Source organism: Pseudomonas sp. NPDC088429 (assembly GCF_044753305.1).
GTDB classification, from domain to species: domain Bacteria; phylum Pseudomonadota; class Gammaproteobacteria; order Pseudomonadales; family Pseudomonadaceae; genus Aquipseudomonas; species Aquipseudomonas rustica.
The window spans coordinates 1-56,343 of record NZ_JBIVMX010000026.1; the positions used below are offsets into that span (position 1 = coordinate 1).

Sequence of the window (56,343 nt, forward strand, 5' to 3'; positions counted from 1 at the left end):
GGTTCGCGATCAGAACTTTTTCCAACTTCGCAGTCATCTAATGCTCTCCGCAGTTCATAATATGGTGAACAGCTGTTGGTCGTACTCAACCGGCTGGCCGTCTTCGACGAGGATGGACTCGATCACACCGCTGGTTTCAGCTTCGATGTGGTTCATCATCTTCATGGCTTCGACGATGCACAGAGTGTCGCCTTTCTTCACGGTCTGGCCGACTTCAACAAAGGCTGGCGAAGCTGGCGAAGATTTACGGTAGAACGTGCCGACCATCGGCGAACGGGCAACAGTGCCGTTCAGCGCTGGCGCAGCAGCGGCAACCGGGGCTGCAGCCGCTACCGGAGCAGCAACAGGTGCGGCAGCCGGTGCTTGCATCGGAGCCGGCGCGTAGTACTGCTGAGCCGGGGTTTTGCTGTGACGGCTGATGCGTACGGACTCTTCGCCTTCCTTGATCTCGAGCTCGTCGATGCCGGACTCTTCCAGCAATTCGATCAATTTCTTAACTTTACGGATATCCATGAATCATCAACTCCCAAGGGTCGGTCAGGGGCGCTTAACGCTTGTATTTCAAGTCGTTGCCTGTGTTTCAAGCTGTTCTAGTGCAGCCTCCAGGGCCAGTCGGTAACCGCTGGCGCCAAGGCCGCAGATCACTCCCACCGCTACGTCGGAGAAGTAAGAGTGATGGCGGAAAGGTTCGCGTTTGTGCACGTTGGACAAATGCACTTCGATGAATGGGATGCTCACTCCCAGCAACGCGTCACGTAATGCGACACTTGTGTGTGTAAAAGCTGCTGGATTGATCAGAATGAAATCCACACCTTCGCCGCGCGCGGCGTGGATCCGATCGATCAATTCGTACTCGGCATTGCTTTGCAGATAGAGCAGATGATGGCCGGCTTCACGGGCGCGGCGCTCCAGATCCTGATTGATCTGCGCCAGGGTCGTAGAACCGTAAGTACCGGGTTCGCGGGTGCCGAGCAGGTTCAGGTTGGGGCCGTGCAGCACCAGGAGAGTTGCCATCTGCGTTGTCCTTGTTATGGGTGAGCAAAGTTCAGAACCCGGCGACTATGCCGCAAAGACTTTGTGACTGTCCAGTTCTATGCAATAGCCAGCACGATGGGCGATGTTTGCGCAAAATATGTGACCGAGTGATTAGATCCGGTCATTCCGCAAGATAGGCGGTGATACGAATGACGCTATCGCGAGCAGGCTCACTCCTACAGTTGAAATGCGTTCCCCTGTAGGAGTGAGCCTGCTCGCGATAGCGGTTTATCAGACGCGAAAGGCCTGCACGGCTGTATGCAATTGCCCGCCCAATACCAGCAAGTTCTCGCCTTGTTCGCGCCCACGACCGATCCGCAGCAAGTTATCCCCACCCAACTGATGAATCCGCTCGCTGTGGTTGCGAATCTCGCTAACTGCGCCACTTTGTTGCGCCGTAACGTCGGCAATGCGGATGGCCGTGTCGGAAATGGTCTGGATCGCACCGACAATTTTATCCAGCGCGCCATCCGCCGCCTGCGCCTGATTGGCCGTGGCTTCGGCGTGTTCGACCTGTGCGCGCATGCCTTCGACCGATTGCCGCGCCGCCGTTTGCAGTCCGGCAATCAGCGTCTGAATTTCCGCCGTAGCCCCGGCGGTGCGCTGCGCCAGTGAGCGTACTTCCTCGGCGACTACAGCAAAACCACGACCCATTTCCCCAGCCCGCGCCGCTTCAATCGCCGCGTTTAGGGCCAGCAGATTGGTCTGGTCGGCAATCGAGCGAATCACCGTCAACACACCACCGATGGTCGCTGACTCCTCAGCCAGATGCTCGATCATCTGCGCATTGCCTTGCACTTCACCGACCAAGGCATGCAGCCCGGTCAGGCTCTGGCCGATCACGGTTTGGCCATGTTCGACGGCCAGTCCGGCATGACGGCTGGCGTCTGCGGCCTGCTGCGCATCGCCGGCCACTTGCTGAATGGTCGCTTCCAGTTCACCGAGGGAGTCGCGGATCAGCGCGGTATCGCCGGCCTGATGTTCGGCGCCGCTGTGCAGATCGTTACTCAGTTCGGCGAGGGTGCGACTGCTGCCCGCGACTTGTTCAGCATTGCCACGAATGGTGCCGACCAGATCCACCAGATAGGCGCGCAAGCGATTGAGCGAAGCCTCGATGTCGTGCAGTTCACGGTTGGTCTTACCCAGATGAATGTCGCGGCTGAAGTCGCCCTCGGCCCAGATTGAAAGCGCCGGGGCGAGATTGGTCAGGGTGCGCGAGAGCCGCCGCTGCAAGGTATCGATCAGCAACGCGATCAGCAGAATCAAGCCGATCATCACACCTTGCATCAGGCGCACTTCGCCTTGAATTTGCCCGTGTTGCGCACGCACCACCGGTTCCAGGCCGGCGATGGCCTGCTGCACAGCGGTGATTTTCTGGTGCGTGGCGGTACTGAGTTCGGTGCGTTTCTGGATCTGCTCCCGGGTACGCGCCAGCTCCGCCGGATAGCGCCCGAGCAGGCTGTTGAGTTCACGTTTGAGGCCGACACCGGCATCTTCGGCGACGGTTTTTTCGCTGCTTTCGATGCCCATCATCGCGGCGAAATCGTCGCTGCCCGATTCGTTGTTGGCGACGACGCCGAGCAAGGGCAGGGCATCGATTGCTTGAGCCTGGGAGCGGATATTGGTGACTTCGCGCTCAACATCGGCGGCCAGTTCACTGCGCCCGCTGCTGACCAGTTTGTCCCGTGCCAGCGACAGTTTGCCCAGGTGCTGCGAAGCGGCGAGCAGCGGCGTCAGATAAGCCGCATTGCCATTGGCGTAGGTGCTGAGTTGATCGAGACTGGCGCTCAGTTCACGTTCGGCCTGCAACAACAAGGCTTGCGGATCGCCGGCCAGTTTGCCGGCAGCGAGCAGGTCGGTTTTGCTGAATTCTTCCAGGCCAGTCAGGCTCGGACGCAGGGTGTCGGTCAGCGCTGGCGGTAATTCATTCAGTTCTGTCTGCAGGCCGGCGATGGCTTGGCTGGCGGCGCTCAGGCGCAAGGCGTCACCGCTGGCGAGGTAATCCTCGACGTTGCGCGCCACCTCATTCTGAAATTGCTGCGACAACCCCAGATACCGCTCCATCAACAGATACGGGCGTTCGAGGGCTTTTTGCGACCACCACAACGTGGCGCCGAGTGCGAGGCACACGGCGACCAGCAGCAGCGTATTGAGATTGGTGAGCAACTTCAGGCGCATGACGGCTACCAACGGCAGAAATGGTAAGCGACTGAATTTATTGCGGTTCTGTTACAGGGTTATGACCGAATCAGTGGAATCTGATGAAAAGGTGGCACTTTGCTTTGATTCCCGCGCCGACTGCACGCGATTGCGCCCGGCACCCTTGGCGCGGTACAGCGCCTCGTCGGCCTGGCTGGCCATCATCAAGCTGTCGCAGTCGTCGTGCATTTCCACCACGCCGGCGCTGAAGGTGCACCACAAATCCTGCGGTTGTGCCGGGTAATGGATCTCGGCGAAGCGCTGGCGGATTTCGTCGAGCACTTTGTGCGCAGCCTCTATATCGGTGTCGGGCATGACGATGGCGAATTCTTCGCCGCCGTAACGGCCGATGAAATCGGTCTTGCGCAAACGCTGCTTGAGGAACAGAGCGAGGCTCTTGATCACGCGGTCGCCCATCGGGTGGCCGTGGCTGTCGTTGACCCGTTTGAAGTGGTCGATGTCGAGCATCGCAAAGCTTAGCGGCTTGCTCTCGCGGCGGGCGCGGAACGAGCAGTCTTCGAGCAATTGCAGAATGTGCGTGTGGTTGTACAAACCGGTGAGGCTGTCGCGCACCATCCGCGCTTTCAGATTGCGCGCGCGGGCGGCGCGGTTGCGCACGGTGGTGATCAGGTGGCGCGGCTTGATCGGCTTGGTCAGGAAGTCATCGCCGCCCTCGCTCATCGCGTCGAGCTGTTTGTCCAGATCGTCCTCGGCCGACAGATAGATGATCGGCACGCTGACATAACGGTCGTTGTGGCGAATCACTTTGGCCAGCTCGGTGCCGGTGCAAGCCGGCATGTACATGTCGAGGATGATCAGATCCGGCTGGAAATCGGCCAGTTCGGCCATCGCCTGAATCGGTTCGATCAGCGTGCGTGTGACGATGCCGGCGCTGTTGAGCAAGCGCTCGGTGTGCAGGGCTTGCGCACGCGAGTCGTCGATGATCAGCACTTTATAAGGTTCGTACTGAGCGACGCAGGTGAGGACCTCGATTTTCTCCAGCAGGCTCGACGCTTCGAGGGTGCCGGTGAGGAATTCCTGGCCGCCGGCGCGCACGGCGGCGAGGCGGGTCGGGGTGTCGGTTTCGTGCAGGCTGAAGAACAGCAGCGGCAGCGGTTCATCCAGACCGACTTGCGCTTCGGCGGCGAGTTTCAAGCCGATGCCGGCACCGCTGAAGTCCACGTCCATGACGATGGCGGCGGGCAAGCGCTCGACCATCGACGAACGAAAGGCTGCCACGCTGTCCAGCGCCTGCGCGCTGAGACCGAAAAATTCCAGTTGTTTGGCCAGTCGCTCGGCGCGGTCGTGATCCTGCAGCATCACGTAGATCGGCTTGCGCAGCGGCGGCAGGAAGGTCTGGTCGAGTTGATCGCCATGACGCAGGCCGGTGCGCGACAAACGCTGCATCAAACGATTGAGGTCGGTGATCAGACCGCTGCTGAGACGGCCGCGATTGGCGTCCACTGCTTGCAGCGATTGACTGATGTGGTGCGCCAGTTGCGTGTGTTCGGGCTGTTCGAAGCGCTCGGCAAAACGCAGCAGGCGCAAGTTCGCCTCGCTCAGTTCGGCGAGGTCGACGGTGGACCACTCACTGCGTTGCAGGCGCTGCCATATCTCAAGAATCTGACGTGCCTGATGAATTACCCGCTGGGCAAAGTGGTGCTTGAGACGCTCACGGCTGGGGTCTTCTGGCTCGGTCATATCCTGACTACTAGTTAGGCTGCATGCTGAGGGCGACTGGTGGCTCTATGCTAGCACCTCTTTTCCCTTACACGAGCGTCGTACTGCAATAATCTGCAATGCGTCATCATTCAGTTTCTGACCGATCGGTTTTGTTTTCGACCTGCTCGTCGGTGAAGTCCCCGTGATCTGGGGGCGTTATAGAGGCAGGGTGATTTTCGGGTGGATTTTTTGTTCACGCTTTTATCATCGCGGTGAATGCGCTTTTCGATTGTTTTCAAGCGCCTGCATGCGTGTGAAGGGCGCTCGGGTATCAGGGAAACCCTTAGTTCGGCGCGAAGCGTCATTTGCCCACACGATTTGCGGCTTATCTTTACGCGCGGGTGCCCGGCTCTGGCACGTTGTTGTATGGTTGTGGTCGAACCGTTGAACCCAAGTGATTGAAAGGATATCGCCATGCTGGACTGGAAAAACCGCGCGGGCAGCGCGCCTGAACGTGCCGCCGAGCCCAAGTCGGCCACCCGCAGCTATGTTGGCGGGCTGCTGTTCAGCCGCGCATTGGCCACACTGATCGGCATTTATCTGCTGGTGACCATCGGCCTCGGCTGGTACTGGAGCCAGGAGCCGGCGCTGTTTCCGGTCGCACAAAACGCGCAAGTGGCTGCCGAGAAAGAAGGCAAGCAAATGGTCATCGGCTACACCACGGTCGAAACCCTGAAGACCGTCGCGGGCACCTTGCTCAACAAACCGGGCGGTTACATTTCCAACGACCGCTTCCCGCCAGGCCTGTGGATGGACAACACGCCAAGCTGGGAATACGGCGTGCTGGTTCAGGTGCGCGACCTGACCCGTGCCCTGCGCAAAGACTTCGCCCGCTCGCAATCGCAGTCTGCCGAAGACGCCGATTTGGCCAAGGCCGAGCCGCGTTTCAACTTCGACAACAAGAGCTGGATTCTCCCTTCCAGCGAGTCCGAGTATCAGGAAGGTATCAACTCGCTAAGCCGTTATCAGGCGCGTCTGTCGGATCCGAGCCAGAAAAACGCACTGTTTTATGCGCGTGCTGACAACCTGAACAACTGGCTGGGCGATGTCGGCACCCGTTTGGGTTCGCTGTCGCAACGTCTGTCGGCCAGTGTCGGTCGGGTCAAGCTGAACACCGCGCTGAAAACCGAAACCCCGGCGGTGGGTGAAGTGCCGCAGGTCGATGAGGAAATCGTCGAGACGCCGTGGATGCAGATCGACAACGTCTTCTACGAAGCACGCGGTCAGGCGTGGGCGCTGTCGCACTTGCTGCGCGCTATCGAAGTCGACTTCGCCGATGTACTGGCGAAGAAGAACGCCACCGTCAGCGTGCGTCAGATCATTCGTGAACTGGAAGCCTCGCAGGAACCGGTGTGGAGTCCTATGATTCTTAACGGTAGCGGCTTCGGCGTTTTGGCCAACCACTCGCTGGTCATGGCCAACTATATTTCCCGTGCGAACGCTGCTGTGATCGATCTGCGTCAACTGCTTAATCAGGGATGAGTCATGTCCGATAGCGCGAAAGAGGCGGCGCACCGTGCCGCCTCCGATGCCGAACAGATTGCCTGGGTCGACGAGCAGGACAACCTGCTCGGCGCTCTGGTGCGCGCCGATCTGCGCGAGCGCGGGCTGATCGGTCGCGGCACGTACATCATGCTGTTCAATTCCGCCGGTGAGCTTTGCGTGCATCGGCGCACTTTGAGCAAGGCGATTTATCCCGGTTACTGGGACGTCGCGGCGGGCGGCATGGTGCAGGCTGACGAGACTTACGCCGAGTCGGCCGCCCGTGAGCTGGAAGAAGAGCTGGGCGTCAGCGGCGTGGAGTTGACCGCTCACGATCATTTCTACTTCGAAGACACTGGCAACCGTCTCTGGTGTTCGGCGTTTTCCGCGGTCTGGGACGGCCCGCTGAAACTGCAGCCGGAAGAGGTGCTGGAAGCGCGCTTTATTCCGGTCGAGCAGGTCATGCAGGAAATCCGGCAAAAGCCTTACTGCCCGGACTCGCTGGCCGCGTTGAAGCGCTATCTCAAGGCGCAACAAAGCGACGTCGCAAAGAACACATAAATTGGCGCTGATTGGCACTTAGCAATCGGGTTTTTTGCCGTTACACTGCGCGACCTTTTCAAGCTGCACCGAATAGTTTGAGGTTGGCCTGCTGACCCACTGTAGGAGCTGCCGAAGGCTGCGATCTTTTGATCTTGTTTTTCAAGAGCAGGATCAAAAGATCGCAGCCTTCGGCAGCTCCTACAGGTCAGCAGTCTCGTCGCCAAATTCCGGTGCAGTAGCGCTGCCCCTGCCTGAGTGGGGCTTCGCGGTCGATGACCTTGCCCAAGGTCGCGATCAGTCTTTGTCCTCCCAAGAGGATTGCCGGTGGCCAAAAAAGCCGCATCCTTCGCCGCCCTTGGTGGCCTGGTATTTTCCACCGACGCAGGTCGTCATTGCCCGGAATGCAGTAAGCCGGTGGACGTCTGTATCTGCAAACAAACCGTGATCCCGGCAGGGGACGGCATTGCCCGCGTGCGTCGCGAGAGCAAGGGCCGCGGCGGCAAGACGGTGACCACCATCACCGGCGTGCCACTGGCCGAAGACGCGCTCAAAGAGTTGGCGACAACGTTGAAGAAACGTTGCGGCACTGGCGGGGCGCTGAAAGACGGGATCATCGAAATCCAGGGCGATCATGTCGAGCTACTCTTGGCTGAGCTGATCAAGCACGGTTTCAAAGCAAAGAAGTCCGGCGGCTAGCAGCCTCTGTGAAATCCATCTGCGGCTTGATCCGGCGCTGAATTCATTCAGATCCGGCGTCGTCTCCATGGTTTTCACAGAGCCTGTTCATGACCGGTTTCTAAACTCCACGCGGTCAGCGCGGTCTACCGCCGCGCTGACGAATCGTCATTTTCATTCTTTAGACTGCGCCAGCCTGCGATCAGGCGACGCACTATGACTTCTTTATAGGGGACTTCGATGTCCGTTCGTCGCACACGTAAAGACGATGGCAGCCAATGGACAGTTGCGGACAGCCGCAGTGTTTACGGGATTCGCCATTGGGGGGCCGGGTATTTCGCGATCAATGAAGCCGGTCGCGTCGAAGTTCGTCCGAACGGCCCGAGCAGTTCGCCTATCGACCTGTTCGAGCAAGTCGACCAACTGCGCAAAAGCGGTTTGTCCTTGCCGTTGCTGGTTCGTTTCCCCGACATCCTGCAAGACCGTGTCCGCCAGTTGACCGGCGCCTTCGATGCGAACATCGAGCGTCTGGAATACCAGAGCAAGTACACCGCGCTGTACCCGATCAAGGTTAACCAGCAAGAAGCGGTGATCGAGAACATCATCGCCACCAAGGACGTCTCCATCGGTCTGGAAGCCGGCTCCAAGCCTGAGCTGCTGGCCGTGCTGGCGCTGGCGCCGAAGGGCGGCACCATCGTCTGCAACGGTTACAAGGATCGCGAGTTCATTCGTCTGGCGCTGATGGGTCAGAAGCTTGGCCACAACGTGTTCATCGTCATCGAGAAAGAATCCGAAGTCGCTCTGGTGATCGAAGAAGCCGCCTCGCTGAAGGTCAAGCCACAGGTCGGCCTGCGCGTGCGTCTGTCGTCGCTGGCCTCGTCGAAGTGGGCGGATACCGGTGGCGAGAAATCCAAATTCGGTCTGTCGGCGGCGCAACTGCTGTCGGTGGTCGAGCGCTTCCGCGCGGCCGGTCTGGATCAGGGCATTCGCCTGCTGCACTTCCACATGGGTTCGCAGATTGCCAACCTCGCTGACTATCAGCACGGTTTCAAAGAAGCGATTCGTTACTACGGCGAGCTGCGCAACCTCGGTCTGCCGGTCGATCACATCGACGTCGGTGGCGGTCTGGGCGTCGACTACGACGGCACGCACTCGCGCAACGCCAGCTCGATCAACTACGACATGGACGATTACGCCGGTGTCGTGGTCGGCATGCTCAAGGAATTCTGCGATGCGCAGGCCCTGCCGCATCCGCACATCTTCTCCGAAAGCGGCCGCTCGCTGACCGCGCACCACGCAATGCTGGTGGTGCAGGTGACTGACGTCGAGAAGCACAACGACGAAATCCCGCAGATCGAAAACAAGGAAGCGCTGCCGGAAACCGTGCAGTGGCTGGTTGACCTGCTCGGCCCGACCGACATTGAAATGGTCACCGAAACCTACTGGCGCGCGACTCACTACATGAGCGACGTGGCCGCTCAGTACGCCGACGGCAAGCTGACATTGGCCGAGAAAGCCTTGGCTGAGCAGTGCTACTTCGCCGTGTGCCGCCGCCTGCACAACTCGCTGAAAGCCCGTCAGCGTTCGCACCGTCAGGTGCTCGACGAGCTCAACGACAAACTGGCCGACAAGTACATCTGCAACTTCTCGGTGTTTCAGAGCCTGCCGGACACCTGGGCGATCGATCAGGTACTGCCGATCATCCCGTTGCACCGTCTCGACGAAGAGCCGCTGCGCCGTGCCGTGCTGCAGGATCTGACCTGCGACTCCGACGGCAAGATCAATCAGTACGTCGACGAGCAGAGCATCGAAACCAGCCTGCCGGTACACGGTTTGAATGAAGGCGAAGACTACCTGCTGGGCGTGTTCCTCGTGGGCGCCTATCAGGAAATCCTCGGCGACATGCACAACCTGTTCGGTGACACCGACTCGGTGAACATCTACCAGAACGCCGATGGCAGCGTGTACCACGCCGGCATCGAGACCCACGACACCATCGAAGACATGCTGCGTTACGTGCACTTGTCGCCGGAAGAACTGATGACCCACTACCGCGACAAGTGCGCCAGTGCCCGCATCAGTGCCAGCGAGCGCACGCAATTCCTCGATGCCTTGCGTCTGGGTCTGACCCGCTCCTCCTACCTGTCTTCCTGACGGCAGGTTGTCCTTAAACCGGGTTGTCTGAAATTTTCCCCACTGGCTGTGGAAAATTCGGATAACCCGGTGGGACATATCCCAACTTCCCCGCGAAATCCTTGGCCATCCCGGCCAGCAAAGTCATCCGGTCTGCTTTTCGCGTAGGTCATTTCCTAAGTTGTACTTCGGCACTCTACTCAGCCATGGGTCTCGGCGAGAATCCCCGGCCGCCCCTCCTGTAGAGATCCGCCTATGTTTGATCCAGTCAACGAGCCGACCTTTCGTCTCGATGTAGCGGGTCTGTCCGACGCCTTTGAAGTGCTGGCGTTTACCGGTAACGAAGCCCTCAGCGAACCCTTTGCGTTTGAGATCGATGTGTTGATCGACGATGTGCAACTGGATCTCGCCGGTCTGCTGCACCGCTCGGTTTTCCTGCATTTCGATGCGCAGCGCAACGGTGTGCACGGGCAATTGCACAGCCTGGTTCAGCACGAGCATGGCCCGGGCGTCCGCCTGTGTCGCGCGCGGTTGGGGCCAAAATTGAACTGCCTGGCGTTGCGTTTCAGTCAGCGGGTGTTCAGTGGTTGCTCGGTGCCGCAGATTCTCGCGCAAGTGCTCAAGGAACACGGGATCAGCGGTGGGCAGCGACGCTTCGAGCTGGGCGGCGACTATCCGCCGTTGTCGTTCTGCACCCAATACCGCGAGTCCGACCTGCAACTGCTGCAGCGGTTGTGCGCGCAGGCGGGCATCCACTATCACTTCGAGCATCGGCGTGACGGCCATTGTCTGGTGTTCGGTGACGATGTCGCGCAATTGCCTCGGGCCGGTGCCGCGCAATTTGCTGACGTGATAGAAGACGAAGCGCCGGCGGTGCGTCGCTGGCAATTGCACAACGCATGGTCGCCGAGCGAGGGCGGTACGCAAGCGGCGCAGAGGGCCGAGGGCGAAACCGATCTGGCCTGCTTGCGCAGTGGCCGCTGGTTGCCGCTGGCGGGTCATCCGTTTGCCGAGTGCAACCGTGAATGGCTGCTGTCGCGTGTCGAACATCACGCCGATATGTCCCTTGAACAACCGTACGCCAACCGGATTTTCGCGGTCTTGCAGGATGCCGCGCCGGTACCGGAAACCGTACCCGCGCGCCCGCGCATGCACAGTTTGCAACGGGCCTGGGTGGTGGCGGTCGACGAGCCGCGTCCGGATCGCTCGCGGCCGGTGGCGGTGCAGTTCGACTGGCTGTATCAGGGCGAAGGCGCTGCGGCCAGTCATTGCTGGCTGCCGCTGGCGCCGGCGTTGGCCGACCAGGCGTTGCCATTGCTGCGCGAAGGGGTCGAGGTGGTGGTGAGTTTTCTTGAAGGCGATCCGGATCAACCGGTGATCAGCGGGGTTTTACAGGCGCCGCTGGCCGATGAAGAGCCTGAGCAAGATACCCCGTTGCCGGAGCAGATCATCACCGAAGGCCTGCCGCAATGGCTGAAGTCGGCGCAACCGTTGCTGCTGCTGTGCCTGATCCCCGGCGGCGGCAGTTACAACCATTGTCGCGAATCAATCTGCAGCTGCAGGTTGGTCAGTGAACTCGACCAGAGCGGTCGCGGATGAGCGACGTCATGCTCGAACCGCTGGCGCAATGGCTGCTACTCGATGTCCAGGAAGCACCGCAGGCGCTGAAGATGCTGCGTGAAGAATTCGCCGGATTGCGGCACTTCTGGCTGTTCGATGCCACGGAGTTTCAACCGCTGCGCGAGCACGGGCCGTTGTTGATCGAGTTGCACGACAGCGAGGCGCTGCTGGAATGCTGTCAGCGCGACCCGCAGACCTGGCGTGGCTTGTTACTGGACAGCGAAGTGTCGAGCGCGGAATTGCTCCTGCATTTGCGGCGCATGCTCACCGTGTCGTTCGGCCTGCATCACCGCGCACTGCTGAGTTTCTACAACCGCCAGACTGCGAGCTATTTCTTCGACGCTTGCGATGCCCGCGAATTGAGCCGTTGGCTCGGGCCGATTCAGCAGTTGCGCTGGTACGGTGGCACCTGGGCCGACCGGGCGATTGGCAGTCACGGCTGGCAGCAATTGCGCAATCCACGCTTGGCGGTGGCGCCGCTCGGGGTTGAAGAAAATCTGACCGCGCAGCAACGCGAGCGCCTGCAAACCTGTCTGCTGGAGCAGCACATCTGGCGCTGGTGCCAATCGCTTGGAACCGACTACGCGACTATGGCCTCCCATGTTCAACAAGGTCTGGCGCTGGGCTTCAGCGACCGCGGCGTGCTTGACGGCTGGTTGTGGCTACGCTTGCTGCATCCGCGCGCTGTGTTGGTGCCGCCACCGGCGGGATTGACCCAGCAGGAAGGGCTCGACCATGTGCGTCGTCAGTGGCAGAACGATCAACCCTGAAATAGAGGCTCGGCATTCATGGCAGTCACTTTGCGGCAACGGTTTGGCGCGCTGATCGGCGGGATTTTACTGTTGGTGCTGGGCGGTTGCTCGCCGGTGAAAGTGCTCAATGCCCTGACGCCCGAACATACCTTCGATAAAACCGCTGGCATTGTCTACGGCGATGATCCACGGCAGAAGCTCGACGTCTATGTGCCGCGTCATCCGCTCAAGGACGCGCCGGTGGTGGTGTTTTTCTACGGCGGCAGCTGGAACAGCGGCGACCGTGGTGACTACACCTTTGTCGGCGAAGCGCTGGCGTCGCGGGGGATTGTTGCGGTGGTGGCGGATTATCGGCTGTATCCGCAGGTGCGTTATCCACTGTTTCTTGAAGACGGCGCGCGGGCGGTGGCGTGGGCCAAGGCACACATCAGTGAGTATTCCGGCAATCCGCAGCGCCTGTATTTGCTGGGGCACAGCTCCGGCGCCTACAACGCGGCGATGCTGGCGCTGGATGGGGATTTGCTGGGGAAGGTCGGCATGTCGCCGAAAGATCTCAGCGGCTGGATCGGTCTGGCCGGGCCGTATGATTTTCTGCCGATCGAGAACCCTGATGTGCGCCCGGTGTTCTTCTGGCCGAATTCGCCGCCGCAATCGCAGCCGATCAATCACGTCAGTCGCGGCGCGCCACCGGCGTTGCTGATTGCTGCGAGCAAGGATGATCTGGTCAATCCGACGCGCAACACCGGCGGCCTCGCTCGCAAACTGCGCGAAGCCGGGGTGCCGGTGCAAGATTTGTATTACTCGCGGCCCAGCCACATCACATTGGTGGCGACACTGTCACGACCACTGCGGCGATTGGCGCCGGTGCTCGATCAGGTGGTCGGTTTTATCGAGCACACGCCCACTCAGTGAGTGCCACCGTTGAACCAGCCGTCATTGCGCTTGAGCCACAGCGCTTGCGCGCCGAGCGTCAGGCTGCGCAAGACCATGAACAGCAGAAACGTTATCCACAAGCCGTGATTGCCCAGACCTTGCAGCGCCCAGGCGAAGGGCAGCAGCAGAACCACGGTCATCAACATGCCATTGCGCATTTCCCGCGCGCGGGTGGCGCCGATGAACAGGCCATCGAGCAAGTAGCTCCACACCGCAATCAACGGCAGCACGGCGAGGTAGGGCAGGTAGATGAATGCGGTGTCGCGCACGCTCTGGATGTTGGTCTGCATCTCGATAAACAGATGCCCGCCGAGCAGAAACAGCACGGCAAAACCGACGCTGGCGATCAATGACCATCCGCCAGCCACCACCAGCGATCGACGCAACGCAAGGCGATCACGCGCGCCGATGGCGTGGCCGCAGAGGGCTTCGACGGCGTGGGCCAGACCGTCGAGGGCGTGGGCGGTCAGCAGCAAGCCATTGAGCAGCAACGCGTTGGCGGCGACGGTGGCATCACCCAGCCGCGCGTCTTGCACGGTGATCAGGAAAAACACCGATTGCAGGGCGAGGCTGCGGATGAAGATGTCGCGATTGACCGCCAGCAACGGCCGCCAGCTCTGCCACAGCTTCAACGCCGCCCAGGCAATGTGCCCCGGATACGCACGCAGGGCTTTGCGGGTCATGTAGAGGCCGAGCAGGGCGCCGCTCCATTCGGCGATCACCGAAGCGCGGGCCGAACCGACCACGCCCCAGTCCAGACCGATGACGAACCACAGATTGAGGGCGATGTTGATCAGGTTGGTGCTGAGCAGAATCGCCAGCGGCGCCCGCGCGTTCTGCGTGCCGAGGAACCAGCCGACCAGCGCGTAGCTGGCCAGCGCCGCCGGCAGGCCGAACAGCCGCGTATGGAAAAACTCCCGGGTGAGCTGATCCAGCTCCGCCGACGGCTGCATGAAATGCAGAGCTACGCCGCTCAACGGCACGCCGAGGGTGCCAAGCACCAGCGCCAGACCCATCGCCAGCAGCAGCCCTTGCAAGAGAATCTGTCGCAACGCCGCGCCGTCACTGCGCCCGGCTGCTTGCGCGGCAAAACCGGTAGTGCCCATGCGCAGAAAACCCATGGCCCAGGCGAGAAAGGTGTACAGGCTGGCGCCGACTGCCACGGCGCCCAGTTGATGGGCGTGGGGCAAATGGCCGATGACAGTGCTGTCGACCAGCGCCACCAGCGGCACGGAAATATTCGAAAGGATCATCGGCGCAGCCAGCGCCCAGACCTTGCGGTGAGTCGGGCGGTCGCGCCAGTCGGTGGTCAGGTTGGACATGCGGGCTCCTTGGGGGAGCGGCATTGTAGCGATTAACGCAATCCCCCTGTAGGAGTGAGCCTGCTCGCGATAGCGGTGTGTCAGCTAGAGATGTTTCAACTGAACCACCGCTATCGCGAGCAGGCTCACTCCTACAGGAGGGCGGTGGTGTCAGTGAATAATCCAGCTCAGCAACCACAACCCCAGCAACAACCAGATAATCCCGGCAATGACCGACGCATTCATAAACGCCCGAATCGCCGACCACAACAGCATTAACCCGACAATCAGCGCGATGATGCTGATGATCGACGTGTCCATCCCCAGCGTCTTCGCCAGCCCGTCGACAAAGTTGCCGCCGGCATTGCTCAGAATATTGAACAGCCCGCTGAGGCCATCGACGATAAAGCGGATCACCGACCCGAGCGCCTGGCCGAGCCATTCGAAAAAGCTTTCTACCTGCATGTGTGCATCCTGATGAAAGAGCTGAGCCTTGGGCCACAACGCAGGTGGCCGAGTTCCCTGCATGATAGTGGGTTTACACCGCCCTTGTAGGAGTGAGCCTGCTCGCGATAGCGGTGTGTCAGTCAACGGTGATGTTGAATGCAATGGCGTCATCGCGAGCAGGCTCACTCCTACAGGGTTTGCGCTTGCCTTCAGCGGGCATCCGCTTGAAGCTATACGCCTTCAGGAGAGCCCGATGAACCTTGTTGAACTGACCGAACGCCTGCACGCCATTCGCGACCGTAATGACTGGCGGCAATTTCACAGCCCGAAAAACCTGGCCATGGCCGCCAGCGTCGAGATGTCTGAGCTGGTGGAAATCTTCCAGTGGCTGAGCGAAGACCAGTCGCGCCAGTTGCCCGCTGACAAACTCGCCCACGCCGGGCAGGAAGTCGGCGATATCGTGCTGTACCTGTTGCTGCTGTGCAGCGAGTTGGGGATGGACATGAATGAAGTGGTGCGCGCCAAGCTCGCCGACAGCGAACGGCGGTTCAGCTGATGAGCGACCGGCATTTCGATCAGTTGGCGACGCGTTTCGCCGAAAAAATCTACGGTGGCGCCAAAGGCGCGATTCGCCTCGCGGTGTTGCAGGCCGACCTCGCTGAAGCGCTGCCGGATCGGCCGTTGCGCGTGCTCGACATCGGCGGTGGGCTCGGCCACATGTCGCTGTGGCTGGCCGAGCGTGGCCACGACGTGACCTTCACCGAGCCGGCCGAACCGATGCTTGAAGGCGCGCGCCAGCGTTTCGCCGAAGCCGGGCAGACCGCGACGTTTATTCAGGCGCCGTGGCAGGAATTGCTTGGGCAACTCACCGAACCGTATGACCTGGTGATCTGCCACGCCGTGCTCGAATGGCTCGCCGAACCCCACGCGATCCTGCCGGTGCTGCATCAATTGACCAAGCCCGGCGGCTGGCTGTCGTTGGCGTTCTACAACCGTGACGCGCTGATTTACCGCAACCTGCTCAAAGGCCATTTCAAGAAAATGCGCAAGAACGACATGGCCGGTGAAAAGCAGAGCCTGACCCCGCAGCAGCCCCTCGATCCACGGGAATTGGCAACGCAACTCGAAGGGTTGTGGCAGGTCGAAACTCAGAGCGGGATCCGGGTTTTCCACGACTACATGCCGGTGGAATTCCAGGCCCGCGCCGAACTTGTCGATTTGCTCGAGATGGAGCTCGCTCACCGTCGCCACCCAAGCTTCGCCGGGCTTGGGCGTTACTTGCACTGGATCTGCCGGCCGATCTGATCGGAGCGCGAAATGAAAGCTCAATCCGGGTTATTGCTGATCTGTCTGGGGTTGGCCGCCTGCGAGGGCAGCAACCCTTATGTGGCGCAATCGCGGCCCTTGCCGCCGGCGCCGCCGCAAGCCGCCAACACCTTTGATCGCAGTGCTTATCCAGCGCCGCCGCGTGATTACGGACGCTATCGCAGCTGGGCCTGGCTCAACGGCCAATTGCCGCCGGGCACGGCATGGGCGGATTCGGCGCAAGTGGCCGAGGCGGTGAGCAACGCGCTGGATCAGCGTGGTTTGCGCCCGCTGCACGACAATCGTCCGGCCGACCTGTTGGTCAGCGCCAATCTGAGTCTGCAAACACGCTTGCGTCAGGTGCAGGACGATTACGGCTACTACGGCGGCGGATACAGTGGCTATGATCGTTATGGTCGGGGTTACGGGATGTACAACAGCGTGCCGATCGTGCGCACGTACTCCGAACAAGTGGTCGTCGTTCAGGTGGATCTGTTCGACGCCGGTACCGGACAACCGGTCTGGAGTTCCAGCGCCGAAACAGGCACCCGTGGCAACCAGAGTGATCAAGCTGATTCGATCCGGGAGGCTGTGGAAAAGGCCATGTCGGCGTATCCTCCCAGTTAGCTTCTTGCAAATGAGAAGCTTGTGCAGGTCATGTCTTCTACCGGAGAAAAACCATGTTCCGTCGTCTCGCCTTACTGGCCATGGCCGCGTTGCTCAGCGCCTGCGCCGCCAATCAGGTCAATCATGACTTCGACGCCAGCCGCGATTTTGCTGCCTATCGCAACTGGAGCTGGAAAGAACCCGCCCTGCAATATCGCCCGGATGATCCACGGATCAAAAGCGACCTGACCGAGCAACGCATCCGCCAGGCCGTCACCGATCAACTCGATCAGCGCGGTTTGCGCCCGGCCGCTGCCGGGGCCAAGGGTGATTTGAGTGTGCAGACTTACTTGATCGTCGAGGATCGTCAGCAGCAAGTGACGACCAACTACGGCGGCGGTTGGGGTGGTCCGTGGAATGGCTACTGGGGCGCGCCGATGTATAACGAAACACGCAACATCACCTACAAAGTCGCGACCATCCAGATCGACTTGCTCGACGGCAAGGACGGCAAACTGGTGTGGCGCGGCAGCGACGAACAAATGCTCGCCAGCAAACCGAATCCGGAAGATCGCAGCAACGCCATCCGCGAGACCGTCACCCGCATCCTCGCCAACTACCCACCGCGCTGAAATGATGTAAAAAATCCCCTGTAGGAGCTGCCGAAGGCTGCGATCTTTTGATCTGTTTTTCTAAAAGCAAGATCAAAAGATCGCAGCCTTCGGCAGCTCCTACAGGGATTCGTCAGCGTTCGTTTGCAGGCGCGTCTACACTCAATCGCATCAATGGAGGTTGCGCTCGGCAGTGCGCCGGCAAAGGAGTGCGCCATGTCGCCTCGTTCGCAGTTCAATGGCCCGGCCCGGCAACGCGGGGCGATCGGGTTGATGGCGGCTGCCACCCTGAGTGTGGCGCTGGTGGCGATGCTGTTGGTGGTCGACACCGGGCGCTTGTACATGGAGCAGCGCAAATTGCAGCGGGTGGTGGATAACGCTGCGCTGGAAGCGGTGAGCCGTGGCGGCAACTGTCTGCCCGGTTTGACCGCTGCCACTTACGCCGGGCAAAGCGCGGTGCGTAATGGTTTTACCGTCGATGCCAACAACACCCTCGCCACCACCTGTGGTTCATTAGTCACGGCCGCGACCGGATTGCGCTCGTTTACCGCGGATGCCACGCAAGCGGCAGCGGTGCGGGTAGTCGGCAGTCACACCCTCACCACCAGTTTTGCCGGCGGCGTGCAGGCGTTATTCAGTGGCACGGCGGTCAGCCTCAACACCACGCTTAACGCCACGGCCGTCGCCGCGAAACCCCAGCCGACCATCGCCCAACTGAACATTCGCAGCACGTTGGCCACGATCAATACCGCGCAATCGAACATCCTCAATCCGCTGTTTTCCGGGCTGCTGGGCGGCAACGTCAACCTCACGGCGCTGGGCTGGAACGGTTTGCTCAACACCGATATCAACCTGCTCAGCTACCTCAACCAATTGGCGATCAACCTCAATGTCGCCGCCGGCAATTACACGCAGCTGCTCAACACCCAGGCCACGGTCACCCAACTGATTCAGGCCGCCGCGACGGTGGTGCAACTCAACGGCGCGACGGCGGATGTGATCACTGCACTGGGCCAGTTGCAGGTGGCGGCGATCAACGCGGCGCCGGTCAAACTTGGCGATATTCTGCAATTGCAGACCGGCACCACGGCGGCGGGGCTCGACGCCAATCTGCAACTGCTGCAACTGGTGCAGGGCGTGATTCAACTGGCCAACAGCAAAAGCGCGGTGGCGGCGACGTTGCCGATCAGTGTGTTGGGGCTGGCGAATGTCACGGTGAAAGTGAAGGTGATCGAGCCGCCGCAGTTTTCTGCGATTGGTGATCCGGCGCTGGCCAAGGTTGATCCGCTGGGGGCGAACCGGATTTATGTGCGCACTGCGCAAATTCGCACGCTGATTTCAACGAATCTGCCGGTGCTGAGCGGCGTGACCGGGCTGACCAGCGCCGTGCTTGGACTAGTCGGTGCATTGACGCCGACGCTCAATGCGCTGCTGAGTCTGGACTTGGTCGGCACGCTGAACTCGCTGGGCTGTCTGCTTGGCGCGGGTTGCGAGCAACTGGATCCGCAACTGCTGCCGACGCCGCGAATCGACATCAGCCTGGATGTTGGCGGTGCGAAAAGTTATGTCACCGATTTCCGCTGCCCGACGGGCGCTACCGGCACCAAAAGCCTGACCGCCCACACCGTCACGTCGATTGCCGACCTCAAACTCGGCAAGATCGACGCGACCAATGCGTTCTCTTCGGCTGCCGAACCGACGGTGTCTCCGTTGGCATTGATCGATCTGGGTATCGTCACCTGCCACAAAATCCTCGGGCTCGGAACCTGTGATGCATCCACCCACGTCCCTTTCGGCGCCGGCGGTATCGGCATCATGCTCGACACCAGCGTCGCGCAAAACTCGCAGGATCTGGTGTTCTCCAGCTCAACGCCGTTCGCCACCCCGGCCAACCTGAAATTGCCGCCGAGCATTCAGGCGGCCGTGCCGACTACCAACATCGTCAACAGCCTGTCGAACACGCTGGCGGGGGTTAACCTGATTGTCTATCGACCGCTGGGTAGCAATCCGTTGGGTGCCATTGTCACGGGCGTCGCCTCACTGATCAGTGACGTCACCAACCGTTTACTCCCAGCGGTCACCGCTGTGCTGAGTCCCTTGCTGGATCCTATTCTCAACAACCTGCTAAAAAGCCTCGGCATCAACCTGATGGACGTCGACGTCGGCGCCAACATGACCTGCGGGCAAACCGGCAAAGCCTATCTAGTCATCTAATCGTCCGCCGCAATCGGCAGTTCAATACAAAACCGCGCGCCCTCAACCGAGTTGCGCACGCTCAAAAGCCCGCCCATGTTGTCGATGATCCCGTAACTCACCGACAGCCCTAACCCAGTGCCGACACCAATCGGTTTGGTGGTAAAAAACGGCTCGAAAATCCGCTCGAGCAAACGCGGGTCAATGCCGCCACCGTTGTCCTCGACCCACAGCCTGACCTTCTCATCATCCCGCTCGGCATAAATCGAAATCCACGGTTTGAAGCTCGAATCCTTCTCACGCTTGCTCAACAACGCATCGCGGGCGTTGACCATCAGGTTGATCAACACCTGCTCCAGTTGATCGACATAACCGCGCACCTGCACCTGAAAACCGGTGTCGCTGATGCGCAGATCCACGCCTTTACCGCGCATGCCTTCAGCCAACAGTGACAACGTGCCTTCGATGGCCGCCGCCGGATTGAACAGTTGTTGCTCGATCTCCGAACGGCGGCCGAACACGCGCATGTGATCGACAACCTTGGCCGCACGCTGCACCTGCGCGTCGATGCGGTTGAGTTTGTCGGTCAGGTAATCGACCTGCACATCGCCGTTACTCAAGCGCTTGAGCACGTTGACGATAGCCATGCGCATCACGTTCAGCGGCTGATTGATTTCGTGGGCGAGCCCCGTGGCCATCTCGCCGAGGGTGGCCATTTTTGCGCTCTGCGTGAGTTGCTGCTGCGAGCGGCGCACTTCGGTGTTGTCGCGACCCACCGCTTGCACTTCGATCAACTGCCCGCGCTCATCGAACACACCGCGATCCGACCACACCCACCAGGCATGTTCGCGGCCAGGCAATTGCAGGCTGATTTCGGCGGTGCTCACCGGGTTGTCCGGGGTCAGCAGCGTCAGGCGCTGGACGAACGCGGCGCGCTGCTCGTCGGACATCCAGGTGCCCAGATCGATGCCCGGCAATTGCTCCGGCGTGCATTCCAGATAGTTAGCCAGTGGCCGGTTGCCGAAAGTCAGGGTCAGATCCGGACGATAGCGGCAGATCATCGCCGGTGAATCTTCGACCAGAATCCGATAGCGCTCTTCGCTTTGTTTGATCCGCTCAGCGGCCAGCGTCGCATCGGTGACATCCAGCCACAGGCCAACAGCTTCGACCGGTAAACCGAGGTCGTTGCGCAGCAGTTTGGCCTCGTCGAGCAGCCAGTGATAATCGCCACGGCTGTCACGCAGGCGATAACGCGCACGCACCGAACCTTCACGCAGCAACTGCCGAGTACGCTGGAAATACACCTCGCGATCTTCCGGATGCAAGCGTTCGATCAGCGCCGCCGCGCTGCAATCTTCCAGACGCAAACCGAGCAGCGGTTGCAGGCTGGCGCTGAAAAATGCTGGTTGCAACGCACCTTCGGCGTAGTGCTGCACGTAAATTACCGCCGGTGAACTGGCGATCAGATTGTCCAGCCGCGCATGAGCGGCGGCGGCCAGTTGTTGCTGGTTTTTGATGTCACTGATGTCGAGCATGAAACCGACCAGCCGCCGGTGTTCGGCGCTGCCGGTGACTTGTCCTTGCACGCGAAACCACGCCGGCGCTTGCTCGTTATCCGCAGGGTGCAGACGCACGCTCAAGGTCAGCGGCTCGCCGTGTTGTTGCAGGGCTTGCAGGCCGCTGCGCATTTCCTCGCGATCGGCAGGATGGATCTGCGTCAGCCATTCTTCCTGGGTCAATCGTGTCGCCTGCAGTTGCAGGGCGGCCGCCAATGACGGCGCCAATTGCACCGCATTGCCGACACCGGGGATTTCCCACCAACCGGTGCCGAGCAAGGTCTGTAGGGATTCCAGACGTTCGTGCTGGCGATGATGTTGCTGCTCGCGCAGACGCCCGAGCAACGGCGCCGCCAGTGAACTTGCCAGCCACATCCAGTCGCGCACCGTCAGATAGGGCGCAGCGTGATCAACGTCGTAAAAACCGCAGAGCAGCCATGCGACCACGCCGCGATCATCGCTGTAGGGCACGGCAAAACCGTCGGCGTTGCCGAAGATGATCTGTACGCGGGAATGTTCGTTGAGGCCGTGGTGCGCATCGAGTCGCTGCGGCGCGGTGCCGTTCAAACTGTCCAGCGGCGTGCCCAGTCGTTGACCGTCGTGCCACAGCGTCGGCGCGTCATGGGCCTGGAACTGCCGATAGATTTGCCAGCCCTGTTCCTGTTCATCAAGCAGCGCCAATGCCAGACAAGGGATGTGCCAGCGCTGGGCGATGATCTGCAGTTGTTCGCTGACAATCGTCGGCAAACGCAACGGGCCGCAGCTGCGCAATTGTTCGCTGATTTGCCCGGCGATCACTTGGCAGGCGTCGTGGTGGCGCGCTTGCTGGCGTTCGACGAGCAAGTCGGCGATGTCCATCAACTGCAACAGCCAGCCGTTGCCCCAGCGCTGCGCCCAGCCGCGCAAATGCAGCACCTGATCGCCGAGGCAGGCGAAGTCGAGATCGAGCAGTTGCCCCTGCCAATCACTTGGCTGGCCCTCGATGGCCAGGCAACTGTGGGCAAGCAAGTAGTCGGTCAGCGGCAACGGCTGAGCATGAGGTTTCTGTTGTTCGAGCACATGACGCAACGGCCCGGCCATCTGCAATACCGCACCGTCATCGTCGAGATGAATGTGCAGGCCCAGCATCGGCGAGACCAGAGGCTCCAGTGGTTCGTGAGCGACGATCGCTGAACGCTTGAGCAACCGCCCGAAAAGTTTATCGCCCGCCGTCAAAATTGCAGACTCGATTGGGCGGTCAGATTGGTCGGCAGGCTGGGCACGGTGCCAACTCCCGGCAGCACCAGAAACGGCAGCACCTGATTGAGTTTGCTGACCGGGTAATTGACGCTGACGGTGAGCGTGCCGTTGAGACCTTTAGTGCTGTCGAAAACCGCGCTGGTATCGGTGCCAATCACCAAATTGAACGACGACGGCACCCAAGACAATTGTTGAGTCAGTGCTGCATTCGCAGCATTGACGACCGCCGTTGCATAACCGGGCGTCGTCGGGTCAATGGCGACGCTACGGCGCACGGCTTCAGCTGTGGCCTGATTGAATGATTGCATCATCACGAACGGCAGGCTGTAGCTGATCAAGCCGTAAAACACTGCAAAAAAGATCACGAACACCAGGGCGAACTCAATCGCCACCGCACCTTTTTGCGACTTCCGAAAGCCGTTTTTCATGAGTGCGTCTACCCTGACAGTCACTGCGTAGTATCAGCATAGAATCATTCAGCAAAAACGGACGGTTTTTACCGGATGCAGAGTTTTATCCTTTTCGTATGGCTGCTGGTCTGCGCCGCTCAGGACGCCCGGCAGCGGCGCATCACCAATCTCTTGACCGTCGGTGTCGGTGCCTTGGCGCTGGGGTTTTTATTGGCCACCGGCAGCACCTGGCTGGGTGCTCAGGCCGGGCAGGGCGGCTGGGCGGTTTTGTTGGCGTTGGCGTTCACCCTACCGGGGTATTTGATGGGCCGCATGGGCGCCGGTGATGTGAAACTAATGACAGCTCTGGGCCTTGCGACGGACGGTATTTTCGTTCTTTGGACATTTGTCGGCGCCGGCATCGCCAGCGTGCTCTGGCTACTGCTCGCGCCAAGAGTCTGGCTGCATATGAGTCAAGGGCTTAGAGATCGTCTTCGATATTTGGGCCCGGGATCGTCAAAAAAGCTGCCATTTGCGCCGTTTGTGCTGCTCGGCACGGGGCTGGCTTTCTATTGGATCCACTAGTCGCCGGGCGCCACTAGTTCTATGTACATAGTCGGAAAGTACGTCTACTTTCAAAGGAACTGGTTATACAGCCGAGAGCTGTCAGTACAGGAATGGTCAGCTTTGGCCTAGGGCATGGAGTGGCACGTGAACAAGCTTACGTCTGCGGTAAAAGTCCTCGTGGTTGATGATCAACCCTTGATTGTCGAGGAGTTGTGCGAGTTTCTCGAGTCCAGCGGTTATCGCTGCGTCCCCTGCGTTTCCAGCCAAGAGGCGATCGAGCGTTTTACTGAAGACGCGCAGATTGGTCTGGTGTTGTGCGACCTGCACATGCCGGGGATGGACGGCATTGAACTGGTGCAGGCGTTGCAGCGGCTGGCCGGCAAGCAGCGCGCGTTCGAGGCGATCATGTTGACCGGGCGCGCGGACAAGCAGGACGTGATCAAGGCGTTGCGCGCGGGGATTGCTGATTATTATCAGAAGCCGATTGATCTGGCGGAGCTGCTGGAGGGTTTGCAGCGGCAGGAGCTGGCGTTGCAGGAGCGGCACAAGAATGTGCAGCTTGGGCATTTGAATCAGAAGTTGCAGTTTTTGTCTGAGTCGATTGATGACCTTTATCAGGATCTGGATAAGGTTCGGCGTAGTCCTGCGACGGTGGTGCGGGATAGGTTGGGCGGGGAGGCTGAGGCGGCGGAGATGCCGGAGATTTTCAATCAGTTGTCGCCACGGCAGTTGGATGTGGCGCGGTTGGTGGGGAAGGGGCAGACGAATTATCAGATTGCTTGTGAGTTGGGGATTACCGAGAACACGGTGAAGCTTTATGTTTCGCAGGTTTTAAGGTTGACGCATATGCATAATCGGACGCAGTTGGCGTTGGCGCTTTCGCCTGGGCGGGGGCGGGTTACGGCGCATTGATTTGGGTACATATCCGTTGTTTGTGGTGGGGCGGGTATTGGTTCCGCCCTTACGGCGGGTCACTTTGGCAAACGCCCCAAAGTAACCAAAGGTCTTTGCCCTGACGTCCGGCCCTCGCTAAGGCTCGGGTTCCTTCGCTCCGGGTTCATCCGGGGGCATCGCCTACGGTTTGCTTCGCTGCACCTCCTCTCGATGCTTTCCCCGTATGAATCCCTCCCGCTCAGCCTCCCGACGGGCTCTAAGATCAAAATCAAAAGCAGGCGAGCTGACACTCGGCCTAGTGGTTGGCGTGGATCGCCGCGATTTCATGTAGGAGCTGCCGAAGGCTGCGATCTTTTGATCTTCGTTGGATTCGCCCCTCACCCCAGCCCTCTCCCGAGGGAGAGGGGGCCGATTTTTGGGCTTTTCAGAATGTGAGTTCAACTCGGTATCCCACGTCGGCGTAACTCGCCCAAACACCCGGATCAGTCCCCTCTCCCTCTGGGAGAGGGCTAGGGTAAGGGGCTTTCAGATCATACGCGGCAGCCTTCGGCTAGGGGGGCATCGCCCACGGTTTGCTTCGCTGCACCTCAATGCTTTCGCCGTACGAATTCCTCCCGCTCAGCCTCCCGACGGGCTCTAAGATCAAAAGCTGCACCCGAGCTTGCGCTCATCGTGTCGAGTGGTTAAGAGCGTGGCGTGTTCGGCTTTGGTTTTGTGTTGAGGCTGCCCCTCACCCCAGCCCTCTCCCGAGGGAGAGGGGGCCGATTTTTGTGGTTTTCAGAGTCTGTGTTCGGCTGGGTATTTCAGGTCGGCGTACCTCGCCCAAACAGCCCGGTCAGTCCCCTCTCCCTCCGGGAGAGGGTTAGGGTGAGGGGCTTTTAGATCATACGCGGCAGCCGAGCTTGCACTCATCCTGTGTAGGAGCTGCCGAAGGCTGCGATCTTTTGATCTGTGTTTCTAAAAAGAAAGATCAAAAGATCGCAGCCTTCGGCAGCTCCTACACGTTATGCGGTTGTCAGTTTTTGGTCTCAATCTTCCCGCCCGCATCCGGGTCATACAGATCCGGGATTTCGTATTTGTATTTTTTGATCCAGCGCTGCATCGCCAATTCACGCTCAGTGGCCGTCGCCGGTTGTGGGTTTTTCGAGGCGGCCTGGTTGCGGCTTTGCAGGACGAGCCAGCCTTCGGTTTCCTGTTGTTGCGCCGAGGCGGGGCCGGCGTCGATGGCGTGGGCGCTGAGGGGCAGGCTGAGCAGGGTCAGGTAGCACAGGCCTTTGACGGGGTTCATGGCTGTCTCCTTATTTGATCGAGGAAGGCAGTGGGTCGGCGACGACCGCGACCTGGTTGCTGGCCGCGGGTTTGGCTTTGACCGGGGCTTTGAGTTTTTCCGCGCGTTCCTGGGCTTCGGTGAATTGATCCGGGGTCAGTTTGGCGCGGCTGACGATTTCGGCGGCTTGCGGCCAGTTGTTCTGGTAGAGCAGTAAGGTGACCAGGTTCTGCGCCGCCAGTTGGTTGTTTTGCTTGAGTTCGAGGGCGGTGAGGAATTCGAAGCTGGCGTCGTTCAGGCGCAGTTGATTGAGGTAGACCACGCCCAGATCGTTGCGGATTTTTTCGTCGGTGGGCGCCAGGCGCACGGCGCGTTGCAGGTGCGCCTGGGCCTGGCCGTTGTCGCCGCGCGCGGCATAGAGTTGGCCGAGGCCGTGTTCGGCTTCGGCGGTCAGGCAGCCGCCGACGAGGCTGCGGTAAAGCGGTTCGGCCTCGCTGCGGCCGAGCAGGCGATAGACCTTGGCTTTGCGCAGGCGCACTTCGCTGAGGTTGTCCGGCAGGCTTTCGAGGTTGGCGAGGCTGGCGTGCAGTTTGCCGTCGTTGGCCAGGTCGTCGGCCAGGTTCAGCGCCAGTTCCTGCTCCGACGACAGTTTGCTGCAACTGGACGGCGACAGCAGCGACGTCCACGGCGCCTGGCCGTTGGTGGCGCAACCGCCGAGCAGCAGCAGACTGGCGATGACTATCAGTACTTTCATCAAACACGCTCCATGAGTCGGATTCAGGATGCAAACGCCCGGGTAATCGCAGTGAAGCCGGGGCCGGCGAGGACGATCAGCAGCGCCGGGAACAGAAACAACATCATCACCACCGACATTTTTGCCGACATCTTCGAGATGTATTCCTGCAAGCGTGTCAGGCGCCGGTCATCCAGCAGTTGTTTGAGCGCCAGCAGCGATTTCATCGCGCCGCCGCCCTGTTGGATCAGTTGTTGAAGGATCACGCAGGTGTCGGTGAATTCGTCGACGGCGAGCATCACCGCGGCTTTGTTCAGCTCCTGACCGAGCTCCAGGCCGGAGTCGACACGGACGAGGATCAGGCGCAGTTCGCTGGTCAGTTCCGGCAGCAGTTTTTGCCCCTCGATGCTCAGCACGCGCAGTGCCTGCTCCACGGCCATGCCGGATTCGAAGAGGATGCGCAGCAGCGGAATGAACGTCGAAATTTCCACCGAGATGATTTTCTGCCGACGCCCGGCGGCGTAGGCGAGTAGGCGTTTGGGCAACAGGTAACCGGCGCCGGCAGCGAGCATCGGCATGATCCATTCGTTATCGGCGTGAGGGAAAAACACTTCCTGCAGAAACACCGCGACGCCAAGAGTCAGCAACGGCGTACCGATCTGGCAGGCGGCGAACAGCGCGCGCTCGTTGGCGCGGCGCCAGCCAATGCGGCTGAGCAGGGTTTGGGTTTCGCTGTCGATGCTCACCGAGCGCCGCCCAAAACGCGTGTTGCCGAACGCGCGCAACCAAGTGCCGAAGCGGTTTTCACGCACCAGTTGCCCCTGCAAACGCTGGTTGACCTGGCGCACGCGACGGCGCTCGGTGAGCAAGTGGTTGGCCACCAGCAGCAGGGCGCCAAGCAATAACATCAGGGCGGCGAGATAGAGCATTTCAAACACTCCGCAACATGCGCCACAGCGCCAGGCATCCGAACACTTGCAACAGCGCCGCGATGATCAACATGGTGTGGCCGCCCGAGTCGTGCCACATGCCGAGCATGTAGCCGGGATTGGTCAGCATAAAGTAGCTGACGAGGATGATCGGCAGCGAGCCAAGCACCCACGCAGTCATCCGCGTTTCACCGGTGAGGGCGCGCAATTGACGGGCGCCCTGATCGCGTTCGCGGATCAGTTTGATCAGGTTCTCCAGCAGCTCGCTGGCGTTGCCGCCGTAGCGGTGATTGACCTTGAGGCCGAGGGCGAACATGCGCAATTCGTCCTGTTCGTACAGCTCGGCAAAGTCGCTGACCGCGTCGGGCAGATTGACCCCCAGTTGCACGTTGCGCTGCACCCGACCCATGGCTTTTTTCAGCGGATCATCACTGGCTTCGATGCCGCCCATGACCGCGTCGCTCAAGGTGCGCCCGGACTTCAAACTGCGCACGGTGTGATCGAGTAACTGCGGCAGTTGCTCGATCATGCGCTTGATTCGGCGCCGATAAAGGAAGGCGATGTACAGCCGCAAAATCAGCGGCGGAGCGACCAGCATCACCAGTAAACCAACCCAGTCGAACAGCAGATAACCGAGACCCATGGAGACCGCCCACAGACTCATCCACAAACCAAAACGCTCGGTCGGACGGCCCAAACCTGCGCGCAAAAACATCCGTTCAAGGCCCACCCATTTCGGTTTTTCTTCAGCCAGTTGCGGTTGCCCGGCGGCCAGTCGACCGAGGACTTTTTCGTTGGCGGTTTTGCGTATGCCGTGCAGAAACAAACGGATCGACAGCCCGAGCAAAACCAGACACAAGGTGATGAGAATGACCGGTCCCAGCATGCTCCGTGCTCCTTGCTGTCAGCCCAGATGAGTCTCGTGGCGCAACTTGTCGCCCGCCGGATTGACCGCTTCACGGAGGAAGCCGAAACCGGTGCGGCGGTCGAGGCGGAACAGGGTGTTGGTGACGTAGACGTCTTCGCGGATGCCGACCACTTCCACCACTTCGCTGACGCAGCGGCGACCGTCGGGCATGCGGGTCAACTGGATGATCACGTCGAGCGCCGCACAGATCATCTGGCGCAAGGTGCGCTCGGCGATGGCGCGACCGGTCAGGCCGACCAGCGTCTCCAGACGCAGCAGCGCATCCTGCGCATTGTTGGCGTGCACGGTACTCATCGACCCGTCGTGGCCGGTGTTCATCGCGGTCAACACATCGACCACTTCGACCCCACGAATCTCGCCGAGGATGATGCGGTCGGGGCGCATCCGCAGGGCGTTGCGGATCAGGTCGCTGGCCTTCACTTCGCCGTGGCCCTCGGCATTCGGCGGACGGGTTTCGAGGCGCACCACGTGCGGGTGGCCGAGCTGCAATTCGGCGACGTCTTCGATGGTCACCAGACGTTCGTGCGGGTTGATCAATTGGCTGAGGATGTTGAGCAGCGTGGTTTTACCGGTGCCGGTACCGCCGCTGATGAGAATGTTGCAGCGCTTGCCGACCGCGTCCTGGAGGAATTCGAAGATCTGCAGATCGATGGTTTGCATCGCCATCAGGTCGCTGCTTTTCAGCATGTCTTTACGGAATTTCCGAATCGACAGGCACGGACCGTCGAGGGCAATCGGCGGAATGATCGCGTTGACCCGGCTGCCATCCGGCAGGCGCGCATCGACCATTGGCGACGACTCATCGAGACGCCGACCGAGCGGCGCGAGAATCCGCTGCATCACCCGTTCAACGTGATGCGCATCGATAAAACGCAGGTCGCTTTGATGCAGCACGCCGTCGCGTTCGATGAACACCCGGTGCGGGCCGTTGACCAGAATTTCCGTCACCGTTGGATCGCGCAGCAGCACTTCCAGCGGGCCAAAACCGGTGAGCTCGTCGACGATTTCTTCGCCCAGCCGCTCCATCTCATAACGCGAGATCGCCAGGTGCAAACGGGCGATGTATTCAGCGACTTTGTCGGTGACGAATTGCGCGAGTTGCTGGCGCGAACCCTCCAGCAGGTTTTTCCCCGACTCTTCGATGGCATCGATGATGTAGCGGTGCAGCACCAGTTTCAGGCCTTCGTGATCGGTGTTGCCCACCGCCCCGCGTTGCGGCGAGCCGAAGAGTTTTTCGCTGCTCATGTGTTGCCTCGCAGACGCCCGAACCAGGTGACTTTCGGTTTCGCCAGCCCTTCGGAGCGTTTCGCCAGACGTTCGCCGAGGGCGCGCAGGCTTTGCGTGAGTTTTTCTCGCGGGGCCAGTTCGAACAGGCTGACACCCTGATTTTTCGCGTTGAGACGGACTTCGGCGTTGGACGCGAGAACCGCGATAACTTCCAGGTTGTAGGTCTTGCCGAGGGTTTCCGCATCCGGCGCGACGTTGCTTAAATAGCGGTCGATCAGCAGTCGGCCGTGGTCGAGTTTCATGCCTTTCTCGCGCCAGTTATTGAGCACGGCGAGGTTGCGTCGGCAGTTGAGCACGTTCTGATCGGTGTACCAGAGCAGCTTGTCGCAATGGCTGACAAAAGTGCGCAAGGCTTCGCTGTCGGCTTGGCCAGTAAGGTTGACGACGATGTGCTGGAAGTGCTGACGCAGGGCGCTGAGGAGCATGAACAATTCGGCGGCGCTGGTGGTTTCCAGCGGCTCGTCACTGCTGGCGTAAGCGAGGATACGCAGCCCGGCTTCGGCGCTGGTGAAAGCGCTGTCGATCAGCGTGGCGTCGAGGCGTCTTAGATGGCGCAGAGCGTCGCCGAAGTGGAACGAGCTCTCTAGGCCCAGCAACGCGAGGCTGTCACCGCGCGGCAAACCGAGATCGAGCAACAAAGTTTGTTGTCCGCTCTTCTGCACGACCATCGCCATGTGATTGGCCAGCAGTGCGCCGTCGGAGCTGCTCTGCACGCCATACATCACGGTCAGGCCACCGAGTTGCGTGTTCGGTGCCACCGGCGGCAGACGTTTGCTCAGGCGCCGCACCAATCCTGCGACTTCGCTGGAGCGCGAACCGTAGGCGACGAAATCCCGCGCGCCGGCGCGCATCGCATTGAGCACCAGTTGATTGTCCATGCCATCGCCGAGGGCGACGATCGCCAGCATCGGTTTGGCTTCCAGCGCACCTTCGATCAGCGCGCTCTGCGCCACGACGTGTTCGCGATCGAGGCCGACGAACACCAGATTGGCGAAGGTGACATCGACCAGCGCGAGCAATTCGTCGAGGCTGCCGCCACCGGCGCTGACCACTTGGCCGAGCGGCGCGAGGGCGCTTTGCAGCCATTCCAGATCGGTGCTGTTGCGGGTGATGGCGAGGAACGTCTGGCTCAGGCTCTGGCTCATTGGGACAACCCACTGCGCTTGTCGAAGTTGCCGTTTTCGAGGAAGAACATGCGATAGAAATTCGGGTCGTAGTTGCGCAGTTTTTCCCCCGGCAACGACGGCAGTTGCGCGTCGGCGGCCAGCGGCTGCACCAAGTGCGGGGTGACGATCATCAGCAGTTCGCGCTCTTCGCGTTTGATCTGCGAATCACGGAAAAACGCGCCCAGCACGGGGATGTCGCCCAGGCCCGGAAACTTGTTCACCTGCGAAGTGTTGGTGGTACTGATCAACCCGCTGATGACGAAACTTTCGCCGTCGGCCAGCGACACACTGGTGTCAGTGCGGCGCACGGTCAGCGCGGGCACTGGCGTGCCGCCGATGTTGATGGCGTTGGCGTAATCCAGTTCGCTGACTTCTGGTGCGACTTTGAGGGTGACACGATTACGGTCGATCACGGTCGGCGTCAGCGTCAGACGAATACCGAATTCCTTGTACTCGATGGTCACCGTGTCGCTGCCGGAGCTGGGCACCGGAATCGGGATTTCGCCGCCGGCGAGAAAGCTTGCGCTCTGGCCGCTCAGCGCCACCAGACTCGGCCGCGCGAGGGTGTAGGCGAAGCCGCTGCCTTCCAGCGCATTGATGATCGCCATGGTCTTGCCGCCGATCCACGAGAAGTTGAACAGGCCGTTGTTCACCGGCAAGCGTGGCTGCGGCACACCATCAATATTCGGCAATGTGCCGGGCGAGCCGAACAGGAAGTTGCCGCGCACACCGATCAACGAGGCGGTGGCTTCCTTGAGTTTGGTGCGGCTGACTTCGACGAAACGAATGTCGGTCTGCACTTGCGACGGCAGGGTCGGATCTTCTGACGGCGGCAGGCTGGCACCGGTGAGTGCGGCGGTGGCGGCGCCTTGCACGAACACCATGCTTTGGCGCGGTTCGCTGGAGCACGACGTCCATACCATCAGGCTGGTGGCGCCGGGCGCGACGCCGGTGAGCAGAAAAGACGAGCTGCCGTTGGCGTGCACGTCAGCGATTTTCGGATCACCAATCGCCAGCCGCGTGATCGCCACCGGTGATTGCACATCCTGTTGAAAGCCCTCGCCGATCTCGATCACCGGCGGCATGCGCCCGAGTGCCGAGCAATTACCGGTGGCCGCCCACACGGCGTCCATCGACAGGCCCATCAACAACATGGCCTGCAGCATTGGTTTTAAGGTCGGCCAGCAACGACTCGGCATGCACTTGGATCCTTGCGCAATCATGGGGTTTGTTGAGTGATCTGGTTGCCGCGAATGATCTCCACCGCCGGCCGTGAAACTGCCCCGGAGCCACCGCTGGACGGCACTTTTGGCGCCGCGCCGAGGGCCAGTTGGGTGAACTGGAAGAGTTGACTGTTGGCGTTATCGATGTGGGCGGGCGCCTGACTTTCACCGGCCCAGTATTTCGCCAGACGTTGTTCTTCACTGCTGCGCACGGCCAGGCGCAGGGTGCCGACTTGGGTCGCGAGCATCATCCGGCTGAGCAGTTGTTCCGGTACCGCCAACACCACGGTGCGTGCGGCGATGCGGCGCTGATCCTGTTTGATTTTTTCGTCGGCGCTCAGCGCGGGGGAGGCGGGTTGGCCGTCGTTGGTCAGGCCGTATTGATCACCGACGCCAAGTACGCGCATGGCCGGTAAAACAATCTGCGCCGACTGCTGCAAGTTGCTGCCGTCCTGGCGCAGGTAGAGGAGGACATCGACGTAGTCACCGGGAAGCAATTGCCCGGCAGCGCTGATGACTTCGTCGACGGCCACGGTCAGCGCGCGTTCATCGCTGTGGATCATGCGTGCCAGTGAGCCACCGGCGGAGAAGCTTTCATCGTTCAGCCAGGTGCCGGCGCTGAGGTGCCGCCACGGTGTGCGGCCGACCGCTTGATCGACGCTGCTTAAGCTGCCGGCCGGGGCGCTGCGCAGTTTTTCCACGGTGACGTCGGCGGCGGTCAGCGGCGTGAATGGCGGCACGTCGTGGAGCAAGACCACCACCGGTTGGCGGGTCTGGTCTTCGGCGATCGCGACAGTTTTTTCAACGGTGACGTTCGGCGCGGCTGGCGCCTCGGCAACAGGTGCCGGTTGACGGCTGAGCACCAGCCCCCAATACCCGACAAAAACGGCGCCGAGCAACAACACTGCTGCAAGGCCCATGGTGACGCGACTGTTCATGACGGCTCTCCCTTTCCTGCTGCACGACCCACCGCATTTTTCAACGAGAGATTTCGCAATCCGGCAGCTATGAACATTCAACTATTTCGCTATTTCCACGCTAGCTGATCCAAGCCAAAACGCCATTAGTGACAGACAAATAACTGACTAAAGTAGGGGTGTTGGCCAATTAACAGCAGGAAACGGCCGATCACCAATGAACTAATCCTTTGTGATTAATCCGTTCTTACAGTTGTTGGGAGGGGGTTTGTTGACAATGCTCAAATGGCACGGTGGAACCTTGCCGCTGTAGCGTGACATCGGCGCCAAAGGCGCGAAGGAGTGGACGTATGTTTCGTATGACTCTCGACTATCTGCGGGCGCATGCCCGGACATTCTGCAAAAGCGACGAAGCGGCGTCGGCGATCGAGTACGCGATTGTTGTGGCGATGGTCGCCGTGGTTGTCGTGGTATTTGTGACACCTGTCGGCGATAAGGTACTGGCCATTTTCAACGTCATTCTGACCAAGCTTGGCGGTACGGCGCAGACCAAGCCGGGTATCTGATCGAACTCACTCTTCCCTTATTCATTGCTTGCGCGCGCTAGTGAATTGCGAGCGCAGGTTTTGACGAGGCTGTTGTTTTTTTCCGTATCCGGCCAGCGGCTGGAACGCAGGAGAATGGCCATGTTTCTTGATTATGTGATTACGCGCGTGCGCTCGTTTCTGGCGAGTACTGAAGCGGCGTCGGCTATCGAGTACGCGATTGTTGTGGCGATGGTTGCTGTGGTGGTCGTGGTGTTCGTAACGCCTATCGGAGCGAAGGTGTTAGCGATCTTCAACAGTATTCTGGTGTCCCTGGGTGGCACTGCGCAGACCGCTCCGACGCCTTGATCGCGATGATGGGCGAATGACGCGCTACACTCGGGTTCACTTTCGGTTTTTCAGGGATTGCCCATGACTGCTTCCTCGCTGCCGCGCCAACAGTTGCTTCTGGTTGACGATGAGGAGGATGCGTTGCTTGAGCTGGCTGAGTTGCTGGAGGGTGAGGGGTTTGTGTGTCATACGGCGACGTCGGTGAAGTTGGCGTTGCATCATTTGACGCGGCATCCGGATATTGCGTTGGTGATTACCGATTTGCGCATGCCTGAGGAGTCGGGGATGTCGTTGATCAAGCGCTTGCGTGAGCATACGTCGCGGGCGCATTTGCCGGTGATTGTGATGTCGGGGCATGCGGATATGGAGGATGTCAGTGATTTGCTGCGGTTGCAGGTGGTGGATCTGTTTCGCAAGCCGATTTATCACTTGAGGTTGTTTGAGACTTTGGATAATTTGTTTCCCAAGCCTAGGGGGGGTGGGCGGGAGTGAGGTTTTTGGGGTATATCCATTTTTTTTGTGATGGCGGATATGGGTTCCGCCCTTACGGCGGGTCACTTTGGCAAACGCCCCAAAGTAACCAAAGGTCTTCGCCCTGACGTTCGGCCCTCGCTAGGGCTCGGGTTCCTTCGCTGCGGGATTGATCCGGGGTTCATCGCCTACGGTTTGCTTCGCTGCACCTCCTCTCGATGTGTTTGGCTGCGCCAAACGGTCGCTGCGCTCCCACCCCGGATCAATCCCTCCACTCAGCCTGCCGACGGGCTCCGAGATCAAGAGCTGCACCCGAGCTTGCGCTCATCGTGTTGAGTGGTGAGAAGCAGAGGCGATGGGGTTTTGCTTTTGATCTTCGTAGGAGCTGAGCTTGCTCGCGAAGGCGGCCTGACAGCCGACCAATCTCCACCTGAACACACCCAATCAAACTGTAGGAGTGAGCCTGCTCGCGATGGGGCCAATGCATCCAACCACTCCCTACCTGAATGCCTCCAACCCAAACTGTAGGAGCTGCCGAAGGCTGCGATCTTTTGATCTTGTTTTATGAAAACAACATCAAAAGATCGCAGCCTTCGGCAGCTCCTACAGGGGGCGCGTCATAGCTGATAACTAAAACTGATGCTGTAACGCGTCCGCCGATTGAAAGTATCCAGCGCTTCATCCGACATTGCCTTCGCCGCTTCCAGCGCGATGTTGTAGTACTTGGCATCGCCAAACCGTAATCCCAATGCCGCCGAGGACAAGCTGTTCGCCTGCACCGGCAGTTGATTGAACCAGCTGCGCGAGCGATCCAGCACCACGTACGGTTGCAGTATCCGCACCCAGCTTCCTTCGCGGTTGTAGCTGTAGTTGACCTCGTACGCCACGCCCCATCCCTTGTCGCCGGACGCTTGGTCATCGGGATAGCCGCGACCGAAATTCTGTCCGCCAAATACCGCGCGTTCGCTGTCGGGCACGCTGTCGTCGCTCCAGTACAGGGCGGCCGAGAGTACGCCTTGCCAGTTGTCGAAGAATTTGTCGCTCTGCACCCCGGACAGTCGTGCGCGGAAGAAGTCGAGGTCGATGGCGCTGTTGTTGGTTTTTGCGCCCATGCTGTCGAGCCCCTGGTAGAGGCCGGCGCTGAGGATGCGCAGTTGTTTGGCATCGGCTTTGCGCCAGTCGCCTTCGAAGGCGAGGGCGCGGATGTCGGTGCGTTCTTCGACGCTCAGTGGGTAGCCGACGACGTTGTAGCGGGTTTTGTCGTTGACGGCGTAGAGGCGCGAGCCGGCGGTGAGCAGTTCGTTGGAGGCGGCGATCAGGGGAACGGTGAAGCCGATCGAGTAGCGATCGTTTTCGCGGTGCGGTTTGAGTTCCAGGCCGTTGTCCAGTCGCAGGTTGGTGCCGGGGTCGGCGCGGTAGCGTGAGGCGGACAGGGCCAGTTGTGTGCCCTCGGATCCGAGGAATTGGCTGTAGTCGGCGCGGTAGTAATGTTCGTCATCGTCACCTGGCGGGAACAGGCCGCTGAGGGTCAGTTGTTCACCCATCGAGGTTTGCGAATTGCTGCTGACACCGAGCAATGCTTGAGTGCCGTTGCGGTTGTCTTCGGTGGTGCTGAGTGTGCTGGTGAACGGCTTGCGACTGGCCTGGGCGATCAGGGTGGTGGCGCCGTCGGTGGTGCCCGGTGGCGGCACTTGCGCCTGGATGGTGACGCCGGGGATGCGTGTCATCAGCGTGGTGTAGCGTTCGAAAGTCTTGCGGGTCAGCGGGCGTTCGGCCTGGATTTTGGTGATGAATTTATCCAGCAGACCTCTGACGCGGCCGACGTCGCCTTCGACTTGTACGTCGCGTACGTAACCTTCCACCAACACCACCCGCGCCACGCCGTCGTCGAATTTCTGTTGCGGCAGGAACGCGTAGGACAACAGGTAGCCGTCCTGTTGATAACGGCGGGTGATGTTGCGCGTGGCTTCGATCAGGTCGGCGAGGCTGGTTTCGCGGCCGATCAGGGGCTTGTAGTTTTCCGCCAGTTCGGTGAGCGGGTAGATCGTGCCGCCTTCGATCTGCACGGTCTTCAGGTTGATCTTGGTACTCATCATCAACGGCTGCGCGGCGGCAGCGCCGGGATCCGGGACTTGCACGGGCGCGGCGTTCGGGCGATAGGCATCGGCCGGCAGATTGGGCACGGGCAGGTTGCGGATGGTTTCGTTGGAGTTGAGGAAGGTCGGCAGGGTGTCGGCGAGGGCAGTGGAACTGAGGCTGAGGAACAGCAAAGACGCCATTACGCGCATAGGACACTCCGTGGTCATCACAGCACCGGGCTGATTTTTCCTAAGAAAAAAGCGGAAGACTCGTAGGAATCTTCCGCCCTCAACCAAGCGTAGGCGCTGTAGGTGAGGCCGTCGAATCGGCCAGGTGCAATTTAGCGTTTGTTGCCGCCCAGGGCGCCGGTCAGACCGCCGAGTACGCCGCCCAGACCACCACCGGTGGCGGTGCCGCCAGCGCCGGAAGCGGTGCTGGTGACTGTGTTGAGCACGCCGCCAACGGTGCCGCCGACTGCGTTGACCGTATTGCCGACGGTGGCGCCGACATTGCTGACCAGTGAGGTGACCGGGTTGGTCGCGCCACTACCTCCGCCCGCAGCGCCGGTGTTGACCAGACCGCCGACGGCAGCAACGGTGGTACCCACGGTGCCGACAGTGCCACCGACTGCAGTGATGACTGGGTTGGTTGTAGCGCTGGCGATACCGCCACCGAGATTACTGACCGCACCACCTACTTGTGCGGTGAGGCTCGAAACCGGACTGCCGAGGCCGGTGGCCGCGCCGACGTTTTGCGTCAGGCTGGTGACGGCTGCCGTGACCGGAGCAATACCTGCGCTGACGGTGTTGGTGACGGTTGCCAAAGCTGCAGTCGGTGCGGTGATGGGTGTGCCCGAACCACCCAGAGCGGTGTTGAGCGAGGCGACGGTATTACCAGCCGAGACCACAGTGCCGCCCGGTGCTGCCAGCGTACTGTTGCCGGTGCTCAAGCCACTGCCGACATTGGCCACCGCGCCGCCGACGGTTTGCAGCAGGCCTGTGCCGGCGAGGGCGCCGCCGATGCCGCCGAGTCCGCCACCGATGCCGCCGGAATCGCCTCCACCGGTGCCGCTGGAGACCAGACCTCCGGCCTTGCCAACGGCGGTGCCGACATTGCTCAGCACGCCGCCGACGGTGTTAGTGACGGGGTTGCCATTACCGGTGGCAGTCACTTTGCTGCCGAGGCCGTTCACGGTCGCGCCGAGTTGTTGGGTCAGCCCATTGAGTGGCGAGCCGAGACCCGTGGCGCCGCCGATTTTGGTGGTGGTGCTTTCAACCATCGCGATTACCGGCACCAGTTTCTGACTGACCTGGGTAGTGAGGCCACCGAGAGGCCCGGTGGTGGTCGCGATGCTTAGCGTGTCACCGATCATGGTGACTTTTTCGCCGACGCCATCCAGCAAAGGAGCGACTTTGGTGACGACACCGCCAACGACGGGAACACTGCTGGTTGCCGTAGCCAGTTTGCCGCTGACATCGGACACGCCGTTACCGAGATCTGTCACTACACCGCCCACCGACGAAGCAGTCACCCCCACGCCATTCGGCGTACTGGCCAGTTTGCCGATGCCGTTGCCCAAGCCGTCACCCAAGGTGCTGACGACATTGCCGGTGGTGTTGGCAACGCTTTGCACAACGCCACCCACCACAGGAACGGTGCTCAGGGAATCGCCGACCTGGCCAACGCCGCTGCCGACGCCGCTGACGGTAGTGCCGACATCTTTCACCAATGTCGTGGTCACCAGAGTAGGGACGGTGGGATTGGTCGGGTTGGTTGGATCCGTCGGGTTGGTCGGGTTGGTTGGATTGGTCGGATCAGTGCCGCCACCGGTTCCGCCTGTGCCTCCAGTCCCTCCAGTGCCACCGGTACCGCCCGTGCCACCGGTTCCCGCGGTGCCGCCATCGGTGCCTCCGGTACCACCCGTGCCGCCAGTTCCCGCGGTACCGCCACCGGTACCGCCCGTGCCGCCCGTGCCACCGGTTCCTGCGGTGCCGCCATCGGTTCCACCGGTACCGCCCGTACCACCGGTGCCCGCAGTGCCGCCATCGGTACCACCCGTTCCGCCCGTACCACCGGTTCCATCGGTACCGCCTGTGCCGCCAGTTCCCGCAGTATCTCCGCTACCACCGGCGCCACCCGCAGCGCTGTCGCTGGCCGGCGCAGAACTGCCGGAGCTGCTGTGATGGCCGCCACCGCCGCTGCTGCAACCGGCGAGACCGAGAGAGAGAACCACTGCCAAAGCGATTGCAGATTTTGACCAGACTTGAGTTTTCATGATCGAGATTCCTTGCACCTGTCACAACGTTCGTTGCCTTCGATGACTCGCCGATTCATGTCGCCGGCAATGTCCTCGCCCGTTGCTGCAATCTCAGTCCAGGCGCGGGTTCTCGCCATTCTCAAGTTGGTATTAACGCCTTTATATAGAGGGCCGTTTGCAGCGCCTAAGGACTAATACCGAGGTGATAAACGCGCAAAAAAAAGCCTTGAAAATCAAGGCTTGGATTTTTTCATTGGAAGGGAGGGGAGGCGGGAAAACTTAAGTGATATATACACAATTAACAGGTCAAATTTCCCCGTTTCCGGGATCGACACAATCCTCTGTGCCACGTCACCACGAGGGTTCTGCGTTTATTACGCGATCGGTTGCCACAGGCCAACCATATGCTCCAGATCTTCCGCACCCACCAATCGCAACTCACCACTCGACCCCGCAGCACTCGCCAGCAACGTCACCTCGCTCGGCAGTCGCACCGGCTTGCGAAAGTGCACAGTGATTTCCAGATTGGCCTTGGGCAAATGATCGGCCAGTGCCGCCAATGTCCGTGCCTTGTTCCACAAACCATGAGCAATGGCCGTAGGAAAACCAAACAGCTTGGCACTCGCGGCGCTCAAGTGAATCGGGTTGTAGTCACCGGAAACCTTGGCGTACTGCCGTCCGATATCTGCCGGCGCTTTCCAGCGCGCCACTTCGCTTAACGCTTGCGCAGGCTCCCAGTGCTGTTCCACCGGTTCGCCGTCGAGTTTCACCCCGCGACAAAGCATCTGGCTTTCCGCTTCCCACAACGGCCCTAGTTGATCGTCCAGTGTGGTCAGCAGATCAAACGTTGCGCCCTTGGGGTGCGGCTGCAAGTTGTGCACACGCACGCTGACCTGCGCGCGACTGATCCCGCCCATTGGCCGCAACACGCGAATGCGATTGCTCAAATGAATCAGCCCCAGCAGCGGAAACGGAAACTCTTTTGCCGTGAGCAATTGCATCTGCAACGCGAACGCAAGGATGTGTGGATAAGTCGGCGGCAACAGCCCGTCATCGGCAAAGCCGCAGACCTTGCGATAGTCCGCCAGGCGCTTGCCATCGACATCGACCCAACAGCGCAAACCGCTGTCGGGCAGGGTGGTGCCGGTGATTTTGCGTCGCGTCGCGGCCCGTGCGTAAAGCCCCGGCAGGCTCGGTTCGCGATCCAGCGTGTGCCATTCGATGCTCATGCCTTAAGCCCCCAAAACACTTTGCCCACAAACCCGCAACGCCTGACCGGTGAACGCGCCGGTACCCGGTTGCGCCAGCCACGCCACGGCTTCGGCGACGTCTTGCGGCAAGCCGCCCTGGCCCAGCGAACTCATGCGCCGCCCGGCTTCACGCAGACCAAACGGGATGTGCGCGGTCATCTGTGTTTCGATAAAACCCGGAGCGACCGCGTTGATGCTGATGCCACGCTCCAGCAACGTCGGCGCCCACGCTTGGGCCAGACCGATCAAACCGGCCTTGCTCGCGGCGTAGTTGGTTTGCCCGCGGTTGCCGGCGATGCCGCTGATCGAGGCGAGCAGAATCACTCGCGCATTGTCGTGCAGCGTGCCGTTGTCGAGCAGCGCTTTGGTCAGTACTTGCGGCGCGTTGAGATTGACCGCGAGCACCGCGTCCCAGAATTCCGGGGTCATGTTGGCCAGGGTTTTATCGCGGGTGATGCCGGCGTTATGCACCAGAATGTCGAGGCCGTCCGGCAGGTGTTCGGTCAACTGTGTAGCGGCGTCTTCGGCGCAGATATCGAGGGTGATCGCGCGGCCACCGAGGCGTGCGGCGAGGGCTTCGAGATCGGTTTTCGCTGGCGGCACGTCGAGCAGAATCACTTCGGCCCCATCGCGGGCGAGGGTCTCAGCGATCGATGCGCCGATACCGCGTGCCGCACCGGTGACCAGCGCTTTGCGACCGGCCAGCGGACGCGTCCAGTCAGTGACTTGTGTGGCGCACGCAGTCAGGCGAATCACTTGTCCGGAGACAAATGCGCTTTTCGGCGAAAGGAAAAACCGCAGCGGGCCTTCCAGTTGATCCTCGGCACCTTCGCCGACATAGATCAGCTGCAACGTGCCGCCGCTGCGCAGTTCTTTGGCCAGCGAACGCGAAAAACCTTCGAGCGCGCGTTGTGCACTGGAAGCGAACGGATCGCTGAGGGTTTCCGGGGCGCGGCCCAGAATCACCAAGTGCGCGCTGCTCTCAAGATTTTTCATCAGCGGCTGGAAGAATTCACGCAGTTGCTTGAGCTGGTCGGTGTGCTGCAATTCGCTGGCGTCGAACACCACCGCTTTGAGTTTCGGGCCATGGCCGGGAATCCATTCAGTGGCGGTCGCCGGTTGTTCGCCGTAGCGGTAAATGCTTTCGGTCAGACGGTTGGCGAACGTGCTGACGCGTTCGGCCAGCGGCCCGCCACCGATCAGCAGCGCACCTTCCACCGGCCGCAGGCGCCCAGCCTGCCAGCGCTCCAGTCGCACCGGCGACGGCAGGCCCAGCGCCCCGACCAGACGATGGCCGAAGGACGAGTTGGCGAAGTCGATATAGCGGTCAGACATGGAACGCTCTCCAAAAGTTGGGGTTCAAAGTGTGGACTACCGATGGCAATCAATCGTTCGATCCACGCAATAGGGCCTACGCTAGAACACTGAGGTTTAGCAGGTCTGGCAGATAAATGCGGAAACTGTGGGAGCGAGCTTGCTCGCGAAAGCGTCCGGTCAGCCCCTGCACATAGTGAATGTGCCGGACTCTTCGCGAGCAAGCTCGCTCCCACAGGAACAGCATCAAATTCGATAATGTGGAAAAGGAGTTATTCATGAGTCAGCTGCGCCGCGTCGCGATCATTGGCGGTAACCGTATCCCTTTCGCCCGTTCCAACGGGCCGTACGCCACGGCCAGCAATCAGGTGATGCTCACCGCCGCGCTCGAAGGCCTGATCGAACGCTACAACCTCCACGGCCTGCGCATCGGCGAAGTGGTGGCGGGTGCGGTGCTTAAATTGTCACGGGATATGAACCTGACCCGCGAATGCGTCCTCGGCTCGCGATTGTCACCAACCACCCCCGCCTACGATATCCAGCAAGCCTGCGGCACCGGTTTGGAAGCCGCATTGCTGGTCGCCAACAAAATCGCCCTCGGCCAAATCGATTGTGGTATTGCCGGTGGCGTCGACACCACGTCGGACGCGCCGATCAGCGTCAGCGAAGGCCTGCGCAAAATCCTCCTGCAAGCCAACCGCGCGAAAACCACCGGCGACAAACTGAAAACCTTTCTACAACTGCGGCCCCAACACCTGATCCCGGAATTCCCGCGCAACGGCGAACCGCGCACCGGCCTGTCGATGGGCCAACACTGCGAACTGATGGCGCAGACCTGGAATATTCCGCGTGAAGAGCAGGATCAACTGGCCCTCGAAAGTCACCAGAAACTGGCGGCGTCCTACAGCGAAGGCTGGCACAACGATCTGATGACACCGTTCCTCGGCCTGACCCGCGACAACAATCTGCGCCCGGATCTGACCCTGGAAAAACTCGCCACGCTGAAACCCGCGTTCGAGAAAAGCGCCAAAGGCACGCTGACGGCAGGCAACTCCACGCCACTCACCGATGGCGCCTCGGTGGTGCTGCTGGGTAGTGAAGAATGGGCGAAGGAGCGCGGCTTGCCGATCCTTGCCTATCTGCGCGATGGTGAAGCGGCGGCGGTGGATTTCGTCAACGGTGCCGAGGGCCTGTTGATGGCGCCGGTGTACGCGGTGCCACGTTTGCTGGCGCGCAACGGGCTGAGCTTGCAGGATTTTGATTACTACGAAATTCATGAAGCGTTTGCGGCGCAGGTGTTGTGTACGCTCAAGGCTTGGGAGGATCCCGAGTATTGCAAATCCCGGTTGGGGCTGGATGCGCCGTTGGGGTCGATTGATCGTAGCCGGCTGAATGTGAAGGGCAGTTCGCTGGCAGCGGGGCATCCGTTTGCGGCAACCGGTGGGCGCATCGTCGCCAACCTGGCCAAACTGCTGGAGGCGGCGGGTAAGGGGCGCGGTCTGATTTCGATTTGTGCCGCTGGCGGGCAAGGCGTCACCGCCATTATCGAACGCTGACCACAGTCCCTTGTAGGAGTGAGCCTGCTCGCGATGACGGCGGTAAAATCGACATCATCGTTGCCTGATGTACTGCTATCGCGAGCAGGCTCACTTCTACAGGGAGCGCTCTGCATGTCAGATTTTGTCGCAAATGCCCTCGACGGCCGATACCAACAAGTGACACAGGCTCGGCTATGATTCGCAACGGTCGATTTTTTCGGCACAGTGTGTGCATTCACAGGTTCACAGGTCGGCAACCCCTCCCCGTACTGCGAGGATTGCCGTATAACGAGTGACATTCGCGTGTTTGGTAATAAAGGACCCACAATAAAAGCTGATGAAGACTCCAAAACGCATTGAACCGCTGATCGAAGACGGTCTGGTTGACGAGGTGCTGCGACCACTCATGAGTGGTAAAGAAGCAGCTGTTTATGTGGTGCGCTGCGGCAACGAGTTACGTTGCGCCAAGGTCTACAAGGAGGCAAACAAACGTAGTTTCCGCCAGGCAGCCGAGTATCAGGAAGGCCGCAAGGTGCGTAACAGCCGTCAGGCGCGCGCGATGGCCAAGGGCTCGAAATTCGGTCGCAAAGAGACCGAAGACGCCTGGCAGAACGCCGAAGTGGCGGCACTGTTCCGTCTGGCTGGCGCCGGTGTGCGCGTGCCCAAGCCGTTCGATTTCCTCGAAGGCGTGCTGCTGATGGAACTGGTGGCCGATGAATACGGCGATGCGGCGCCGCGTCTTAATGACGTGGTACTGGAAGCCGATCAGGCCCGTGAATATCACGCGTTCCTGATTTCGCAGATCGTGCTGATGTTGTGTACCGGTCTGGTGCACGGTGACCTTTCCGAGTTCAACGTGCTGCTGACACCGACCGGCCCGGTGATCATCGACCTGCCACAAGCGGTCGATGCTGCCGGCAACAACCACGCGTTCAGCATGCTTGAACGTGACGTTGGCAACATGGCTTCGTACTTCGGTCGCTTTGCGCCGGAGTTGAAGAAGACCAAGTACGCGAAAGAAATGTGGGCGCTGTACGAAGCCGGCACCTTGCACCCGAACAGTGTGCTGACCGGTGAGTTCGACGAGCCGGAAGAGCTGGCCGATGTCGGCGGGGTTATCCGCGAGATCGAAGCGGCGCGGCTTGATGAAGAGCGCAAGCAAGCGATCCGTGCGGCGGATGACGAGCCTAAAGGCAAATCAGAAGAACCACCGCCACCCCCGTGGATGCAGTGATCGTTTGAACAGAAACCCGGCTTCGGCCGGGTTTTTTGTCTTCAGCACACCACCAATCCCTTGTAGGAGCTGCCGAAGGCTGCGATCTTTTGATCTTGGCGATCGATCAGAACAGGATCAAAAGATCGCAGCCTTCGGCAGCTCCTACAAGGATCGTATGTGAGTACCCAACGCAACACCCAACTGATCATCACCGCCCGGCTCATCTCCGATTTCGGCGCATTCCTCAACATGGTCGCGCTGGCCACCTACGTCTACCTGCTCAGCAACAGCGCCATGAGCGTCGGCATCTTCCTCGCCAGTCGCGTCGGCGGCGGGATTTTTGCCAGCCTCATCGGCACTGCGGTTTACCGGCGCTGGAGCGGTCGCGCGCCGCTGATTGCCTTCGACCTGTTGCGCGCCAGCGTGCTCGGTTTGCTATTGATCGTGCCGGTCAGCCAGCAGGCCTTGTTGTTGCCGGTGATAGCTTTCGGCCTCGGCTTGGGCAATTCGATGTTCGCCATCGGCCTCAACAGTCAGCTGCCGCGTTTGATCCCCGCCAACCAACTGCTCAAAGCGAACGCCTGGATCACCTCTGCCTCATCAGCAGCGATGGTCGGCGGTAGTCTCGTATCGGGTTTGCTGGTAGCTGCATTCGGATTTGAAACGGTATTCGCCCTGAATGCCGTGACCTATCTGCTCGCGGCGCTGTTGATCGTACCGTTGCGCTTCAACGCGCCGACGGACAACGAGGAACCCGAACGCGGTGAATGGTCAGCGCTCAAGCACGGCTTGCGCAGTGCGCCGGTGATTGCCGCGATGCTCGCGGTGACGATGGCCGACACCTTGGGCAGCGCCGCGCACAACGTCGGTTTTCCGATCATCTCGAAACTGCTCACGCCCGATTCGGCGAGTACCACGTTGGGCCTGATGCTCGCTGTGTGGGCCAGCGGCAAACTGCTCGGCGCGCGCATCGCCAGTCGCCTCAAAGGCTCGGACAATATCCATCTGGAGCGGCGGTTTTTCTTCGGTGTGGCGCTGATGTCTTGCGGCTTCATTCTGATGTTCCAGCAGCACAGCCTCTACGGATTGCTGCTGTTTTCATTGCCGGCAGGGCTGGGCGATGGCTTTTCCGAAGTCGGCCTGATGTCCCGTCTGCAACGCGAGCCCGAGCACTTGCGCCTGCCAATTTTCAGCGTGCTGACCCTGCTGCAAATGACCGGTTTCGGCATCGGCATGCTCATCGCTGCGCCGTTCTACGCGTGGTGGACGCCGGGTGCCGTGGTCATGTTGTTCCACGGCATTCCGCTTTGCACATTGCTCACGGTGAAACTGTTGGCGCTCAAGCGCGCGCGGGCTGCACGCAGCAGCCCGACGCCAGTTCCTTGAGGATCGGGCAGTCGGGGCGATGGTCGCCATTGCAGTGTTCGACCAGGTCTTGCAGGGTGTCGCGCAACTCGCCGAGTTCGCGGATCTTCTGATTCAGCTCGTCGATGTGCTGACGCGCCAACGCCTTCACATCGGCGCTGGCACGTTGGCGATCCTGCCAGAGCGTCAGCAGTTTGCCGACCTCTTCCAGTGAAAAGCCTAAGTCCCGCGAGCGCTTGATAAACGCCAGGGTGTGCAGGTCGTCGTCGCCGTAGACCCGGTAACCGCTGTCGGTGCGATGCGCCGCTTTGAGCAGGCCGATCGATTCGTAATAGCGGATCATTTTCGCGCTCAGGCCACTGTGTTTGGCCGCTTGACCGATGTTCATCGGTGCTCCTCCAGATCCTTGGGTTTCCAGGTTTTCAACAGTAGCGCATTGCTCACCACGCTGACGCTCGACAGCGCCATCGCCGCCCCGGCCAATACCGGATTGAGGAAGCCGAACGCCGCCAGCGGAATGCCGATCAGGTTGTAGACGAAGGCCCAGAACAGGTTCTGACGAATTTTCGCGTAGGTCTTGCGGCTGATTTCCAGCGCCGCCGGCACCAGCCGTGGATCGCCGCGCATCAGGGTGATGCCCGCCGCGTGCATGGCGACGTCAGTGCCACCGCCCATGGCGATGCCGATGTCGGCAGCGGCGAGGGCCGGGGCGTCGTTGATGCCGTCGCCAACCATGGCGACCACGCCGGTTTTTTTCAGCTCGGCGACGGTCGCGGCTTTGTCGGCGGGCAGCACTTCGGCGTGAACATTGCTGATGCCCAGCGCTTCGGCGACCACGCGAGCGCTGCCACGGTTGTCGCCGGTCAACAAATGGCTGTGGATATCTCGTGCGGCGAGTTGTTGAACGGCTTCCAGTGCGCCGGGTTTCAAGGTGTCACCGAAGGCGAACAAACCGAGCACTTTCGGCTCCGGACTTTGTTCGATCAACCATGACAACGTGCGACCTTCGGCTTCCCAGACTTGGGCAGATTCGCGCAGGTTGCCGGCGCTCAAACCACTTTCGTCGAGCATGCGCCGATTGCCCAAGGCCAGACGTCGGCCATCGAGATTACCGGCGATGCCGCGACCGGTCAGCGACTGGCTGTCGCTGACATCCGGCACCTGCAGATTGCGTTCAGCAGCGGCGTCGAGCACCGCTTTGGCCAACGGGTGTTCACTGCCGCGTTGCAACGCACCGGCCAGTGTCAGCAGCGTATTTTCGTCGCCATCCACCGCACTGAGGTGGGCGATGCGCGGCGTTCCGGAGGTCAGCGTGCCGGTCTTGTCGAACACCACGCTGCTGACTTCATGGGCACGTTCCAGCGCTTCGGCGTCCTTGATCAGAATGCCATGACGCGCGGCGACACCGGTGCCGGCCATGATCGCCGTCGGGGTGGCGAGACCAAGGGCGCAAGGGCAAGCGATAACCAGAACAGCGACCGCATTGATCAGCGCGGTTTCCAGCGGCGCGCCGTACAGCCACCAGCCAATCAACGTGGCCAAGGCGATCAGCAACACGGTCGGCACGAAAATCTGACTGACCTTATCCACCAGTTTCTGGATCGGTGCTTTCGCCGCTTGAGCATCCTCGACCAGACGAATGATCCGCGCCAGCACAGTCTCGGCACCGAGCGCCTGAGTGCGCACCAACAAGCGACCTTCACCGTTGATTGCGCCGCCGGTGACTTTGTCGCCCGGTTGTTTCGGCACGGGCAGGCTTTCACCGCTGATCAACGCTTCGTCGGCGTGGCTCTGGCCTTCGATGACTTCGCCATCGACCGGGAAGCGTTCGCCGGGTTTGACCAGCACCAGATCATTGAGGCGCAGGGCGCTGATGGCGACGTCTTGTTCGCGGCCGTCGAGCACTTGAATCGCCCGTTCCGGCCGCAAGGCTTCGAGGGCGCGGATGGCGCTGGCGGTCTGGCGTTTGGCGCGGCTCTCGAGGTATTTGCCGAGCAGCACCAAGGCGATGACCACCGCCGACGCTTCGAAATACAGATGCGGCATGCGCCCGGCAGCGGTCGCCCATTCGTAGAGACTCAAACCGTAACCGGCGCTGGTGCCGAGGGCGACGAGCAAGTCCATGTTGCCGGCGCCCGCGCGCACGGCTTTCCACGCAGCCACGTAAAACCGTGCACCGAAGATAAATTGCACCGGCGTGGCGAGGGCGAATTGCGCCCAGGCCGGCAGCATCCAGTGAATGCCGAACGGTTGCAGCAACATCGGCGCCACCAACGGCAAGGCGAGGGCGATCGCGCAGATCAGCGACCAGCGTTCGTGCTTCAGCTTCTGCTGTTGGCTATCGGTTTGCGGGTGTTCGGCTTGCCAGACGCTGGCCGAGTAGCCGGCCTTGCTGACGGCGTCGAGCAGCGTCTGTGAGTCGACGTGACCGAGCAATTCGAGGTGCGCACGTTCGTTGGCCAGGTTGACGCTGACGCCTTTCACGCCGGGGACTTTGTTCAGGGCGCGCTCGACGCGACCGACGCAGGAAGCGCAGGTCATGCCTTCGATATTCAGTTCGAGAGTTTGCTGCGGGACGCTGTAACCGGCGCGCTCGACCGCTTCCATCAAAGCCGCAAGGCTGTCGCCCGGCGCCTGCACACGGGCCTGCTCGGTGGCGAGGTTGACGCTGACGGCACTGGCGCCGCTGACTTTGCTCAAAGCCCGCTCGACACGCCCGGCGCAACTCGCGCAGGTCATGCCGGCAATCGGCAGATCGAAAGTGATGGAATCGGACATCGGTCGTACTCCCTGTAGTAGATGCCTACAAGGATCAACCTTGCCATGCGGGCAAGGTCAAGCGCCAATCTTCCTACCGTGATCATTCCCACGCTCCGCGTGGGAATGCCTCCTGTGACGCTCTGCGTCACGCATCGGGACGCGGAGCGTCCATGGCTGCATTCCCACGCGGAGCGTGGGAACGATCACGCGCATAAATCAGTATTCGAGATCGGCGCGTTTCAGGTAGACGCCTTCGGAATTCATCGCCAAGCGATACTTCAGCACATCCCCGGCACGCAGTTTGATCTCCTGCGAACCCGGCGCAAGCATGCCCGGATTGCAACCGGCGACTTGCCCCGGGAGCAACTTCAAGCGCAGCGACACGGTGCCCGGCGGCAGGTTGAAGGAAATACTTTGCTCCTGCAGCAGCCGCGCCGAGAGCTGATCCTGGATATACACGCCAATCTCGCAGGAGGTCGACACTTCCAGACGCTCGCGGGAGATGATCAGCACCGCGTAATCCTCCCCGGCGGCTTGCACTTGAGGGACGGCGGCAAAGAGGCTGAGCAAGCCAAACAGGCTGAAAGCTGACCAGCGCATGGCTGAATCTCCTGAATTTAAGTCATTGATGCACGCAGCTTGGCCGAGCGCGACGCCGATTGCCAGCCCGGCAGATGATTGCAGAACTTGACCTTGCCATCGTGGCAAGCTCGACACTGCCGGCAACCTCACTCAAAGGAGTCATTCCATGCAAGTGTTCAACGTTCAAGGCATGTCCTGCGGTCACTGCGTCAAAGCCATCACCAACGCCGTGCAGGCCAAAGATCCGGCCGCCAGCGTGCGCGTCGATCTGGCGGCGAAAGAAGTGGGCGTTGAAAGTGCGCTGAGTGCCGAGCAGGTGATCGAGGTCATCAGCGAAGAGGGCTACGCCGTCAAACTCGCCTAGAAACAAAAAGATCGCAGCCTGCGGCAGCTCCTACATTGGAATGCGTTCCCTGTAGGAGCTGCCGAAGGCTGCGATCTTTTGCCGTTTTTATAGTTAGCGAGCTATCGGAATGTTCAAGGCGTCCAGCCGCAGCTAGACTGTCGGGCTGCCGACTTGCCTGACTGGATGCCTGATGAACTTCCGTACCATTTTGATTCTCGGTGCCTTGACCGCCTTCGGGCCCTTGGCGATCGACTTTTATTTACCTGCATTTCCCGCGATGGCGCTGGCGTTCGCCACCGACGAGAAGCACGTGCAGATGACCCTGGCCGCCTATTTCGCCGGTTTGTCCCTCGGCCAGTTGGCCTACGGCCCGGTGGCGGATCGCTTTGGTCGGCGCATTCCGCTGCTCGTCGGGCTGACCCTGTTTACCCTCGCTTCACTGGCCTGCGCCTACGCGCCGAACCTCGAATGGCTGATCGGCGCGCGCTTCGTGCAGGCGTTGGGCGGCTGTGCGGGCATGGTGATTTCCCGCGCCGTGGTCAGCGACAAATGCGACGCCGTCGGCTCGGCCAAGGTGTTTTCGCAGCTGATGCTGGTGATGGGGCTGGCACCGATTCTGGCGCCAATGCTCGGCGGTTTGCTGGTCAACACCACCGGCTGGCAGTCGATCTTCCTGGTGCTGACCGGTTTCAGCGCCCTGGCCGGCCTCGCGGTCGCGCTCGGTCTGCCGGAAAGCATGCCAGCGAGCATGCCGCGCCAACCGTTGTCCGGTGCCTTTCGCCAGTACGCACGCCTGCTGAGTGATCGCGTTTACCTCGGCCACGCGCTGACCGGCGGCATCGCCATCGCCGGGATGTTTGCCTACATCGCCGGTTCGCCGTTTATCTTTATCAAACTGTATGGCGTGCCCGCCGAGCATTTCGGCTGGCTGTTCGGCACCAACGCGGCGGGGTTCATTCTGGTAGCGCAGGTCAACGCGCGGCTATTGGCCAAGCGTGGCCCGGCATTCCTGCTGGCGCGTGCAGTCTGGGTTTATCTGGCAGCGGGCCTGACGTTATTGGCGGTCAGCGCCTTGCACACCGAATCGTTGTGGCCGCTGCTAATTCCATTGTTTATCTGCGTGTCGAGCCTCGGCTGCATCAGCCCCAACGCCGCCGCTTGCGCGATGAACGGGCAGGGCGGGCGCGCCGGCAGTGCGTCGGCGTTGCTCGGTTGCATGCAATTCAGCGTCGCCGCCGGGGCTTCGGCTCTGGTCGGTGTGTTGCACGACGGCACCGCCGTGCCGATGGCGATTGTCATCAGCGTTTGCGGTTTGCTGGTGGTGTGCGTCGCGATGCTCACCCGACGTTTGCAAAACGCCCGGGCGCTGGCGCAGGCTCAAGCCGAGGTCTGAAACACTCAGCCGGCGGCGCGCTGCTGGCTGCGGTCGGGAATCTGATGGGGCGCGAATATTCGCGCTTCGAGGGTGCGGGTGAAGGCCAAGGCTTCGGCTTCACTGCGGAATGTCACGGCGTGCTGGTCGAGACGAACCTGCCATTGAGACTTTGCCACTTCTTTTATCAGGATCTTCATCGCTGACCTCCTTTGCGTAAAAGATGTACCGCAGAGGCTTCGATTGTAGTCCTGAATACCATCGCAATTGTGACAAGGGTCAGCCATCTGACTGACGGCAAAGATCGCAGCCTGCGGCCGCTCCTACACGGCCGCGCCCACTCCACCATGGCTCTACACCCCTGTAGGAGCTGCCGAAGGCTCGGGCCGCGATCGGACGATCTTTTGACTTTAGAAACTTTCTAAAACAATTTTCCCCTTGGCCTTACCGCTTTCCAGCAACTCATGCGCCCGACGCAGATTGGCCGCATTAATCACACCGAAGTGCTCACCCACCGTGGTCTTCAACGTCCCCGCATCAATCAGCTCAGCCACACGATTGAGCAGCTTGTGCTGCTCGATCATGTCCGGCGTTTCGAACAGCGAGCGGGTGTACATGAACTCCCAGTGCAGCGACAGGCTCTTGCGCTTGAGCTTGCTCACGTCGAGCGACTTCGGATCGTCAATCAGCGCCAGCTTGCCTTGCGGCGCCAGTGCCTCGACCAATTGATCCAGATGCTGATCGGTCTGGGTCAGGCTGGCGACGTGAGTGACGTTGTCGATCCCGGCGCGTTTCAGTTCTTCGCTCAACGGCTTGCTGTGATCGATCACCAGATCGGCGCCCAGTTCTTTCACCCAATCGCTGGTCTGCTGGCGAGAAGCAGTGCCGATCACTTTCAGACCGGTGAGTTGCTTGGCCAACTGAGTGAGAATCGAACCGACACCGCCGGCCGCGCCAACGATCAGCAGGCTCTGGCCTTCATCGGTTTTGCCTTCGCGGATTTGCAGACGTTCGAAGAGCAATTCCCACGCGGTGATCGCGGTCAGCGGCAACGCAGCGGCTTCGGCGAAACCGAGGGATTTCGGCATATGGCCGACGATGCGCTCATCTACTGTGTGCAGTTCACTGTTGCCGCCAGCCCGAGCAATCGAACCGGCGTAGAAAACCTTGTCGCCAGCCTTGAACAGCGTCACGTCGCTGCCGACAGCCTTGACCACACCGGCGACGTCCCAGCCCAACACTTTCGCCGCGCCGTGTTCCGGCGCCACGTTCTGTCGCACTTTGGTGTCGACCGGGTTGACCGAGATGGCTTTGACTTCAACCAGCAGGTCGCGCGGGCCGGCGACAGGTTCTGGCAGTTCGATGTCTTGCAGGGACTTGGCGTCGCTGATCGGCAGGGACGCGTAATAGGCGATGGCTTTCATGAGTGGCTCCATACAGGTAATAAAAGAAGGAATCAGGCAATCGCGCCGAGGCGCTTGAGCTCGAAGTGTTCGATGGTCTGCCCGGCCGTGGCCTGAAAATTCTGGAAATGCGCGCTGGCGTTGTGCGTCTGGAGGATTTCCTCGCTGGCCCAATGTTCGATCACATAAAAAACCTGTGGGTCGGCGAGATCGCGGTGCAAGTCGTACTGGCTGCAACCGTCCTCGGCGCGGCTCGGTTCAACCAAGGCGCGCAGGGCCTGTTCGAGGGCGTCCTGCTGGCCGGGTTTGGCGATCAGGGTAGCGATGGCGGTGAATGGCTGGGACATGCGCGGCTCCAGAGAAGCGGGATGAATTCGATGAGCGGATGATTAGCTATTTCTCTGCGGGATAAAACCGGCTAAAACAGCAGTCTCTTTCAATATTTTTTTGATAATCGAGGCTGAGGATGCTGCGTTTCGATGACTTGCAGTTGTTTGTCCGGGCGGCGGATCTGGGCAGCCTGTCGGCGGCGGCGCGGGTGATGGACATGTCCGCCGCTGTGGCGAGCGCGGCGTTGAAGCGCATCGAACAGCAACTCGGCGCGCGTCTGCTGGCGCGTTCGACCCGCAGTTTGCGCCTGACCGCCGAGGGCGAGGGTTTTCTCGAATACGCGCGGGCGGCGTTGAGCAATCTCGATGAAGGGCGGCGCTTGCTGGCCAGCGGGCAGGATCAGGTCAGCGGGATCTTGCAGCTATCGGCACCCTCGGATTTCGGCCGCAACCTGTTGCTGCCGTGGCTTGATGAGTTCCAGCGCGAGCATCCGAAACTGACCGTGCGCTTGCTGCTTGGTGATCGCATCGCCGACCTGTTCCGTCAACCCGTGGACATCGCCTTGCGCTATGGCGAGCCGGAAGATTCCAGTCTGGTGGCCATGCCGATCGCCCCGCACAACCGTCGCGTACTCTGCGCCTCCCCGGCGTACCTGGCCCGACACGGCGAACCGCGTCAGCTTGAACAACTGGCGCAACACAATTGCCTGCTGTACATGCTCGGCAGCCGGGTTCACGACCACTGGAGTTTTCACGACGGCAAGCGCGAAGTCGGGCTGACGGTCAGCGGCGACCGTTTCAGTGACGACGCCGATGTCGTGCGCCTGTGGGCGGTGGCTGGCGCAGGCATCGCCTACAAATCCTGGCTCGACGTCGGCGCCGATGTCCTCGCCGGACGCCTCAAAGTGCTGCTTCCGGAGCTGTTATGTGAGCGCGCTCCGCTGAATTTGTTGTGCGCCCATCGCGCTCAATTGAGTAAGCCAGTGAACCTTCTGAGGGAAATGCTCGCCAGCCGATGCGCTGAATTGAGTAGTCAATTTCCCGCTTTCTCGAAAGTTGATCATTAGTCGCAGGTAAATAGAGAAATTTCTCTCAGCAACAATCACCACCCGTGCAGGCCCCGGCGCGGGACGCAGCCTGTAACCCGCTTATACTAGCGGCCGCCTCATGCCGTACCGACACCCCGATCCACAGACCTTCACCGCCCGTCGCCGGGAACGGGTGACGGGCGCGCAACGGCGACTGATTCAGTGCCCAGGCAGATTGCGTCAGTGGCCAGCATGGCCCCGGTACATGGCGTATTTCGCGTCTTGGCCGACGACTCATTAGTGGTCAAGATGTCTGCGAGCAGTAGACGATACGATTCAACAGGGAGTGAATATATGGAACATGCACCTTGCATCAGCCAGATCGCCACGTTGCTGGCTGACCCCAAGCGCAGTGCGATGATGTGGGCCTTGATGGATGGCTCGGCGCGGCAAACCGAAGAGCTGGCGTTGCTGGCGGGGTTATCGCCGTCCTCGGCCAGCGCTCATCTGGCGCGACTCTCCACTGGCGGCCTGTTGAAAGTCGAAGTGCGTGGGCGCAAGCGCTTTTTCCGTCTGTCGGCGCCCGAGGTCGGCGCGGCAATCGAAGCCCTGGCCAGCGCCACCATCGCCAGCGCACCGCGCGACATTCCCGCCGTGTTCAAACGCGCAACGCCGATTGCCAAACCGCAGACGGCGCCGTCGTCACTGCTGCGCGCACGTTTCTGCGACGACCACCTCGGCGGCACGCTCGCTGCCGATTTATATCAACGTTTGCTCGATGCCGGCTGGATCGAGCAGATCGAACAGCGCGTGGTGGTCACGCACAAAGGTTCGACACAACTGGCCAAGCGCGGGGTGTTCATTCAGGCGCTGGCCCATCGCAACGTGCAAGTCGCCTGCGCCTGCCCGGACTGGAGCGAAAGGCGTCCGCACATGGGCGGCACCCTCGGCGCGGCGCTGTTGCAGTTGTTCATGCAATCCGGCTGGCTGACCTTGCCCCACGACTCCCGCGCCTTGCAATTGACCGCCACCGGGCAGCGCGAAATCCATCGCTTCGCCAGGGAGACCGAGCTGGAAATGGCGTTGTAGAGCAGTCGCCGCGTCGCCCACGGCTGCGAACAGGTCGCATCCAGCACGAACGCCTGAACGCGATCGCGCACACTCGATCCGGGGACTTTTCGGATGGGGGGAGGCGGCATGGACACTCGACACTTCAGTGCGGCAGAGCGGCTGGAACGCCTGCCGATCAGCGGTTATCACCGGATCATTTTCATCATCATTGCCTTGGCGTTTTTCTTCGATTCGATGGATCTGGCGATGATGACGTTTCTGCTCGGCTCGATTAAGGCCGAGTTCGGACTGAGCAGTGCGCAGGCCGGGTTACTCGCCAGTTCGAGCTTTTTCGGCATGGTGCTGGGCGCGTCGCTGTCGGGCATGCTCGCCGACCGTTTCGGGCGTAAACCGGTGTTCCAGTGGAGCATCGTCTTATGGGGCGTGGCCAGTTATCTGTGCTCGACGGCGCAAACGGTCGAGGCGCTGACGTTGTTCCGCATCCTGTTGGGAATCGGCATGGGCATGGAGTTTCCTATCGCGCAGTCGATGCTCTCCGAGCTGATTCCGGCACAGCGGCGCGGGCGTTATATCGCATTGATGGACGGTTTCTGGCCACTGGGTTTTGTTGCGGCGGGCGTGCTCTCGTACTTCCTGCTGCCGCTGATTGGCTGGCGCGACATCTTTCTGGTGTTGGCGATACCGGCGGTGTTTGTGTTGGCCATTCGTTTTTTCATTCCTGAATCACCGCGCTGGCTGGAGCAGGCTGGGCATGATGAAGCGGCGGACAAGGTGTTGAACGGCATCGAAGCGCGGGTGCGATCCTCTCTCGGCGGTGCGGCGCTGCCGGAACCGATTCGCTTGCCGCGCACCGTGACGCTGCCGGGCAACTTTTTTTCGGCGCTCAAACAGATCTGGTCGCCGCATTATCGCCAGCGCACGACGATGATCTGGAGTCTGTGGTTTTTCGCCCTGCTGGGGTTTTATGGACTGACGTCGTGGTTGAGTGCTTTGCTGCAGCAGTCGGGTTTTGCCGTGACGCAGTCGGTGTATTACACGGTGCTGATTTCGTTGGGCGGGATTCCCGGGTTTCTGATGGCGGCGTGGCTGGTCGAGCGCTGGGGGCGTAAACCGGTGTGCATCGTTACGCTGCTCGGCGGCGGGGTGATGGCGTTTCTGTATGGGCAGAGCGCGGTGTTCGGCGGCAACGTGGCGCTGCTGATCAGCACCGGGTTGTTGATGCAGTTTTTCCTGTTCGGTATGTGGGCGGTGCTCTACACCTACACGCCGGAGTTGTATCCGACTTCGGCGCGCGCGACGGGCTCGGGGTTTGCCTCGGCGATTGGCCGCGTGGGCTCGCTGCTCGGGCCGTTGGTGACCGGGTTGGTGTTCCCGATTACCGGGCAGGGCGGGGTGTTTGCGCTGGGCGCGGCGTGCTTCGCGATTGCGGCGGGGGTGGTGTGGTTGTTCGGGATGGAGACGCGGGGCAAGACCCTCGAAGAGCTGACTGAAGCCCAAATCCCAGGCTAAACAAAGAACCCACTGTGGGAGCGAGCCTGCTCGCGAAAGCGGAGTGTCATTAAACGAAAATGTTAACTGACACTCCGCTTTCGCGAGCAGGCTCGCTCCCACATGGGTGCTTTGGTGTTGCTTACGGTTTTACCAGGCGCGCATCCAGGCTGTTCTGCGCCAGGCGCTTGGCCTGATCTTGGGTCATGCCCAAATGCTCATGCAGCGCATGGAAGTTCTCGGTCACGTAACCACCGAAATACGCCGGGTCATCGGAGTTCACCGTGACCTTCACGCCACGCTCGAGCATGTCGAGAATGTTGTGCTGCGACATGTGATCAAACACGCAAAGCTTGGTGTTCGACAACGGGCACACGGTCAGCGGGATCTGCTCGTCGATGATCCGCTGCATCAGTCGCTCGTCTTCGATGGCGCGTACGCCGTGGTCGATGCGCTGGATTTTCAGCAGGTCGATGGCTTCCCAGATGTACTCCGGCGGGCCTTCTTCGCCAGCGTGGGCAACGGTCAGGAAGCCTTCGTGACGGGCACGATCGAACACGCGCTGGAACTTGCTCGGCGGGTGGCCCATCTCGGAACTGTCGAGGCCGACAGCGACAAACGCATCACGGAACGGCAGCGCCTGGTCGAGGGTTTTCTCTGCTTCTTCTTCGCTGAGGTGGCGCAGGAAGCTGAGGATCAGACCGCTGGTGATGCCCAGTTGCTGCTCGCCATCCTTCAATGCCGCGGCGATGCCGTTGAGCACCACCTCGAATGGAATGCCCCGGTCGGTGTGAGTCTGCGGGTCGAAGAACGGTTCGGTGTGAATCACGTTCTGCGCCTTGCAGCGCAACAGGTACGCCCAGGTCAGGTCGTAGAAATCCTGCGAAGTGCGCAGCACGTCGGCGCCCTGGTAATACAGGTCGAGGAATTCCTGCAGGTTGTTGAAG

General features: G+C 60.7%; 52 protein-coding genes (1 of these 52 only partly in view). 25 read left to right on the top strand and 27 right to left on the bottom strand.

What is annotated here, in order from left to right; genetic code table 11:
- Positions 1-54 precede the first annotated feature (54 nt).
- The 4 genes from accB to gcbA all read right to left on the bottom strand — a co-directional run bounded on the left by accB (position 55) and on the right by gcbA (position 4,935).
- The gene (gene accB, locus ACIP66_RS14975; RefSeq protein WP_400648948.1) at positions 55-513 is read right to left on the bottom strand and encodes an acetyl-CoA carboxylase biotin carboxyl carrier protein; all 459 of its coding nucleotides are present in this window, start codon (positions 511-513) and stop codon (positions 55-57) included.
- 48 nt (positions 514-561) lie between these two features.
- Complete coding sequence (gene aroQ, locus ACIP66_RS14980; RefSeq protein ID WP_007914604.1) at positions 562-1,014, bottom strand: type II 3-dehydroquinate dehydratase; 453 nt, start codon at positions 1,012-1,014, stop codon at positions 562-564.
- Between the two features lie 252 nt (positions 1,015-1,266).
- The gene (locus ACIP66_RS14985) at positions 1,267-3,213 is read right to left on the bottom strand and encodes a methyl-accepting chemotaxis protein (RefSeq protein ID WP_400648949.1); all 1,947 of its coding nucleotides are present in this window, start codon (positions 3,211-3,213) and stop codon (positions 1,267-1,269) included.
- Between the two features lie 51 nt (positions 3,214-3,264).
- Complete coding sequence (gene gcbA, locus ACIP66_RS14990) at positions 3,265-4,935, bottom strand: diguanylate cyclase GcbA (protein WP_053116907.1); 1,671 nt, start codon at positions 4,933-4,935, stop codon at positions 3,265-3,267.
- Positions 4,936-5,370: 435 nt separating this feature from the next.
- Between gcbA and ACIP66_RS14995 the strand changes: the two genes are divergently transcribed.
- The 7 genes from ACIP66_RS14995 to ACIP66_RS15025 all read left to right on the top strand — a co-directional run bounded on the left by ACIP66_RS14995 (position 5,371) and on the right by ACIP66_RS15025 (position 13,073).
- On the top strand, positions 5,371-6,438 hold the full coding sequence (locus ACIP66_RS14995; protein WP_400648951.1) for a DUF2333 family protein: 1,068 nt from the start codon (positions 5,371-5,373) through the stop codon (positions 6,436-6,438).
- A gap of 3 nt (positions 6,439-6,441) precedes the next feature.
- Positions 6,442-6,999, top strand: a complete 558-nt coding sequence (locus tag ACIP66_RS15000; RefSeq protein ID WP_053116909.1) for an NUDIX hydrolase — start codon at positions 6,442-6,444, stop codon at positions 6,997-6,999.
- A gap of 306 nt (positions 7,000-7,305) precedes the next feature.
- Positions 7,306-7,677 carry a translation initiation factor Sui1 gene (locus ACIP66_RS15005; protein WP_202370046.1) on the top strand — a complete coding sequence of 124 codons (372 nt, stop codon included), beginning with the start codon at positions 7,306-7,308 and terminating at the stop codon, positions 7,675-7,677.
- Between the two features lie 219 nt (positions 7,678-7,896).
- Positions 7,897-9,810, top strand: coding sequence for an arginine decarboxylase (speA, locus tag ACIP66_RS15010; RefSeq protein ID WP_053116910.1), 1,914 nt, complete (start codon positions 7,897-7,899; stop codon positions 9,808-9,810).
- A 234-nt stretch (positions 9,811-10,044) separates the two neighbouring features.
- Positions 10,045-11,388 carry a contractile injection system protein, VgrG/Pvc8 family gene (locus ACIP66_RS15015; protein ID WP_400648952.1) on the top strand — a complete coding sequence of 448 codons (1,344 nt, stop codon included), beginning with the start codon at positions 10,045-10,047 and terminating at the stop codon, positions 11,386-11,388.
- Positions 11,385-12,179 (top strand): DUF4123 domain-containing protein, encoded by a 795-nt coding sequence (locus ACIP66_RS15020; RefSeq protein WP_212544960.1) that lies wholly within the window; start codon positions 11,385-11,387, stop codon positions 12,177-12,179. The genes ACIP66_RS15015 and ACIP66_RS15020 overlap by 4 nt, the downstream gene beginning before the upstream one ends.
- 18 nt (positions 12,180-12,197) lie before the next feature.
- Complete coding sequence (locus ACIP66_RS15025) at positions 12,198-13,073, top strand: alpha/beta hydrolase (protein ID WP_400648953.1); 876 nt, start codon at positions 12,198-12,200, stop codon at positions 13,071-13,073.
- Here ACIP66_RS15025 and ACIP66_RS15030 read toward each other — a convergent pair.
- Together ACIP66_RS15030 and ACIP66_RS15035 are read right to left on the bottom strand one after the other, a co-directional pair.
- Positions 13,067-14,416: an MATE family efflux transporter gene (locus tag ACIP66_RS15030; RefSeq protein ID WP_400648954.1), complete on the bottom strand. Its 1,350-nt coding sequence runs from the start codon at positions 14,414-14,416 to the stop codon at positions 13,067-13,069. The two genes, ACIP66_RS15025 and ACIP66_RS15030, sit on opposite strands and share 7 nt — an antisense overlap.
- Before the next feature lie 150 nt (positions 14,417-14,566).
- On the bottom strand, positions 14,567-14,860 hold the full coding sequence (locus tag ACIP66_RS15035) for a hypothetical protein (protein ID WP_400648955.1): 294 nt from the start codon (positions 14,858-14,860) through the stop codon (positions 14,567-14,569).
- Between the two features lie 235 nt (positions 14,861-15,095).
- Between ACIP66_RS15035 and ACIP66_RS15040 the strand changes: the two genes are divergently transcribed.
- The 5 genes from ACIP66_RS15040 (at position 15,096) to ACIP66_RS15060 (ending at position 19,578) form a co-directional block, all read left to right on the top strand.
- Complete coding sequence (locus ACIP66_RS15040) at positions 15,096-15,398, top strand: nucleotide pyrophosphohydrolase (protein ID WP_400648956.1); 303 nt, start codon at positions 15,096-15,098, stop codon at positions 15,396-15,398.
- A complete protein-coding gene (locus tag ACIP66_RS15045) occupies positions 15,398-16,147 on the top strand; it encodes a methyltransferase (RefSeq protein ID WP_212549798.1) in 750 nt (249 codons plus the stop codon). Before ACIP66_RS15040 ends, ACIP66_RS15045 begins: the two co-directional genes overlap by 1 nt.
- A gap of 12 nt (positions 16,148-16,159) precedes the next feature.
- Complete coding sequence (locus ACIP66_RS15050) at positions 16,160-16,774, top strand: DUF4136 domain-containing protein (RefSeq protein ID WP_053116917.1); 615 nt, start codon at positions 16,160-16,162, stop codon at positions 16,772-16,774.
- Between the two features lie 53 nt (positions 16,775-16,827).
- On the top strand, positions 16,828-17,385 hold the full coding sequence (locus tag ACIP66_RS15055; RefSeq protein WP_053116918.1) for a DUF4136 domain-containing protein: 558 nt from the start codon (positions 16,828-16,830) through the stop codon (positions 17,383-17,385).
- A 195-nt stretch (positions 17,386-17,580) separates the two neighbouring features.
- Positions 17,581-19,578, top strand: coding sequence for a pilus assembly protein TadG-related protein (locus tag ACIP66_RS15060; RefSeq protein ID WP_400648958.1), 1,998 nt, complete (start codon positions 17,581-17,583; stop codon positions 19,576-19,578).
- Here the strand turns inward: ACIP66_RS15060 and ACIP66_RS15065 are convergent.
- Complete coding sequence (locus ACIP66_RS15065) at positions 19,575-22,328, bottom strand: ATP-binding protein (RefSeq protein WP_400648960.1); 2,754 nt, start codon at positions 22,326-22,328, stop codon at positions 19,575-19,577. The genes ACIP66_RS15060 and ACIP66_RS15065 overlap by 4 nt on opposite strands.
- Positions 22,325-22,780, bottom strand: a complete 456-nt coding sequence (locus ACIP66_RS15070) for a TadE/TadG family type IV pilus assembly protein (protein WP_053116921.1) — start codon at positions 22,778-22,780, stop codon at positions 22,325-22,327. Before ACIP66_RS15070 ends, ACIP66_RS15065 begins: the two co-directional genes overlap by 4 nt.
- Before the next feature lie 75 nt (positions 22,781-22,855).
- Between ACIP66_RS15070 and ACIP66_RS15075 the strand changes: the two genes are divergently transcribed.
- Together ACIP66_RS15075 and ACIP66_RS15080 are read left to right on the top strand one after the other, a co-directional pair.
- Positions 22,856-23,326 (top strand): prepilin peptidase, encoded by a 471-nt coding sequence (locus ACIP66_RS15075; protein WP_400648961.1) that lies wholly within the window; start codon positions 22,856-22,858, stop codon positions 23,324-23,326.
- Between the two features lie 126 nt (positions 23,327-23,452).
- A complete protein-coding gene (locus tag ACIP66_RS15080; protein WP_053116953.1) occupies positions 23,453-24,220 on the top strand; it encodes a response regulator transcription factor in 768 nt (255 codons plus the stop codon).
- 997 nt (positions 24,221-25,217) lie between these two features.
- On the opposite strand, the gene ACIP66_RS15085 is transcribed toward ACIP66_RS15080, so the two are convergent.
- Genes ACIP66_RS15085 through cpaB form a run of 8 tightly spaced genes read right to left on the bottom strand, consistent with a single transcriptional unit; the run spans position 25,218 to position 32,673 of the window.
- On the bottom strand, positions 25,218-25,490 hold the full coding sequence (locus ACIP66_RS15085) for a DUF3613 domain-containing protein (RefSeq protein ID WP_053116923.1): 273 nt from the start codon (positions 25,488-25,490) through the stop codon (positions 25,218-25,220).
- Positions 25,491-25,500: 10 nt separating this feature from the next.
- Entirely contained in the window at positions 25,501-26,223 is a 723-nt protein-coding gene (locus ACIP66_RS15090) for a tetratricopeptide repeat protein (RefSeq protein WP_053116924.1), read from the bottom strand.
- A gap of 23 nt (positions 26,224-26,246) precedes the next feature.
- Positions 26,247-27,131, bottom strand: a complete 885-nt coding sequence (locus ACIP66_RS15095; protein ID WP_400648963.1) for a type II secretion system F family protein — start codon at positions 27,129-27,131, stop codon at positions 26,247-26,249.
- A gap of 1 nt (position 27,132) precedes the next feature.
- The gene (locus ACIP66_RS15100; RefSeq protein ID WP_212551574.1) at positions 27,133-28,017 is read right to left on the bottom strand and encodes a type II secretion system F family protein; all 885 of its coding nucleotides are present in this window, start codon (positions 28,015-28,017) and stop codon (positions 27,133-27,135) included.
- A gap of 18 nt (positions 28,018-28,035) precedes the next feature.
- Complete coding sequence (locus ACIP66_RS15105) at positions 28,036-29,304, bottom strand: CpaF family protein (protein ID WP_053116927.1); 1,269 nt, start codon at positions 29,302-29,304, stop codon at positions 28,036-28,038.
- Positions 29,301-30,491: a pilus assembly protein gene (locus tag ACIP66_RS15110; RefSeq protein ID WP_400648964.1), complete on the bottom strand. Its 1,191-nt coding sequence runs from the start codon at positions 30,489-30,491 to the stop codon at positions 29,301-29,303. The genes ACIP66_RS15105 and ACIP66_RS15110 overlap by 4 nt, the downstream gene beginning before the upstream one ends.
- Positions 30,488-31,711 (bottom strand): type II and III secretion system protein family protein, encoded by a 1,224-nt coding sequence (locus ACIP66_RS15115; RefSeq protein WP_212546352.1) that lies wholly within the window; start codon positions 31,709-31,711, stop codon positions 30,488-30,490. Before ACIP66_RS15115 ends, ACIP66_RS15110 begins: the two co-directional genes overlap by 4 nt.
- A gap of 20 nt (positions 31,712-31,731) precedes the next feature.
- Complete coding sequence (gene cpaB, locus ACIP66_RS15120) at positions 31,732-32,673, bottom strand: Flp pilus assembly protein CpaB (RefSeq protein WP_400648966.1); 942 nt, start codon at positions 32,671-32,673, stop codon at positions 31,732-31,734.
- Between the two features lie 338 nt (positions 32,674-33,011).
- Between cpaB and ACIP66_RS15125 the strand changes: the two genes are divergently transcribed.
- The 3 genes from ACIP66_RS15125 to ACIP66_RS15135 all read left to right on the top strand — a co-directional run bounded on the left by ACIP66_RS15125 (position 33,012) and on the right by ACIP66_RS15135 (position 34,019).
- Positions 33,012-33,218: a Flp family type IVb pilin gene (locus ACIP66_RS15125; protein WP_053116954.1), complete on the top strand. Its 207-nt coding sequence runs from the start codon at positions 33,012-33,014 to the stop codon at positions 33,216-33,218.
- Positions 33,219-33,338: 120 nt separating this feature from the next.
- Entirely contained in the window at positions 33,339-33,545 is a 207-nt protein-coding gene (locus ACIP66_RS15130; RefSeq protein WP_053116931.1) for a Flp family type IVb pilin, read from the top strand.
- Positions 33,546-33,608: 63 nt separating this feature from the next.
- Complete coding sequence (locus ACIP66_RS15135; RefSeq protein WP_400648967.1) at positions 33,609-34,019, top strand: response regulator; 411 nt, start codon at positions 33,609-33,611, stop codon at positions 34,017-34,019.
- Positions 34,020-34,615: 596 nt separating this feature from the next.
- On the opposite strand, the gene ACIP66_RS15140 is transcribed toward ACIP66_RS15135, so the two are convergent.
- From ACIP66_RS15140 to ACIP66_RS15155, 4 genes are all read right to left on the bottom strand, one after another.
- Positions 34,616-36,286, bottom strand: a complete 1,671-nt coding sequence (locus tag ACIP66_RS15140) for a ShlB/FhaC/HecB family hemolysin secretion/activation protein (RefSeq protein WP_400648969.1) — start codon at positions 36,284-36,286, stop codon at positions 34,616-34,618.
- 131 nt (positions 36,287-36,417) lie between these two features.
- The gene (locus ACIP66_RS15145) at positions 36,418-38,352 is read right to left on the bottom strand and encodes a collagen-like triple helix repeat-containing protein (protein WP_400648971.1); all 1,935 of its coding nucleotides are present in this window, start codon (positions 38,350-38,352) and stop codon (positions 36,418-36,420) included.
- 356 nt (positions 38,353-38,708) lie between these two features.
- Positions 38,709-39,563: a MaoC family dehydratase gene (locus ACIP66_RS15150; protein WP_400648973.1), complete on the bottom strand. Its 855-nt coding sequence runs from the start codon at positions 39,561-39,563 to the stop codon at positions 38,709-38,711.
- Between the two features lie 3 nt (positions 39,564-39,566).
- The gene (locus ACIP66_RS15155) at positions 39,567-40,919 is read right to left on the bottom strand and encodes a 3-oxoacyl-ACP reductase (protein WP_400648974.1); all 1,353 of its coding nucleotides are present in this window, start codon (positions 40,917-40,919) and stop codon (positions 39,567-39,569) included.
- A gap of 257 nt (positions 40,920-41,176) precedes the next feature.
- Here ACIP66_RS15155 and ACIP66_RS15160 point away from each other — a divergent pair, with 257 nt between their 5' ends.
- The 3 genes from ACIP66_RS15160 (at position 41,177) to ACIP66_RS15170 (ending at position 45,038) form a co-directional block, all read left to right on the top strand.
- A complete protein-coding gene (locus ACIP66_RS15160) occupies positions 41,177-42,454 on the top strand; it encodes an acetyl-CoA C-acetyltransferase (protein ID WP_282356473.1) in 1,278 nt (425 codons plus the stop codon).
- A 319-nt stretch (positions 42,455-42,773) separates the two neighbouring features.
- Positions 42,774-43,670 (top strand): PA4780 family RIO1-like protein kinase, encoded by an 897-nt coding sequence (locus ACIP66_RS15165; RefSeq protein WP_053116938.1) that lies wholly within the window; start codon positions 42,774-42,776, stop codon positions 43,668-43,670.
- A gap of 159 nt (positions 43,671-43,829) precedes the next feature.
- Positions 43,830-45,038 (top strand): MFS transporter, encoded by a 1,209-nt coding sequence (locus ACIP66_RS15170; protein ID WP_400648976.1) that lies wholly within the window; start codon positions 43,830-43,832, stop codon positions 45,036-45,038.
- Here the strand turns inward: ACIP66_RS15170 and cueR are convergent.
- From cueR to ACIP66_RS15185, 3 genes are all read right to left on the bottom strand, one after another.
- Positions 44,992-45,405, bottom strand: a complete 414-nt coding sequence (gene cueR / locus ACIP66_RS15175; RefSeq protein ID WP_150731320.1) for a Cu(I)-responsive transcriptional regulator — start codon at positions 45,403-45,405, stop codon at positions 44,992-44,994. The genes ACIP66_RS15170 and cueR overlap by 47 nt on opposite strands.
- Complete coding sequence (gene cueA / locus ACIP66_RS15180) at positions 45,402-47,795, bottom strand: copper resistance metal-translocating P1-type ATPase CueA (protein WP_400648978.1); 2,394 nt, start codon at positions 47,793-47,795, stop codon at positions 45,402-45,404. Before cueA ends, cueR begins: the two co-directional genes overlap by 4 nt.
- Positions 47,796-47,993: 198 nt before the next feature.
- Positions 47,994-48,377, bottom strand: a complete 384-nt coding sequence (locus tag ACIP66_RS15185) for a hypothetical protein (RefSeq protein WP_053116942.1) — start codon at positions 48,375-48,377, stop codon at positions 47,994-47,996.
- 148 nt (positions 48,378-48,525) lie between these two features.
- Between ACIP66_RS15185 and ACIP66_RS15190 the strand changes: the two genes are divergently transcribed.
- Positions 48,526-48,723, top strand: a complete 198-nt coding sequence (locus tag ACIP66_RS15190) for a cation transporter (RefSeq protein WP_025111719.1) — start codon at positions 48,526-48,528, stop codon at positions 48,721-48,723.
- A 172-nt stretch (positions 48,724-48,895) separates the two neighbouring features.
- Complete coding sequence (locus ACIP66_RS15195) at positions 48,896-50,098, top strand: multidrug effflux MFS transporter (protein ID WP_053116943.1); 1,203 nt, start codon at positions 48,896-48,898, stop codon at positions 50,096-50,098.
- A 5-nt stretch (positions 50,099-50,103) separates the two neighbouring features.
- On the opposite strand, the gene ACIP66_RS15200 is transcribed toward ACIP66_RS15195, so the two are convergent.
- The 3 genes from ACIP66_RS15200 to ACIP66_RS15210 all read right to left on the bottom strand — a co-directional run bounded on the left by ACIP66_RS15200 (position 50,104) and on the right by ACIP66_RS15210 (position 51,827).
- Positions 50,104-50,277, bottom strand: a complete 174-nt coding sequence (locus ACIP66_RS15200; RefSeq protein ID WP_172680068.1) for a hypothetical protein — start codon at positions 50,275-50,277, stop codon at positions 50,104-50,106.
- A 210-nt stretch (positions 50,278-50,487) separates the two neighbouring features.
- Positions 50,488-51,501: a zinc-binding alcohol dehydrogenase family protein gene (locus ACIP66_RS15205; RefSeq protein WP_400648980.1), complete on the bottom strand. Its 1,014-nt coding sequence runs from the start codon at positions 51,499-51,501 to the stop codon at positions 50,488-50,490.
- Between the two features lie 32 nt (positions 51,502-51,533).
- Positions 51,534-51,827, bottom strand: coding sequence for a putative quinol monooxygenase (locus ACIP66_RS15210; protein WP_212546363.1), 294 nt, complete (start codon positions 51,825-51,827; stop codon positions 51,534-51,536).
- 119 nt (positions 51,828-51,946) lie between these two features.
- On the opposite strand from ACIP66_RS15210, the gene ACIP66_RS15215 reads away from it, so the two are divergent.
- The 3 genes from ACIP66_RS15215 to ACIP66_RS15225 all read left to right on the top strand — a co-directional run bounded on the left by ACIP66_RS15215 (position 51,947) and on the right by ACIP66_RS15225 (position 55,417).
- Positions 51,947-52,876 carry a LysR family transcriptional regulator gene (locus ACIP66_RS15215; RefSeq protein WP_053116946.1) on the top strand — a complete coding sequence of 310 codons (930 nt, stop codon included), beginning with the start codon at positions 51,947-51,949 and terminating at the stop codon, positions 52,874-52,876.
- Between the two features lie 315 nt (positions 52,877-53,191).
- Positions 53,192-53,926 (top strand): helix-turn-helix transcriptional regulator, encoded by a 735-nt coding sequence (locus ACIP66_RS15220; protein WP_053116947.1) that lies wholly within the window; start codon positions 53,192-53,194, stop codon positions 53,924-53,926.
- A 108-nt stretch (positions 53,927-54,034) separates the two neighbouring features.
- Entirely contained in the window at positions 54,035-55,417 is a 1,383-nt protein-coding gene (locus tag ACIP66_RS15225) for an MFS transporter (protein ID WP_400648982.1), read from the top strand.
- A gap of 121 nt (positions 55,418-55,538) precedes the next feature.
- Here the strand turns inward: ACIP66_RS15225 and ACIP66_RS15230 are convergent, their stop codons facing one another.
- A protein-coding gene (locus ACIP66_RS15230; protein WP_400648983.1) for an adenosine deaminase crosses the window boundary here: on the bottom strand, positions 55,539-56,343 show its 3' portion. 149 nt of this gene lie beyond the right edge of the window; 805 of the gene's 954 nt are visible here — the last part of the coding sequence; its start codon lies off the right edge, out of view — the gene reads right to left on this strand; the stop codon is at positions 55,539-55,541.

Bases quoted from the DNA above. Each gene is read 5' to 3' on its own strand.
- ACIP66_RS15020 (WP_212544960.1), top strand. From the start codon at position 11,385: ATGAGCGACGTCATGCTCGAACCGCTGGCGCAATGGCTGCTACTCGAT.
- ACIP66_RS15225 (WP_400648982.1), top strand. From the start codon at position 54,035: ATGGACACTCGACACTTCAGTGCGGCAGAGCGGCTGGAACGCCTGCCG.
- ACIP66_RS15155 (WP_400648974.1), bottom strand. From the start codon at position 40,919: ATGTCTGACCGCTATATCGACTTCGCCAACTCGTCCTTCGGCCATCGT.
- ACIP66_RS15045 (WP_212549798.1), top strand. From the start codon at position 15,398: ATGAGCGACCGGCATTTCGATCAGTTGGCGACGCGTTTCGCCGAAAAA.
- ACIP66_RS15130 (WP_053116931.1), top strand. From the start codon at position 33,339: ATGTTTCTTGATTATGTGATTACGCGCGTGCGCTCGTTTCTGGCGAGT.
- ACIP66_RS14985 (WP_400648949.1), bottom strand. From the start codon at position 3,213: ATGCGCCTGAAGTTGCTCACCAATCTCAATACGCTGCTGCTGGTCGCC.
- cueA (WP_400648978.1), bottom strand. From the start codon at position 47,795: ATGTCCGATTCCATCACTTTCGATCTGCCGATTGCCGGCATGACCTGC.
- ACIP66_RS15125 (WP_053116954.1), top strand. From the start codon at position 33,012: ATGACTCTCGACTATCTGCGGGCGCATGCCCGGACATTCTGCAAAAGC.
- cpaB (WP_400648966.1), bottom strand. From the start codon at position 32,673: ATGAACAGTCGCGTCACCATGGGCCTTGCAGCAGTGTTGTTGCTCGGC.
- ACIP66_RS15205 (WP_400648980.1), bottom strand. From the start codon at position 51,501: ATGAAAGCCATCGCCTATTACGCGTCCCTGCCGATCAGCGACGCCAAG.
- ACIP66_RS15035 (WP_400648955.1), bottom strand. From the start codon at position 14,860: ATGCAGGTAGAAAGCTTTTTCGAATGGCTCGGCCAGGCGCTCGGGTCG.
- ACIP66_RS15135 (WP_400648967.1), top strand. From the start codon at position 33,609: ATGACTGCTTCCTCGCTGCCGCGCCAACAGTTGCTTCTGGTTGACGAT.
- ACIP66_RS15050 (WP_053116917.1), top strand. From the start codon at position 16,160: ATGAAAGCTCAATCCGGGTTATTGCTGATCTGTCTGGGGTTGGCCGCC.
- speA (WP_053116910.1), top strand. From the start codon at position 7,897: ATGTCCGTTCGTCGCACACGTAAAGACGATGGCAGCCAATGGACAGTT.
- ACIP66_RS15060 (WP_400648958.1), top strand. From the start codon at position 17,581: ATGTCGCCTCGTTCGCAGTTCAATGGCCCGGCCCGGCAACGCGGGGCG.
- ACIP66_RS15090 (WP_053116924.1), bottom strand. From the start codon at position 26,223: ATGAAAGTACTGATAGTCATCGCCAGTCTGCTGCTGCTCGGCGGTTGC.
- ACIP66_RS15040 (WP_400648956.1), top strand. From the start codon at position 15,096: ATGAACCTTGTTGAACTGACCGAACGCCTGCACGCCATTCGCGACCGT.
- ACIP66_RS15215 (WP_053116946.1), top strand. From the start codon at position 51,947: ATGCTGCGTTTCGATGACTTGCAGTTGTTTGTCCGGGCGGCGGATCTG.
- ACIP66_RS15115 (WP_212546352.1), bottom strand. From the start codon at position 31,711: ATGCCGAGTCGTTGCTGGCCGACCTTAAAACCAATGCTGCAGGCCATG.
- ACIP66_RS15000 (WP_053116909.1), top strand. From the start codon at position 6,442: ATGTCCGATAGCGCGAAAGAGGCGGCGCACCGTGCCGCCTCCGATGCC.
- ACIP66_RS15095 (WP_400648963.1), bottom strand. From the start codon at position 27,131: ATGCTCTATCTCGCCGCCCTGATGTTATTGCTTGGCGCCCTGCTGCTG.
- ACIP66_RS15195 (WP_053116943.1), top strand. From the start codon at position 48,896: ATGAACTTCCGTACCATTTTGATTCTCGGTGCCTTGACCGCCTTCGGG.
- ACIP66_RS15025 (WP_400648953.1), top strand. From the start codon at position 12,198: ATGGCAGTCACTTTGCGGCAACGGTTTGGCGCGCTGATCGGCGGGATT.
- ACIP66_RS15200 (WP_172680068.1), bottom strand. From the start codon at position 50,277: ATGAAGATCCTGATAAAAGAAGTGGCAAAGTCTCAATGGCAGGTTCGT.
- ACIP66_RS14995 (WP_400648951.1), top strand. From the start codon at position 5,371: ATGCTGGACTGGAAAAACCGCGCGGGCAGCGCGCCTGAACGTGCCGCC.
- ACIP66_RS15165 (WP_053116938.1), top strand. From the start codon at position 42,774: ATGAAGACTCCAAAACGCATTGAACCGCTGATCGAAGACGGTCTGGTT.
- ACIP66_RS15140 (WP_400648969.1), bottom strand. From the start codon at position 36,286: ATGCGCGTAATGGCGTCTTTGCTGTTCCTCAGCCTCAGTTCCACTGCC.
- ACIP66_RS15160 (WP_282356473.1), top strand. From the start codon at position 41,177: ATGAGTCAGCTGCGCCGCGTCGCGATCATTGGCGGTAACCGTATCCCT.
- ACIP66_RS15070 (WP_053116921.1), bottom strand. From the start codon at position 22,780: ATGAAAAACGGCTTTCGGAAGTCGCAAAAAGGTGCGGTGGCGATTGAG.
- ACIP66_RS15055 (WP_053116918.1), top strand. From the start codon at position 16,828: ATGTTCCGTCGTCTCGCCTTACTGGCCATGGCCGCGTTGCTCAGCGCC.
- ACIP66_RS15085 (WP_053116923.1), bottom strand. From the start codon at position 25,490: ATGAACCCCGTCAAAGGCCTGTGCTACCTGACCCTGCTCAGCCTGCCC.
- ACIP66_RS15185 (WP_053116942.1), bottom strand. From the start codon at position 48,377: ATGCGCTGGTCAGCTTTCAGCCTGTTTGGCTTGCTCAGCCTCTTTGCC.
- ACIP66_RS15100 (WP_212551574.1), bottom strand. From the start codon at position 28,017: ATGCTGGGACCGGTCATTCTCATCACCTTGTGTCTGGTTTTGCTCGGG.
- aroQ (WP_007914604.1), bottom strand. From the start codon at position 1,014: ATGGCAACTCTCCTGGTGCTGCACGGCCCCAACCTGAACCTGCTCGGC.
- ACIP66_RS15075 (WP_400648961.1), top strand. From the start codon at position 22,856: ATGCAGAGTTTTATCCTTTTCGTATGGCTGCTGGTCTGCGCCGCTCAG.
- ACIP66_RS15190 (WP_025111719.1), top strand. From the start codon at position 48,526: ATGCAAGTGTTCAACGTTCAAGGCATGTCCTGCGGTCACTGCGTCAAA.
- ACIP66_RS15150 (WP_400648973.1), bottom strand. From the start codon at position 39,563: ATGAGCATCGAATGGCACACGCTGGATCGCGAACCGAGCCTGCCGGGG.
- ACIP66_RS15145 (WP_400648971.1), bottom strand. From the start codon at position 38,352: ATGAAAACTCAAGTCTGGTCAAAATCTGCAATCGCTTTGGCAGTGGTT.
- ACIP66_RS15220 (WP_053116947.1), top strand. From the start codon at position 53,192: ATGGAACATGCACCTTGCATCAGCCAGATCGCCACGTTGCTGGCTGAC.
- ACIP66_RS15105 (WP_053116927.1), bottom strand. From the start codon at position 29,304: ATGAGCAGCGAAAAACTCTTCGGCTCGCCGCAACGCGGGGCGGTGGGC.
- gcbA (WP_053116907.1), bottom strand. From the start codon at position 4,935: ATGACCGAGCCAGAAGACCCCAGCCGTGAGCGTCTCAAGCACCACTTT.
- ACIP66_RS15110 (WP_400648964.1), bottom strand. From the start codon at position 30,491: ATGAGCCAGAGCCTGAGCCAGACGTTCCTCGCCATCACCCGCAACAGC.
- ACIP66_RS15210 (WP_212546363.1), bottom strand. From the start codon at position 51,827: ATGTCCCAGCCATTCACCGCCATCGCTACCCTGATCGCCAAACCCGGC.
- ACIP66_RS15015 (WP_400648952.1), top strand. From the start codon at position 10,045: ATGTTTGATCCAGTCAACGAGCCGACCTTTCGTCTCGATGTAGCGGGT.
- ACIP66_RS15030 (WP_400648954.1), bottom strand. From the start codon at position 14,416: ATGTCCAACCTGACCACCGACTGGCGCGACCGCCCGACTCACCGCAAG.
- accB (WP_400648948.1), bottom strand. From the start codon at position 513: ATGGATATCCGTAAAGTTAAGAAATTGATCGAATTGCTGGAAGAGTCC.
- cueR (WP_150731320.1), bottom strand. From the start codon at position 45,405: ATGAACATCGGTCAAGCGGCCAAACACAGTGGCCTGAGCGCGAAAATG.